Origin of the sequence: Variovorax frigidus (assembly GCF_051216515.1) — a bacterium.
Classification (GTDB): Bacteria; Pseudomonadota; Gammaproteobacteria; order Burkholderiales; family Burkholderiaceae_C; genus Variovorax.
The window spans coordinates 1-41,587 of sequence record NZ_JBPJZF010000013.1 but is presented as its reverse complement, the minus strand read 5'-3'; the positions used below and the strand labels follow the sequence as shown (position 1 = coordinate 41,587).

46 protein-coding genes and 1 tRNA gene are annotated in these 41,587 nt (G+C 67.8%); 18 read left to right on the top strand and 29 right to left on the bottom strand.

Translation table 11 applies throughout. The features are described from left to right. On the top strand, positions 1-195 hold a 195-nt coding region (locus tag ACSFBC_RS28185; RefSeq protein ID WP_435513639.1), incomplete at its 5' end, for a hypothetical protein. A gap of 385 nt (positions 196-580) precedes the next feature. Next, entirely contained in the window at positions 581-1,525 is a 945-nt protein-coding gene (rpoH, locus tag ACSFBC_RS28180; protein WP_435513638.1) for an RNA polymerase sigma factor RpoH, read from the top strand. A gap of 42 nt (positions 1,526-1,567) precedes the next feature. Here the strand turns inward: rpoH and ACSFBC_RS28175 are convergent, their stop codons facing one another. The 6 genes from ACSFBC_RS28175 to ACSFBC_RS28150 are packed head-to-tail and all read right to left on the bottom strand — an operon-like array spanning position 1,568 to position 6,609. Continuing rightward, entirely contained in the window at positions 1,568-2,392 is an 825-nt protein-coding gene (locus ACSFBC_RS28175; protein ID WP_435513637.1) for a DNA alkylation repair protein, read from the bottom strand. A gap of 8 nt (positions 2,393-2,400) precedes the next feature. After that, positions 2,401-2,997 carry an SCO family protein gene (locus tag ACSFBC_RS28170; protein WP_435513636.1) on the bottom strand — a complete coding sequence of 199 codons (597 nt, stop codon included), beginning with the start codon at positions 2,995-2,997 and terminating at the stop codon, positions 2,401-2,403. A gap of 4 nt (positions 2,998-3,001) precedes the next feature. Further along, the gene (cyoE, locus tag ACSFBC_RS28165) at positions 3,002-3,919 is read right to left on the bottom strand and encodes a heme o synthase (RefSeq protein WP_435513635.1); all 918 of its coding nucleotides are present in this window, start codon (positions 3,917-3,919) and stop codon (positions 3,002-3,004) included. Then, positions 3,916-5,118, bottom strand: coding sequence for a COX15/CtaA family protein (locus ACSFBC_RS28160; protein ID WP_435513634.1), 1,203 nt, complete (start codon positions 5,116-5,118; stop codon positions 3,916-3,918). Before ACSFBC_RS28160 ends, cyoE begins: the two co-directional genes overlap by 4 nt. A 5-nt stretch (positions 5,119-5,123) precedes the next feature. After that, a complete protein-coding gene (locus tag ACSFBC_RS28155) occupies positions 5,124-5,804 on the bottom strand; it encodes a thioredoxin domain-containing protein (RefSeq protein WP_435513633.1) in 681 nt (226 codons plus the stop codon). Continuing rightward, entirely contained in the window at positions 5,791-6,609 is an 819-nt protein-coding gene (locus ACSFBC_RS28150) for an SURF1 family protein (protein WP_435513632.1), read from the bottom strand. The genes ACSFBC_RS28155 and ACSFBC_RS28150 overlap by 14 nt, the downstream gene beginning before the upstream one ends. A 33-nt stretch (positions 6,610-6,642) precedes the next feature. Here ACSFBC_RS28150 and ACSFBC_RS28145 point away from each other — a divergent pair, with 33 nt between their 5' ends. Then, entirely contained in the window at positions 6,643-6,864 is a 222-nt protein-coding gene (locus tag ACSFBC_RS28145; protein WP_183027119.1) for a twin transmembrane helix small protein, read from the top strand. Positions 6,865-6,950: 86 nt separating this feature from the next. Here the strand turns inward: ACSFBC_RS28145 and ACSFBC_RS28140 are convergent, their stop codons facing one another. The 8 genes from ACSFBC_RS28140 to ACSFBC_RS28105 form a co-directional block, all read right to left on the bottom strand. Beyond that, positions 6,951-7,832: a cytochrome c oxidase subunit 3 gene (locus tag ACSFBC_RS28140; protein ID WP_435513631.1), complete on the bottom strand. Its 882-nt coding sequence runs from the start codon at positions 7,830-7,832 to the stop codon at positions 6,951-6,953. Positions 7,833-7,890: 58 nt separating this feature from the next. After that, the gene (locus ACSFBC_RS28135) at positions 7,891-8,100 is read right to left on the bottom strand and encodes a DUF2970 domain-containing protein (protein ID WP_183027117.1); all 210 of its coding nucleotides are present in this window, start codon (positions 8,098-8,100) and stop codon (positions 7,891-7,893) included. Then, on the bottom strand, positions 8,097-8,723 hold the full coding sequence (locus ACSFBC_RS28130) for a cytochrome c oxidase assembly protein (protein WP_435513630.1): 627 nt from the start codon (positions 8,721-8,723) through the stop codon (positions 8,097-8,099). Before ACSFBC_RS28130 ends, ACSFBC_RS28135 begins: the two co-directional genes overlap by 4 nt. Before the next feature lies 1 nt (position 8,724). Continuing rightward, entirely contained in the window at positions 8,725-8,835 is a 111-nt protein-coding gene (locus ACSFBC_RS28125) for a cytochrome oxidase small assembly protein (RefSeq protein ID WP_435513629.1), read from the bottom strand. Between the two features lie 25 nt (positions 8,836-8,860). Continuing rightward, positions 8,861-10,492: a cytochrome c oxidase subunit I gene (gene ctaD, locus ACSFBC_RS28120; protein WP_435513628.1), complete on the bottom strand. Its 1,632-nt coding sequence runs from the start codon at positions 10,490-10,492 to the stop codon at positions 8,861-8,863. Positions 10,493-10,540: 48 nt separating this feature from the next. After that, entirely contained in the window at positions 10,541-11,722 is a 1,182-nt protein-coding gene (gene coxB / locus ACSFBC_RS28115; protein ID WP_435513627.1) for a cytochrome c oxidase subunit II, read from the bottom strand. Positions 11,723-11,784: 62 nt separating this feature from the next. After that, positions 11,785-12,261 (bottom strand): DUF2244 domain-containing protein, encoded by a 477-nt coding sequence (locus tag ACSFBC_RS28110; RefSeq protein WP_435513626.1) that lies wholly within the window; start codon positions 12,259-12,261, stop codon positions 11,785-11,787. Between the two features lie 139 nt (positions 12,262-12,400). Then, entirely contained in the window at positions 12,401-13,306 is a 906-nt protein-coding gene (locus tag ACSFBC_RS28105; RefSeq protein WP_435513625.1) for a methyltransferase domain-containing protein, read from the bottom strand. A gap of 22 nt (positions 13,307-13,328) precedes the next feature. Between ACSFBC_RS28105 and ACSFBC_RS28100 the strand changes: the two genes are divergently transcribed. Then, positions 13,329-14,045 (top strand): ComF family protein, encoded by a 717-nt coding sequence (locus tag ACSFBC_RS28100; RefSeq protein WP_435513624.1) that lies wholly within the window; start codon positions 13,329-13,331, stop codon positions 14,043-14,045. A 32-nt stretch (positions 14,046-14,077) separates the two neighbouring features. Next, positions 14,078-14,539, top strand: a complete 462-nt coding sequence (gene trmL / locus ACSFBC_RS28095; protein WP_435513623.1) for a tRNA (uridine(34)/cytosine(34)/5-carboxymethylaminomethyluridine(34)-2'-O)-methyltransferase TrmL — start codon at positions 14,078-14,080, stop codon at positions 14,537-14,539. Between the two features lie 6 nt (positions 14,540-14,545). On the opposite strand, the gene ACSFBC_RS28090 is transcribed toward trmL, so the two are convergent. Further along, positions 14,546-15,004, bottom strand: coding sequence for a MaoC family dehydratase (locus ACSFBC_RS28090; RefSeq protein ID WP_435513622.1), 459 nt, complete (start codon positions 15,002-15,004; stop codon positions 14,546-14,548). Positions 15,005-15,128: 124 nt separating this feature from the next. On the opposite strand from ACSFBC_RS28090, the gene kefF reads away from it, so the two are divergent. After that, positions 15,129-15,851: a glutathione-regulated potassium-efflux system oxidoreductase KefF gene (kefF, locus tag ACSFBC_RS28085; RefSeq protein WP_435513621.1), complete on the top strand. Its 723-nt coding sequence runs from the start codon at positions 15,129-15,131 to the stop codon at positions 15,849-15,851. Between the two features lie 2 nt (positions 15,852-15,853). Next, a complete protein-coding gene (gene kefC, locus ACSFBC_RS28080; RefSeq protein WP_435513620.1) occupies positions 15,854-17,695 on the top strand; it encodes a glutathione-regulated potassium-efflux system protein KefC in 1,842 nt (613 codons plus the stop codon). A 21-nt stretch (positions 17,696-17,716) separates the two neighbouring features. Here kefC and ACSFBC_RS28075 read toward each other — a convergent pair whose 3' ends face one another. The 10 genes from ACSFBC_RS28075 to ACSFBC_RS28030 all read right to left on the bottom strand — a co-directional run bounded on the left by ACSFBC_RS28075 (position 17,717) and on the right by ACSFBC_RS28030 (position 26,339). Next, on the bottom strand, positions 17,717-18,709 hold the full coding sequence (locus tag ACSFBC_RS28075) for a Bug family tripartite tricarboxylate transporter substrate binding protein (protein ID WP_435513619.1): 993 nt from the start codon (positions 18,707-18,709) through the stop codon (positions 17,717-17,719). Positions 18,710-18,774: 65 nt separating this feature from the next. Next, positions 18,775-19,059: a muconolactone Delta-isomerase gene (catC, locus tag ACSFBC_RS28070; protein WP_435513618.1), complete on the bottom strand. Its 285-nt coding sequence runs from the start codon at positions 19,057-19,059 to the stop codon at positions 18,775-18,777. 61 nt (positions 19,060-19,120) lie between these two features. Next, positions 19,121-20,455, bottom strand: a complete 1,335-nt coding sequence (locus tag ACSFBC_RS28065; RefSeq protein WP_435513617.1) for a short-chain fatty acid transporter — start codon at positions 20,453-20,455, stop codon at positions 19,121-19,123. Positions 20,456-20,510: 55 nt separating this feature from the next. Continuing rightward, a complete protein-coding gene (locus ACSFBC_RS28060; RefSeq protein WP_435513616.1) occupies positions 20,511-21,251 on the bottom strand; it encodes an SDR family oxidoreductase in 741 nt (246 codons plus the stop codon). A 27-nt stretch (positions 21,252-21,278) separates the two neighbouring features. Then, the gene (locus ACSFBC_RS28055; protein ID WP_435513615.1) at positions 21,279-21,575 is read right to left on the bottom strand and encodes a YciI family protein; all 297 of its coding nucleotides are present in this window, start codon (positions 21,573-21,575) and stop codon (positions 21,279-21,281) included. 109 nt (positions 21,576-21,684) lie between these two features. After that, complete coding sequence (locus ACSFBC_RS28050; protein WP_435513614.1) at positions 21,685-22,752, bottom strand: cyclase family protein; 1,068 nt, start codon at positions 22,750-22,752, stop codon at positions 21,685-21,687. Positions 22,753-22,801: 49 nt separating this feature from the next. After that, positions 22,802-23,614: a 3-oxoadipate enol-lactonase gene (gene pcaD, locus ACSFBC_RS28045; RefSeq protein ID WP_435513613.1), complete on the bottom strand. Its 813-nt coding sequence runs from the start codon at positions 23,612-23,614 to the stop codon at positions 22,802-22,804. 28 nt (positions 23,615-23,642) lie between these two features. Then, a complete protein-coding gene (gene pcaF, locus ACSFBC_RS28040) occupies positions 23,643-24,851 on the bottom strand; it encodes a 3-oxoadipyl-CoA thiolase (RefSeq protein ID WP_435513612.1) in 1,209 nt (402 codons plus the stop codon). 133 nt (positions 24,852-24,984) lie between these two features. Continuing rightward, positions 24,985-25,641: a 3-oxoacid CoA-transferase subunit B gene (locus tag ACSFBC_RS28035; protein WP_435513611.1), complete on the bottom strand. Its 657-nt coding sequence runs from the start codon at positions 25,639-25,641 to the stop codon at positions 24,985-24,987. Then, a complete protein-coding gene (locus tag ACSFBC_RS28030) occupies positions 25,638-26,339 on the bottom strand; it encodes a 3-oxoacid CoA-transferase subunit A (RefSeq protein WP_435513610.1) in 702 nt (233 codons plus the stop codon). The genes ACSFBC_RS28035 and ACSFBC_RS28030 overlap by 4 nt, the downstream gene beginning before the upstream one ends. A 117-nt stretch (positions 26,340-26,456) precedes the next feature. On the opposite strand from ACSFBC_RS28030, the gene ACSFBC_RS28025 reads away from it, so the two are divergent. Next, positions 26,457-27,242: an IclR family transcriptional regulator domain-containing protein gene (locus ACSFBC_RS28025; protein WP_435513609.1), complete on the top strand. Its 786-nt coding sequence runs from the start codon at positions 26,457-26,459 to the stop codon at positions 27,240-27,242. 35 nt (positions 27,243-27,277) lie between these two features. Further along, the gene (locus ACSFBC_RS28020) at positions 27,278-27,712 is read left to right on the top strand and encodes a DUF1841 family protein (protein WP_435513608.1); all 435 of its coding nucleotides are present in this window, start codon (positions 27,278-27,280) and stop codon (positions 27,710-27,712) included. Here ACSFBC_RS28020 and ACSFBC_RS28015 read toward each other — a convergent pair. Next, the gene (locus tag ACSFBC_RS28015) at positions 27,699-28,673 is read right to left on the bottom strand and encodes a LysR substrate-binding domain-containing protein (RefSeq protein WP_435513607.1); all 975 of its coding nucleotides are present in this window, start codon (positions 28,671-28,673) and stop codon (positions 27,699-27,701) included. The two genes, ACSFBC_RS28020 and ACSFBC_RS28015, sit on opposite strands and share 14 nt — an antisense overlap. A 99-nt stretch (positions 28,674-28,772) precedes the next feature. Here ACSFBC_RS28015 and pcaH point away from each other — a divergent pair, with 99 nt between their 5' ends. Together pcaH and pcaG are read left to right on the top strand one after the other, a co-directional pair. Beyond that, on the top strand, positions 28,773-29,492 hold the full coding sequence (pcaH, locus tag ACSFBC_RS28010; protein ID WP_435513606.1) for a protocatechuate 3,4-dioxygenase subunit beta: 720 nt from the start codon (positions 28,773-28,775) through the stop codon (positions 29,490-29,492). A 17-nt stretch (positions 29,493-29,509) separates the two neighbouring features. Continuing rightward, complete coding sequence (pcaG, locus tag ACSFBC_RS28005) at positions 29,510-30,115, top strand: protocatechuate 3,4-dioxygenase subunit alpha (protein WP_435513605.1); 606 nt, start codon at positions 29,510-29,512, stop codon at positions 30,113-30,115. Between the two features lie 72 nt (positions 30,116-30,187). On the opposite strand, the gene ACSFBC_RS28000 is transcribed toward pcaG, so the two are convergent. Further along, complete coding sequence (locus ACSFBC_RS28000; RefSeq protein WP_435513604.1) at positions 30,188-30,871, bottom strand: c-type cytochrome; 684 nt, start codon at positions 30,869-30,871, stop codon at positions 30,188-30,190. A gap of 154 nt (positions 30,872-31,025) precedes the next feature. Between ACSFBC_RS28000 and ACSFBC_RS27995 the strand changes: the two genes are divergently transcribed. The 7 genes from ACSFBC_RS27995 (at position 31,026) to ACSFBC_RS27965 (ending at position 40,286) form a co-directional block, all read left to right on the top strand. Beyond that, positions 31,026-31,880 carry an AAA family ATPase gene (locus ACSFBC_RS27995; protein ID WP_435513603.1) on the top strand — a complete coding sequence of 285 codons (855 nt, stop codon included), beginning with the start codon at positions 31,026-31,028 and terminating at the stop codon, positions 31,878-31,880. 146 nt (positions 31,881-32,026) lie between these two features. Next, complete coding sequence (locus ACSFBC_RS27990) at positions 32,027-32,275, top strand: hypothetical protein (protein ID WP_435513602.1); 249 nt, start codon at positions 32,027-32,029, stop codon at positions 32,273-32,275. A gap of 15 nt (positions 32,276-32,290) precedes the next feature. Continuing rightward, positions 32,291-32,908: a GNAT family N-acetyltransferase gene (locus tag ACSFBC_RS27985; RefSeq protein ID WP_435513601.1), complete on the top strand. Its 618-nt coding sequence runs from the start codon at positions 32,291-32,293 to the stop codon at positions 32,906-32,908. A gap of 6 nt (positions 32,909-32,914) precedes the next feature. Beyond that, positions 32,915-34,102, top strand: coding sequence for a vWA domain-containing protein (locus ACSFBC_RS27980; RefSeq protein ID WP_435513600.1), 1,188 nt, complete (start codon positions 32,915-32,917; stop codon positions 34,100-34,102). A 74-nt stretch (positions 34,103-34,176) separates the two neighbouring features. Next, positions 34,177-36,087 carry an autotransporter assembly complex protein TamA gene (locus ACSFBC_RS27975; RefSeq protein ID WP_435513599.1) on the top strand — a complete coding sequence of 637 codons (1,911 nt, stop codon included), beginning with the start codon at positions 34,177-34,179 and terminating at the stop codon, positions 36,085-36,087. Between the two features lie 13 nt (positions 36,088-36,100). Continuing rightward, positions 36,101-40,180, top strand: a complete 4,080-nt coding sequence (locus ACSFBC_RS27970; RefSeq protein WP_435513598.1) for a translocation/assembly module TamB domain-containing protein — start codon at positions 36,101-36,103, stop codon at positions 40,178-40,180. 31 nt (positions 40,181-40,211) lie between these two features. Beyond that, positions 40,212-40,286: transfer RNA gene (locus ACSFBC_RS27965), tRNA-Arg, on the top strand. Positions 40,287-40,385: 99 nt separating this feature from the next. On the opposite strand, the gene ACSFBC_RS27960 is transcribed toward ACSFBC_RS27965, so the two are convergent. Continuing rightward, positions 40,386-40,604: a hypothetical protein gene (locus ACSFBC_RS27960; protein ID WP_435513597.1), complete on the bottom strand. Its 219-nt coding sequence runs from the start codon at positions 40,602-40,604 to the stop codon at positions 40,386-40,388. 102 nt (positions 40,605-40,706) lie between these two features. Then, positions 40,707-40,943, bottom strand: coding sequence for a hypothetical protein (locus ACSFBC_RS27955; RefSeq protein WP_435513596.1), 237 nt, complete (start codon positions 40,941-40,943; stop codon positions 40,707-40,709). Positions 40,944-41,587 lie beyond the last annotated feature (644 nt).

The following is a 41,587-nucleotide window of genomic DNA, read 5'->3' as shown; positions in this document are numbered from 1 at the left end:
ACTCTTTTCGCCTTCTTCTTCCTCACCGCCTCGCTTCGTTCGACTCTCGTCTTCCTGAAACTCAACCGCGATTCGCTTTCAGCGCAGCCTTCGATTATGACTCGGTTTTGGCAACTTGGTCAAACCTTTCGGCTTTTTTCTTCTCCCACCAGAGTGAAGCCTTCCAGCTCCACCCCGACCTGCTTTCGTACATGACGTCCGCTGAGCGAAGCCCTTAAGTGTATGTCAAAAACAGAGCCTTGCAAGCGGGAGGAGACAAGAAGTTTGCGAGGCGCGCGCATCGCGCCCTAGGTTGGATCGCCAGAGACCGAGACGCCATCACTGATGCGCCGCGGACGCTTTCAACGCAATGGCCCGCAGCGTGGGACTGCCTCCCGGCAGATACGCGCCATGCAACTACTTATAGAGACTTATAGAGAGGGCACAAGGGGTCATGGTCAGCACCTAAGCCCTGCGGGACTGCTGCCGATCTCCCTTCGAAACAAAACTCTACCGCTCCCCGCTCCGTCCCGGGGAACCCTTGCCTTAGCACTCCCTCCAATCGAGTGCTAATATGTCGATCAACAAAGGAGTTCCCCCAATGACAAGCTTGTCTGGAGCCTCTATGACCCACCAACTCGCCGTCGCCAACCCCTGGTCGATGGTGCCGCCGCTGGGCAACCTGGATGCCTACATTTCGGCCGCGAACCGCCTGCCACTGCTCACCCTCGAGGAAGAGCAGGGTTTTGCGCGCAGCCTGCGTGACCACAACGACCTCGAATCGGCCGGTGCACTGATCCTGTCCCATCTGCGCCTCGTGGTTTCGATCTCCCGCCAGTACCTGGGGTACGGGCTGCCGCACGGCGACCTGATCCAGGAAGGCAACATCGGCCTGATGAAGGCGGTGAAGCGTTTCGATCCCGACCAAGGCGTGCGGCTGGTGAGCTACGCCATGCACTGGATCAAGGCCGAGATCCACGAGTACATCCTGAAGAACTGGCGCATGGTGAAGGTCGCCACCACCAAGGCGCAGCGCAAGCTGTTCTTCAATCTGCGTTCGATGAAGCAGGGTTTCAAGGCCGACGATGCCGCCGCCGATGGCGACACGCACCGTACGACCCTGACCGAAGGCCAGATCACGCAGATGGCGGAAAAACTCAACGTCAAGCGCGAAGAAGTGCTCGAGATGGAGATGCGTCTCTCGGGCGGCGACGTGCTGCTCGACCCGAGCCCTTCGGACGACGGCGACGATGCCTTCGGCCCGATCGCCTACCTGGCGGACGCCACGCAGGAGCCGACCGCGCAGCTCGAGTCGCGCGCCCGCGACCGGCTGTCGAGCGACGGCATCGCGACCGCACTGGAAGCACTGGACGAGCGCAGCCGCCGGATCGTCGAAGAGCGCTGGCTCAAGGTGAACGACGATGGTTCGGGCGGCATGACGCTGCACGACCTGGCGGCGGTCTACAGCGTGAGCGCGGAGCGCATCCGCCAGATCGAGGTGGCGGCCATGAAGAAGATGAAGAAGGCGCTTGCGGACTACGCGTAAGAGCTTCTCCTCCCAGAACAAAGCCCGGCATGCCGGGCTTTGTCATTTGGAGAGCGTGCGCAGCGCCCGCTTGGCGATGTAGCGGGTCTGAGCGCAGTCCGATTCCGCGACCCAGCGCGCACACAAGCGGTCGACCCATTCGCCCTGGCTCTTGCTGGCATCGTTGAGCCAGTTGGCCACCGAGTTCTGCACATAACGGCTCGGGTCGGCGCGCAAGGGCTCGAGCAATGCCAGTGCACGCCAGGGCTCTGCCTTGAGCGCACCGATCTGCGCGCACCACACGCCGCGCGGCCGCGTAAGCTCGCTCGCAAAACGACGGATGTTCGGATCGGCATCGCTCACCCACGGCTGCAGCAAGACCAGCGCTTCGTCGAGCGAGGCGATGACCGCGTCGCGCACCGCCATCCATGCGATCTCGCGCACCCCGAAATGCGGGTCGGCGGCAAAGCGTCGCACAGCCTGCAACTGCGCCGGCAGGCGCAGGCCGGACAGCGTGACCCACTGCGCGGCCCAGCAGCGCGCGACGTCGCTCGGGTGCGTGGCCAGCCTGTGGGCCACGGCGTCGCGCTCGTCGTGCAGCGCAGCCAGATCGTAGAGCACGCGAGCGATGTGGCCGTGGCGCTGCATCGGCTTGAACGCGTCGAGCATGGCCAGCGTGTCGAGCAGCCGCTCGTGTTGTGCATCGAGTCCGATGTGCCCTGCCACGCTGCGCGCCAGCTGGGGCAGCGCCAGCGCCATGAATTCGTTGAGGTTGACGGTCTCGAGCCGGCCGTCGTTGAGGGCCTGCAATACCTCGGGCGGGATCAGCGCGATGCGAAAGGCGCCCTTGCGCCCTCTCAGATGCTCCACCGAGCCAGCCGCGGTCACCGCGCGACTCAGGAAGCCAGCAAGGTCTTGACGTCCGCCGCCATCGGCGCCACGCCCATGCCGTAGCGCGCATAGAGGCGCAGCCGCCCTTGCGTGTCGTAGATGTAGCTGGCGGCCGAGTGGTCCATCGAGTAGCTGGTGGGCGTCTTGCCGTCGACCTTCTTGTAGTAGGCCTTGAAGTCCTTGGACATCGCAACCAACTGCTCAGGCGTGGGGATCAGCGCGATGAAGGCCGGATCGAAGGCGCCCATGTAGGCCTTCATGACTGCGGGCGTGTCGCGCTCGGGATCGACCGTGACGAACAGCACCTGCAACTTGTCGCCGTCCTTGCCCAGTTGCTGCTTGACCTGCGCCATCTCGGTCATGGTGGTCGGGCAGACGTCGGGGCACTGGGCGTAGCCGAAGAACAGCACCACCACCTTGCCCTTGAAATCCTGCAGCGTGCGCGGCTTGCCATCGGCATCGGTCAGGGCGAAGTTCTTGGCGTAGTCGGCGCCGGTCATGTCGACCGCATTGAAGCTGGGCTTGGCCTCGGTGCAGGCGGCGAGGCTCGTGCCGACCAGGGCGGCCGCGCCGGCCCACTGCAGGAAATGTCGCTTGTGCATGGCGTCAGGGAAGGTAGTGATCGACCAGCAGCGCTGCGAACAGCACGCTCAGATGGATCAGGGAGAAACGGAAGGTCTTGCGCGCGAGCGCATCGGAATAGTTGCGCCACAGCGCAAAGGCGTAGCCGCTGAAGCCGATGCTCACCCCCACCGCCACCGCGAGGTACAGCCAGCCGCTCATGCCGTAGATGAAGGGCATCAGGCAGGCCGCGAACAGGATGAAGGTGTAGAGCAGCACCTGCAGCCGCGTGAATGCGTTGCCGTGCGTGACCGGCAGCATGGGCAGCCCGGCCTTGCGGTAGTCCTCGACCCGGTAGAGCGCCAGCGCCCAGAAGTGCGGCGGCGTCCACAGGAAGATGATCAGGAACAGGATCAGCGCTTCCGGGCCGACGTCGCCGGTCATCGCCGCCCAGCCCAGCACCGGTGGCATCGCGCCCGAAGCACCGCCGATCACGATGTTTTGCGGTGTCAGCGGCTTGAGGATCACGGTGTAGACGACCGCGTAGCCGACGAAGGTCGCGAAGGTCAGCCACATGGTCAGCGGATTGACCGTGAACCACAGCAGCACCGAGCCGGCCGCGCACAGCAGCGCGGAGAAGATCAGCGCCTGCCGGTCGCTGAGCTCGCCGCGCGCGGTCGGGCGCCAGGCGGTGCGCTTCATCTTGGCGTCGATGCCCTTCTCGACCAGGCAGTTGAAGGCCGCGGCCGCCCCGGCCACCAGCCAGATGCCGATGCACGCCAGCACCGCGCGCTCCACGTCGGCCAGGGTCGGCGCGCCGGGCACGGCCAGCACCATGCCGATCAAGGCGCAGAAGACGATGAGCTGGACGACGCGTGGCTTGGTCAGCGCGTAGAACTGGCGGACCACGCTGGCCGTCGAGGCGCTGTGCGGTGCGGGCGGGGTGGGAACGGGTCTGCTCATGCGGCCCCCATGGTGCCCGAACGCGGGGCGATACCGCGCAACGGCACGGCATTCTTTTCGCGCCGGCTCTCGCACAGCGTCCAGACCAGCACCACGGCCAGCGCCGCGGCACCGCCCGTGTGAAGCACCGCGGCGGCCAGCGGCCAGCCCAGCAGCACGTTGCCCAGGCCGGTGGCGAGTTGCAGCAGTGCGAGTCCGGCCAGCCAGCGCGCCGAGAAGCGCAGTGCGGCGATGCGATGCAGCCGCCAGGCCAGCACGCCCAGCGCGACGAACACCAGGTAAGCCATCAGCCGGTGCACATAGTGGATGGCCGTGAGCGCCGCGAAGTCGATCGGCGTGCCCGAGGCGTCCACACCCAGCTCACGCCAGATCTGAAAACCCTGGGCGAAATTCATCGGCGGCCACCAGCTGCCCTGGCAGGTGGGGAATTGGGTACAGGCCAGCACGGCGTAATTGGTGCTGACCCAGCCGCCCAACGCGATCTGCAGCGCGAGCAGCACGGTGGTGGCGACCAGCAGCGTGCGCAGCGGCGACGCGATCACGATGGGGCCGCGTGCGGCCGCGGCCTGCCGGTAGCGCACGGCCTGGATGCACAGCAGCGCGAGCAGCACGATCGCGCCCATCAGGTGCAGCGTGACGATGGCCGGAAACAGCTTGAGCGTGACGGTGAGCGCACCGAACGCGCCCTGCAGGCAGACCCACACCAGCGTCGCCGCGGGCCACCAGGCGCTGAGCGCCTGCGGCGCGTCGGCCGCCTCGCGCGCGGACAGCCGGCGCTGGCGGCGGCGTTCGATCCAGGTGGCGACGGACAGCACCAGGATCAGCACGCCGACGCCGGTGGCGAGGTAGCGGTGCACCATCTCGACCCAGGCCTTGCTGTGCGTGACAGGGCCGGTGGGCTGCGCCGATTGCGCCATCGCGATCTCGTGCCGCGCGCCGAGCGGGCTTGCGTTGCCGTAGCAGCCGGGCCAGTCCGGGCAGCCCAGGCCCGAATCGGTGAGCCGGGTGAAGGCGCCGAAGAGCGTGAGATCGAAAGTGAGAAAGAGCGTGAGCACGGTCAGCGCGTGCAGGCGGCGCGCCGGTCCCGCACCGGCATTGCGCCGCCAGACCCAGAACAGCGGACCGAGCGCGATCAGCACGCCCATGGCCATGAGCCAGGCGATCGGCGTGAGGTCGTAGAGAGACTGCGTTTCCATCACGACGCTCAGCGGCCTGCCTCGTCCCAGGACGACGACGCCCGCAACAGGCGCCCCAGGTCGCGCTTGGCACGGCCGGCGCCTTCGGCGTCCATGCGGGCCGGGAAGCGCATCATCAGGTTGCCAAGCGGGTCCACCACGAACAGATGCTCGGCCAGCGCATGGCCTGCCACGGGCACCAGCCACTGCGCGAGGTCGGCCGCGGGCACGCGCAGCACGGTTGCGCCGTGCAGGCCGTTGTCCAGGCGCGCGGGCACCGGGGCGGCATCGCTCACCAGCCAGACGCGGTCGAGCCGATCTTTTTCACGTCCCAGACTCTCGCGCAGCTGACGTTGCAGGTAGAGCTGCTGTTCGCACAAGGCGTCGCAGGCCGCATCGGCCACGGTCACCAGCAGCCACTGGCCCTTGAGCGAGGGCAGCGGCGTCGGCGTGCCGTCGCGGGCGATGGCGGTCAGCGCCGGCAGCGGGCGCTGCGGGTCAATCAGTTCGCCATACACGCTGCGGCCTTCGGGCCGAACCACGTAGTAGGTGAAGTAGGAGGCGATCACCGGCGCGGCACAGCACAGCATCACGGCCGCCATCTTCCAGCGCCCGAGCACGGTGCGACGGCCTTCGCCGCCGTCGAGTGCCTGGGTCGGCGAAGGCATCGAATGCACGGTCAGGCCGAGCGGCTCGTCAGGAGCGGACATCACGGGCCTTGCTGCGCCGGGGGGCGATGAGTTGGAACCAGACATAGAGGAAGACGACGAGGGCCGCGAGGCCGAACCACTGGAATGCATAGCCATAGTGCTTTTCAACGCCCAGCGCGGGGGCGGGCCATTCGCGCTGCAGGCCTTCGGAGGCGGCGCCGATCTGCTGCAGCGAGAGATCGGTGCGCAAGGGCAGCCGGGTCTCGGCGCGGAACGCTTCGAGATCGAGATTCTGCCGGATGGGGGAAGACCCCACGGAAGGCTGCTGCCCCTCGGGGGCCGGCGTCGGGGCGGACGCCTTGCCCAACTCGAACAGATGCGCGGGCGGTGTGGCGACCCGCGCCGTCACTTCGACCAGGCCGCCGGGCGTTTCGATCGGCACGAGCTGCGTGCGATCGGTGAAGTTGCGCTGCACCCAGCCGCGCTGGATCATCACCGTCTGCTCGCTGCCCTCGATGGCGAAGGGCGTCAACACGTAGAAACCGGGCACGCCGCGCATCTGGCGGTTGTCGAGGTAGACCGTCTGCGGCTCCAGCCAGAGACCGCGCAGATGCACCGGGCGGTGCAGCGCCTGCGCCGGCTTCTCCAGCACGAGGAAGGCATCCTGGTCGAGCGGAGGCTGCAACTTCTGCGCATCGATCTCGGCCTGCAGCGCTTCTTTCTGCGCCGCGCGCGACAGTTGCCAGCGCCCGAGCGAGACGGTGGTGGCCAGCGTCAGCACGGCGGCCAGCGTGACCAGCCAGAAGCGGCCGCGGCGGGAAGCCCGCGCCGGCGCGGGCCGCGCGGGCGGCGCGTCGTTCAGCACCGGGGGCGCCTCGCGAGGCCGATAATCGGATTCATGAAATACGTCCTCGCCCTTGCGTTCGCGGGCATCCTGGCCAGCCTGGGCTGGGCCCTGTTCTTCATGATGAAAGACGGCCGGGATGGCCGTGCCAAGAGCGGCGGCATGGTGCGCGCGCTCACCGTTCGGATCGGCCTGTCGGTCCTTTTGTTCCTCTGCGTGCTGCTGGGCTGGAAGCTGGGCTACATCACGCCGGGCGGGCTGCCGATCGGCAAGTAGATCGTGCTCGTTCCAGGTCCACCAGGACCAGGGAGACCATGAAAAAAGCGCCTTCCGGCGCTTTTTTTTCGGACCGGTCGGAATGCTCAAAGCCAGTAGACCAGGAAGTACAGACCCAACCACACCACGTCGACGAAGTGCCAGTACCAGGCGGCGCCTTCGAAACCGAAGTGGCGCTCGGCCGTGAAGTGGCCCTTCTGCAGGCGCAGCGTGATGAACAGCAGCATCAGCATGCCGATGAACACGTGCAGGCCGTGGAAGCCGGTCAGCATGAAGAAGGTCGAACCGTAGGCACCCGAGTTGAGCTTGAGGTTCAGCTCGGTGTACAGGTGGTAGTACTCGTAGCCCTGAACGCACAGGAAGACGATGCCCAGCACCACGGTCAGCCACATGAAGCGGATGCACTGGGCACGGTGGTCGGCACGCAGCGCGTGGTGGGCGATGGTCAGGGTCACGCCCGAGCTCAGCAGCAATGCAGTGTTGATGGTCGGCAGCCAGAACGGGCCGACGGTCTGGAAGGGCTCGACGATGCCGGCCGGCGAACCGGTCACGCCGGCCGCGACGCTGGGCCACACGGCCTTGAAGTCGGGCCACAGCAGCGCGTTGTCGAGGCTGCCGAGCGCCGGCAGCGAATGGGTGCGGGTCCACCACAGCGCGGTGAAGAACGCGCCGAAGAACATCACTTCCGAGAAGATGAACCAGCTCATGCTCCAGCGGTAGGACAGGTCGATCTTGTGACCGTACTGCCCGCTTTCGCTTTCACGGATCGACTCGCTGAACCACTGGTACAGCACGACCCACCACCAGAGCAGGCCGAAGGCCAGCGAGTAGGCGCCCCATTGGTGCGCGTTGATCCACTGCCCCGCACCCAGGATCACGAAGAACAGGCCGATGGCCGCCATGATCGGGTGGCGCGACGGCCCGGGCACGAAGTAGTAAGGCGTGGTGCCGTGGGTGGTTGAACTCATATCCGTTCCTGGCTTTCTCTCTCGTTTTCGTTTCTATGGGGCAATTCTTGTCGTGGCCTCAGGCCGCAACCACGTACTTGACCAACACGATCAGCGCGCCGACGAACACCGCCACCGCCACCAGGCCGACGGCCACGATGTGCAGCGGTGTCAGCCGGGCGATGTCTTCCTGATAGGCGCTGTTCTTGCGCACGCCGAAAAAGCCCCAGGCCACCGCCTTGACGGTGCGCCAGATGGAGCCCTTACGGGGTGCGGCAGCCGGACTCACGAGCGCGGCTCCTCGCCCACCAGCGGCGCGGCCGATGCCGTTGGCGCCGCAGGCGTCTTGCCGCCCACCTCGAAGAAGGTGTACGACAGCGTGATGGTCTTCACGTCCTTGGAAATCTTGGGGTCGATCACGAAGGCGACCGGCCACTGCTTCTTCTCGCCCGAATCCAGCGTGTACTGGTTGAAGCAGAAGCACTCGAGCTTGTTGAAGTACGGCGCCGCCTGCTGCGGCGCGTAGCTCGGAATGGCCTGCGCCGCCATGCGACGGTTCTGCACGTTCTGGAACTCGTACATCACGGTGTTCAGCTGACCCGGATGCACCTGCATCGAACGCTGCGCAGGCTTGAAGTCCCAGAGGCCGCGCACATTGGCATCGAACTCGACGGTGATCGTGCGCGAGGTGTCGACCTGCGTGTTGTCGGGCACGCGCACGTCCTTGCCGCCCGCGGCGCCACCGGGCACCTGCAATTCGGACAGCGACAGGATGTTGATGCCGGTCATCTCGCAGATCGCGCGATAGAGCGGCACCAAGCCGTAGCCGAAAGCGAACATGCCGCAAGCGACGATTGCCAGCTTGCCGACCATGCGGGCGTTTTCGCGGCGGAGGGAGGAACCCAGTGCCATGTCAGCCGCCGAACCAGGCCATGCGCGCCATGAAACCGATGAAGAACAGCACCGCGATGGAGGCCAGCGTGAGCCCCATGCGTCGGTTGTGCTTTTTCTGTTCAGGAGTCATTGCAGGCAATACGTCGTGCGGCCGTTCAGCCGATCACCTTGGTGGCGGTCGCGTCGAGTTTGGGCGGATTCTCGAAGGTGTGGAAGGGCGCCGGCGACGGCACTTCCCATTCGAGGCCTTCGGCGGCTTCCCACGGTTTGGCCGAGGCAGGCTCGCCCTGGCCGCGCATGGCCGGCAGCACGACGAAGAAGAAGAAGTACACCTGTGCCAGGCCGAAGCCGAACGCGCCCACCGAAGCCACCGCATTGAAGTCGGCGAACTGCATCGGGTAGTCGGCATAGCGACGCGGCATGCCGGCCAGACCCAGGAAGTGCATCGGGAAGAAGGTGATGTTGAAGGAGATCAGCGACCACCAGAAGTGGATCTTGCCGCGGGTCTCGCTGTACATCACGCCGGTCCACTTCGGGCACCAGTAGTAGAAGCCGGCGAACATCGCGTACAGCGAACCGGCCACCAGCACGTAGTGGAAGTGGGCCACCACGTAGTAGGTGTCCTGCAGCTGGATGTCGATCGGGGCCACGGCCAGGATCAGGCCGGTGAAGCCGCCCATCGTGAACACGAAGATGAAGCCGACCGCGAACAGCATCGGCGTCTCGAAGGTCATCGAGCCCTGCCACATCGTCGCGATCCAGTTGAAGATCTTCACGGCCGTGGGCACCGCGATCAGCATGGTCGCGTACATGAAGAAGAGCTGGCCCGTCACCGGCATGCCGGTGGTGAACATGTGGTGCGCCCACACGATGAAAGACAGAATCGCGATCGACGAGGTGGCGTACACCATCGAGGCGTAGCCGAACAGCTTCTTGCGGGCGAAGGCCGGCACGATCTGGCTCACGATGCCGAAGGCCGGCAAGATCATGATGTAGACCTCGGGGTGGCCGAAGAACCAGAAGATGTGCTGGTACATCACCGGGTCGCCGCCGCCGGCGGGGTTGAAGAAGCTGGTGCCGAAGTGGCGGTCGGTCAGCGTCATGGTGATGGCGCCGGCGAGCACGGGCATCACGGCGATCAGCAGGTAGGCGGTGATGAGCCAGGTCCAGCAGAACATCGGCATCTTCATCAGCGTCATGCCGGGGGCACGCATGTTGAGGATGGTCACGATGATGTTGATCGAGCCCATGATCGACGAGGCGCCAAGGATGTGCATCGCGAAGATGCCCGCGTCCATCGACGGGCCCATCTGCAGCGTGAGCGGTGCGTAGAGCGTCCAGCCGGCCGCGGGTGCGCCGCCGGGCATGAAGAACGAACCCACCAGCATCAGCGCCGCGGGGATCATCAGCCAGAAGCTGAAGTTGTTCATCCGCGCGAAGGCCATGTCGGACGCACCGATCTGCAGCGGGATCATCCAGTTCGCGAAGCCCACGAAGGCCGGCATGATCGCGCCGAACACCATGATCAGACCGTGCATGGTCGTGAACTGGTTGAACAGCTCCGGGTTCACGAGCTGCAGCCCGGGCTGGAACAGCTCGGCGCGGATCAGCAGCGCCAGCACACCGCCCACCATCAGCATGGTGAACGAGAACAGCAGGTACAGCGTGCCGATGTCCTTGTGGTTGGTCGCGAACAGCCAGCGGCGCCAGCCGGTGGGCGCGTGGTGATGGTCGTCGTGCGCGTGGTCGCCAGGGGCGTGACCGTGTGGGTCGAGGACAGCACTCATTTCAATGTTCCTTGCAATTTCTTCGTCGCGGGGCGCTTGGCCTCTTGTTTAGAGCTTGGCCCGCTCGGTCTTCACTTCGGCCGGCTGCACCAGCTGCCCTGTCTTGTTCGACCAGCTGTTCTTGGTGAAGCTGATCACGGCGGCGATGTCGGTGTCGCTCAATTGCTTCCAGGACGGCATCGCGCCGTTGTTCTGGCCCTTGAGCAGCACATTGATCTGATCGGCATGGGCGGGGTCGAGCACCTTGGCCGAACCGTCCAGCGGCTTGATCGGACCGGCGCCCTTGCCGTTGGCCTGGTGGCAGGCCGCGCAGTTGGCCGCGTAGACCTTCTCGCCGCGGGCGAGGATTTCAGGCAGGGCCCAGACCTTGTTCGGGTCGTCGAGCTTGGCGGCGGCTTCCTTGCGCTTGACGTCGACCCAGGCCGTGTAGTCGGCGGCCGAAACCACCTTCACGTGGATCGGCATGTAGGCGTGTTCCTTGCCGCACAGTTCCTGGCACTGGCCGTAGTAGTCGCCGACCTTCTCGGCACGGAACCAGGTGTCGCGCACGAAGCCCGGGATCGCGTCCTGCTTGATGCCGAACTGCGGCACGGCGAAGGCGTGGATCACGTCGTTGGCCGTGGTGATCACGCGGATCTTCTTGTCGACCGGCACCACCAGCGGGTTGTCGACCTTGAACAGATAGTCGGCCGGGATCTCGCCCTTGGCGCCGGCGTTCGACATCGCGCGGTGCGAGCTGTCGAGCGTCGAGATGAAGCCCAGGCCCTCGCCTTCGCCGGTGATGTAGTCGTAGCCCCACTTCCACTGGTAGCCCGTGGCCTTGACGGTGAGGTCGGCGTTGGTGGTGTCCTTCTGGGCGACCAGCACCTTGGTGGCCGGCAGCGCCATCAGGATCACGATGACGAAGGGGACGATGGTCCAGATGACTTCGACCACCACCGATTCATGGAAGTTGGCAGCCTTGTGGCCGACCGACTTGCGGTGCTTCCAGATCGAATAGAACATGACCGCGAACACGGCGATGAAGATCACGGTGCACAGGATCATCATGACCGTGTGCAGGAAATGCTGTTCCTGCGCGATCTTGGTCACGCCGACCGGCATGTTCAGCTGGCGCACCAGCGGTCCGCCCGGCAGGTCTTCGACTGCATGCGCCGCGCCGCCGAGGACCGCGCTGGCCGCCAGCAGCAAATTCGCCGGCCTGTACTTGTTGCGCCAAATGCTCTTCATCGTGTTCACTTCTTCAATTTCCGTTTAACCCACCGGCCTGCACGGTGCGGGCCCCGTGCCGCTCAACCGCCACGCAATGCCATGCGAATCTCGCGCGCCAGCGCCGCGCGCAGTTCGGGGCGCACATAGCGCCCCACCTTGACCGACCGACCCTGCCCCGACACCTCGATCAGCGAACGATCGCTGATCTGCGGCTCGACCCTCACCTGGTGCGGCAAGAACTCCGTGCGCTCGCAGCGCCCTCCGTTTTCCAGCTCGACCACCAGCCGTCCGCCCTGCAATTCAATCCGCTCTCCGTCGGTCGCATGCCTGGCATACAGCATGAAAGCGACCCCGACCGCGATGAGCTCGATCCATGCGAACGGCAGCACCAACGGTGCGCCGTTCAGCCAGAAACCCGTGCCGACGCCCAGCGAAATCACGCAAAGCGACGCGTAGAGCCACCCCAACTGACTCGGGGTGACCGAGCAGTTGCGCTTCAGAAACCAGTGGATGCTCTGGCCTGAGACGGTGGCAAAACGAAACACGGAATTCGACACGGACGAGTTCGGCAGATCGGTTCTTCGACGGCCACCGCGCCCGTTTCAGCCAGGTTGGGCAATCATCGAACGAGGGAAAAGCCCCGGGAGTTCACGCAACCGCGGATTGTAGCGGGTCGGTTGCACAATTTGACCTCGATCAAGGCCGCCCGCGCTGCAGCATCTCGCGCATCTGTCGCAGGGAAACGGCACTCTCGCCGGACAGCGCCACGCGCGGCGGCGGCTTGAACGCGTGGCCGTAGATGATTTCGAAGGTGAACGAGATGCGGCCGTCGGCGGCTTCGGCGGCCGAACCGGCGAGTGCGCCGGCCAGCTCGCCGCGCCAGCCGCGCCCGCGCAGGCCGGCGAAGCGCGCCGGGTGGAGATTGCGCCCCAGCCCGCGCAATTCGGCGAACGCAGCCTCGGGCGTGGCCCAGGTCAGCACGATGCGCTCCATGTCCATGATCGGCTCGGCAAAACCGGCGCCGACCAGCATGTCGCCCCAGTCGTGCATGTCGGTGAACTGGTGGCAGGCCGGCGGCCAGCCCAGCGTTTCGTACAGCGCGCGCAGCTCGCGCAGCGTGTCCGGTCCGAGACAGGAGAACATCAGGAAGCCGTCGGTCGCCAGGTGCCGATGCCAGTCGGCGATCAGCGCCTGGGGATCGGCCGCCATGTGCAGCGCCATGTTGGCCCACAGCAGATCGACGCCCGCCTCCGGCGGCGTTTCGACGCGGGCGCGCACGCCCTGCCAGCGGCGCGCGCTCCACCAGGGCGTGTTCAGCGCATCGGCGGTGCGGGCCGCCAGCGCCGCATCGGGCTCGATCACGTAGGGCACCGCGTCGCGGTAGCGCCGCGCCACCAGCGCGTGCGCCTCGAGTCCGCCGCGCAGCGGCGACCAGTCGGCCCAGCGCTGGGGCTTGGCCGTGATCCATTGCAGCCGGTCCTCCATGCGCCGGCCGATCTCCTCGTGCAGCCACGGAGACGCGGGGTCGGCGGGCAGCCGGGCCCACCTCGCGGCGGCCGGTGAATCGATGGTCGGCGGGCGCTGGACGGGATCGGTAGGCATGGGAAGCTCAGTATATTGAGCGATGCGTTCCAGCCTGGCCGCACGGCCTTTCTCGTCACTGCTCGCGCGGCTGCCCAGCCAGTGCGCGGTGTGCCATGCCTGGCCGTCGCGGCCGGTCTGCGACGCCTGCGTGGCGCGCTTCGCGCCGCCGACACCGCGCTGCCGGACCTGCGCCCTGCCGCTGCCGGCCGGGGTCGCGCAATGCGGCGCGTGCGTGCGTCATCCGCCGCCGCTCGACGCCTGCCTGGCTGTCTGCAGCTACGCCTGGCCCTGGCCGGGCCACATCGGTGAATTCAAGTTCCAAGGTCAGGCCGGCTGGGCGGGACCCTTCGCCACGCTGATGCGCAGCGCGCCCTGGGTCGAACCGGCGCTGGAATCCTGCGACCTGCTGCTTCCCATGCCGCTGGCACCGGCCCGCTTGCGCGAACGCGGCTTCAACCAGGCGCTCGAACTCGCGCGCCGCCTGGCGCCGCGCAAGACCGATGCACGCCTGCTGCTGCGCACCCGCGACACGACGGCGCAGAGCGGGCTGACCCGCGTCGAACGCCTGCAGAACCTGCGCGGCGCCTTCGCGCTCGAGCCCTTGCGCGCCGCCGAGGTCGGGGGCCGGCGGATCGTGCTGCTCGACGACGTGATGACCAGCGGGGCCTCGCTGTTCGCGGCGGCGGCGGTGCTGCGCACGGCGGGTGCGGCGCATGTCACCGGCCTGGTGCTGGCCCGCACCGATCCGCCGCGCTGACGGCGGCCCCGGGGGCCGCGACAATCGGCGCCATGTTCCATATCGTCCTGGTCGAACCCGAAATCCCGCCGAACACCGGCAACGTGATCCGCCTGGCGGCCAACACCGGCTGCACGCTGCACCTGGTCGAGCCCTTGGGTTTCTCGATGGACGACAAGCTGCTGCGCCGCGCCGGCCTGGATTACCACGAGTACGCCGAAGTGCGGCGCCATGCCGACTGGGCCGCGCTGCTGGCCAGCGAATCACCGGCTGCCGAGCGCATGTTCGCACTGACCACCCGCGGCACCCGCACGGTGCACGACGTGGCCTTCCAGCCCGGCGACTGGCTGGTCTTCGGTTCGGAAACCCGGGGGCTGGCGCCGGAACTGCGCGAGCGCTTCGCGCCGCCGCAGCGGCTGCGCCTGCCGATGCGCGAAGGGCAGCGCAGCCTCAACCTGTCGAATGCCGTGGCGGTGACGGTGTTCGAGGCCTGGCGGCAGAACAACTTCGGGTAGTCCGGCTTACTTGAAGCGCCGCACCACCGACTCGGCCACGCAGGCCGGCTTGGCCGCGCCTTCGAGCTCGATCGTGGTTTCCCAGACCATCTGCAGGCCGTCGTTGGCGATCGGCTCGGCCGACAGCAGCTTCATGCGCCCGCGCAGCCGGCTGCCGACCGGCACCGGCGTCATGAAGCGCACGCGGTTCAGGCCGTAGTTCACGCCCATGCGCGACTCGACGACGTCGAAGGCGCTCTCGTAGAACTTCGGCAGCAGCGACAGCGTCAGGAAGCCATGCGCGATCGGCGCGCCGAACGGGCCCGCCTTGGCGCGCTCGACGTCGACGTGGATCCACTGGTGGTCGCCGGTCGCCTCGGCGAACTGGTTGACCTGCGCTTGGGTGATGGTCAACCAGTCGCTCACCGCGACTTCCTGGCCGACGCAGGCGGCGAGATCCGCCAGGGTCTGGAATGTCTTTTTCATGCGGCGCACTGTACGCCGGCCCGCTGCGCCTGCCCTGTCCGCGCGGCGACAACGGTGCCGCACGGCAGCGATTTGCGCCCCCTGGCCGGCACAGGATGCGCGCCCTGCGCTATGTTCGCGGGATATGACCACAACAACAGAAACGGGAACCGGCGCGGCGCGCATCTATGTGATCGCCGCCCATCCGCGCTGGCGCGATTCACGCGTCAACCGGCGCATGCTGGCGGCCGCGCGGCAGGTGCCGGGCATCGACGTCAACGACCTCTACGGCAGCTACCCCGACTACGCCATCGACGCCCATGCCGAGCGCGAGCGCCTGGCGCGGGCCGACCTGCTGGTGCTGCTGCACCCGATCCAGTGGTACGCCATGCCGCCGCTGCAGAAACTCTGGCTCGACGAAGTGCTGCACTATGGCTGGGCCTACGGCAGCGGCGGCACGGCGCTGCGCGGCAAGTCCCTCTGGCTGGCCGCGACCACCGGCGGCCCGCAGGAGAGCTACCACCCGCAAAGCTACAACCGCTACTTCTTCGACGCCTTCCTGCCGCCCTACGAGCAGACTGCCGCACTGTGCGGCATGCGCTTCCTGCCACCGATGATCCTGCACGGCGCACGCAGCGCCGACGCGGCCGAAGTCACGGCGCATGTCGAGACCTTCGCGCAGCGCCTGGCCAGCTACCCCGCCTGGCCGGAACTCGATGCGCTCGGCGAATGCCCGGCCTGCGAGGTGCCGGCGGCGGACCGGCCCGCCGTCGAGGTGGACCGCAGCGCCGCCTTCAGCGACACGATGCAGCGGGCGCTGGCCGCCATGGCACCGCCGGCTTCGGCGATCGACGACAAGGCGGCCTGAGCATGGAACACGCACCCGCCTGGCTCACCAGCAGCCTGATCTACCTGAGCGCCGCCGTGCTGGTGGTGCCGCTGTCCAAGGCGCTCGGCCTCGGATCCATCATCGGCTACCTGGCCGCGGGCATCGCCATCGGGCCCTGGGGCCTGGGGCTGGTCTCCAGCGTCGAGGAAGTGCTGCACTTCGCCGAATTCGGCGTGGTGCTGATGCTGTTCCTGGTCGGCCTCGAACTCGAACCCGCGCGCCTGTGGAACCTGCGACGGCCGATCTTCGGCTGGGGCAGCGCGCAGGTGCTGGTCTGCGCGGGCGTGCTGTTCGCGGTCGGCTACCTGGGCGGCGCGAGCTGGCGCGTGGCGCTCGTCGCGGCGCTGGGCCTGGCGCTGTCGTCCACCGCCATCGCGCTGCAGGTCTTCGGAGAACGCAACCTGCTGCCGACCGCCAGCGGGCAGGCCGGCTTCTCGATCCTGCTGTTCCAGGACGTGGCCGCGATCCCGATCCTCGCCTTGCTGCCGCTGCTGGCGGGCGCCGGCGCCGGCGCCGATGCGCACGAAGCCATGAGCGGCGCGGCGCGCGCGCTCGAGGCGGCCAAGATCGTCGGCGTGATCGCCGGCATCGTGCTGGGCGGCCGGCTGCTGCTGCGGCCCGTGCTGCGCTGGATCGCGCGCAGCAACACGCCCGAGATCTTCACCGCCGCCGCGCTGCTGCTGGTGGTGGCCATCGCGGCGCTGATGCAGTTCGTCGGCCTGTCGATGGCGCTCGGCGCCTTCCTCGCCGGCGTGCTGCTGGCCGAGAGCGAGTACCGGCGCGAACTGGAAACCGACATCGAGCCCTTCAAGGGCCTGCTGCTCGGGCTGTTCTTCATCGCGGTCGGCATGAGCATCGACTTCGGCGTGCTGATGGCGCAGCCGGGCCTGATGGCGTTGGTGGTGTTCGGCTTCCTGGCGCTGAAGTTCGTGGTGATCTACACGCTGGCCAAGGCCATGGGCGTGCCCTACCAGCAGCGGCCGGTGTTCACGCTGCTGCTCGCGCAGGGCGGCGAGTTCGCCTTCGTGGTGTTCCAGGCGGCCGGCCCCGACGTGCTGCCGCCGGGCGTCGCGTCCTTCCTGATCGGCGCGGTCGCGCTGTCGATGCTGATCTCGCCGCTGCTGCTGGTCGCGATCGACAAGTTCCTGCTGCCGCGCTACAACCTGTCGGCCGGGCCGCAGCTCGAGGAGATCTCCGAGCAGCAGGAGCCCAAGGTGCTGATCTGCGGCTTCGGCCGCTACGGCCAGATCGTGGGCCGCATGCTGGGCTCGCAGCGCATCGACGTGACGGTGCTCGACCACGACCCCGACACGGTGCAGGGCCTGCGCGAATTCGGCTTCCGGGTGTTCTACGGCGACGCGACGCGGCTCGACCTGCTGCGCACCGCGGGAGCCGGCAGCGCGCTGGCCATCGTGGTGGCGGTGGACGACATCGACCAGTCGCTGGAAATCGTCGATCTGGTGCGCGAGCATTTCCCGCAGGCGAGGCTGGTCGCGCGGGCGCGCAACGTGAGCCATCTCTACCAGCTGCTCGACCGCAAGGTGGAATTCATCGAGCGCGAGCTGTTCGAATCCTCGTTGCGCAGCGCACGTTCGGTGCTCGAAGTGCTGGGCTGGCCCGCGCACGAAGCGCGCGAATCGGCGATGGCTTTCCGCCGACGCAACCTCAAGCTCACGCTGCAGAGCTATCCGCACTACAAGGACCGGGCCAAGCTGATCGCGGTGGCCAAGGAAGGCCGCCAGCAGTTCGAGGAGCAGATGACGCGCGAGCGCGAGGAGCGCCAGCAGCGCTCCGGGGCTGATTGGGATCGGCGCGACGATTGAACGGCGCCGATCCTTCCGTCATCAATCCAGGCTGGCGCCCGATTCCTTCACGACCTTGCCCCACTTGGCGGTCTCGCTCTTGATGAAGGCCGCGAACTCCTCGGGCTTCTCGCCGTGCGATTCGGCGCCCTGCTCGGCCAGCTTCTTCTTCACTTCGGGATCGGCCAGCGCCTTGAGGATCGAGGCATTGAGTTTGGCGACGATGGGCGCCGGCGTGCCGGCCGGGGCCAGCAGGCCGAACCACGACGTGGCCTCGTAGCCGGGCACGCCGGCTTCGGCGATGGTCGGCACATCGGGCAGTGCGGGCGAACGCTTGGCGGTCGTCACGGCCAGGGCGCGGAGCTTGCCGCCGCGCACATGCGGGATCGCCGATGGCATGTTGTCGAACATCACCGAGATCTGGCCGCCCAGCAGGTCGGACACGGCCGGCGCGCTGCCGCGGTAGGGCACGTGCTGCATGTCGACGCCGGTCATCTGCTTGAACAGCTCGCCCGACAGGTGGATCGAGCTCCCGTTGCCCGAGGAACCGAAGTTGATCTTGCCCGGATTGGCCTTGCCGTAGGCGATCAGTTCCTTCACGCTCTTGTAGGGCTGGCCCGGGTTGACCACCAGCAGGTTCGGCACCATGGCCACGCGCGACAGCGGCGCGAAGTCCTTGATCGGGTCGAAGGGCATCTTCTTGTAGAGGCTCTGGTTGATGGCGTGCGTGCCGACCGTGCCCATGAACAGCGTGTAGCCATCCGGATTCGCTCGCGCGGCGGCCTGGCCGCCGATGTTGCCGCCCGCGCCCGCGCGGTTGTCGACCACCACCGGCTGGCCGAGGTCGGTGCCCATGTGCAGGCCGATCACGCGCGCCAGGATGTCGGTGGTGCCGCCAGCCGAGAAGGGCACGATGATGGTGATGGGCTTGCTGGGATAGGCCTGCGCGAAAGCGGCGGCAGGAGCGCCGACGGCGGCGGCGGCCAAAGCGGCGGCCAGCAGGGTGCGGCGGGTGGTGATGCGGACGGTGGTCATGGTGTTTTCTCGAATCTCTTGCAGGGGTGAAAGGGACAGCGCAGCGGAGGGTCCGCCGAAGGTGGCTATTCCTGCACGACGGACGACGGGTGGTTGGCCAGCGGCGTCACCTTGATCTGCATGTAGGGGAACAGCGGCAGGCCGCTGAGGAGCGTGTGCAGCTCGTCGTTGCTGGCCACGTCGAAGATGCTCACGTTGGCGTACTCGCCGACGACGCGCCACAGGTGGCGCCACTTGCCGTCGCGCTGCAGTTGCTGCGAATACGCTTTCTCCTTGCGCTTGATCTCGTCGGCCACTTCGGGGGCCAGCGTGGACGGGATCTGCACGATCATTTCAGCCATGAACAGCATGGAGTTCTCCTGGAAGGTAAGGGAATGGGAAGGAAAAGGAAGAGAGCCGGCCGGGCAACGCTCAGAGGTGCGGCCAGATCAGCATGGTGGTCGCATAGATGGCGCCCACCAGCAGCATGGAGACCACCGTGTAGCCCATGATGTCCTTGAGCTTGAGCTTGGACAGCGCCAGGGCCGGCAGGATCCAGAACGGTTGCACCAGATCGTTCCAGCCGTTGCCCAGCATCACCGACATGGCCGTCTGCGCCTGCGAGGCACCGAGCGTGGCGGCCGCATTGATCATGAACGGGCCCTGCAGCACCCAGTGGCCACCGCCGGACGGGGCGAAGAAGTTGATCACGAAGGAACTCACCAGACCCCACAGCGGCAGCGTGTCCGCAGTGGAGACGCTCACGAAGACGTGCGCGATCGACTCGACCAAACCCGAGCCATGCATGATGGCCATGATGCCGGCGTAGAACGGGAACTGCAGGATGATCCCGCCGATGGTCTTCACGCCCTCGTTGACCTTCTCCACGTACTTCATGGGCGTGCCCAGCAGCAGCACCCCGAGGAACAGGATGAAGAAGTTGATCATGTTCAGGTCGAGATTGCCGCCCTTGATGAAGTGCATGACCACGTACGCCATGCCGCACAGGCCGATCAGCAGGCTCAGCACGCGGCTGTTGTTCAGGCGGTAGGCCAGCGTCTTCTCGTCGCCCAGCAGGCTCTCGGCACCGGCGGGCTTGGCGTCGGCGACCGTCGCGGGGTCCAGCTCGACGATCGGCTCGCCCTTCTTGGGGTGCATGGTGGCGTTGAGCAGCGGCAGTGCAATCAGCACGGCCAGGCTGGTCAGCAGGATGGGCGCGGAGAAGATGGTCTGCGTCAGGGGGATCAGGCCCATCGTGCCCTCGAAGGCGTGGCCCTTGGTGGAGATGAGCACGGGGATCGTGGCCGAGAAACCCAGGCTGTACATGGTGAAGCCCGTGTAGGCCGCCGCGATGATCAGCGGGTAGTGCACGCCCTTCACCTTGAGCGCCAGCTTGCGCGCCATGATGCCGCCGATCACCAGGCCGAAGCCCCAGTTCAGGTAGCTGCCCACGCAGCCCACGATGGTGGCGACGATGATGGCCTGGCGCGGCGTGTGCACGTGCGCCGCGATGCGGTCGAGAAAGCGATCCACGATGGGCGCTGCGGCAAGCACGTAGCCCATCACCAGGATCACCGCCATCTGCGTGGTGAACGCCAGCAGACTCCAGAAGCCCTTGCCCCAGTCCTGCACCACGTCGTTGATCGGACGGCTTTCAACCCCGAAGGCGAGCGCCATGGTCAGCAGCGTGAGCATGATGGCGAAGACGAACGGATCGGGCAGATAGCGCCGCATCAGTTCCGTGAAGAAGGCTGTTATTTTGGACATGGATCTTGTCTCTGGCAGGGATGTAATAAGAAAGAGGAAATTGAGTGCGCGGCCGTCAGACGCCCGCGACGCCCACGGTCATGCCGCCGCAGACGTAGAGCACCTGGCCCGTGACAAAGCCGCTGCGCGCGTCGAGCAGGTAGGCCACGGCGTGGGCCACGTCCTCGGGTGTCCCGATGCGCTTGACCGGCACCGAAGCCACGATGGCGAGGGTGCGCGGCGCATCCGGCGGGTTGGCACGGTCGAACAGCTCGGTGCGGATCGGGCCCGGGCCGATGGCGTTGGTCGTGATGCCGTGCTCGCCCAGCTCCAGCGCCCATACGCGCGTCATGCCGATCAGGCCGGCCTTGGTGGCGGCGTAGGCCGTGCGCAGCTCCTTGCCCAGCGCGGCGCGCGAGGACATGTTCACGATGCGCCCAAAGCCCGCCTCTTTCATGCCCGGCAGCAGCGCCTGCATGCACTGGAAAGCGCAGCGCAGGTTCAGCGACACGGCCAGGTCGAACTGCGCCAGGGTCTGGGTTTCGGCACTGGCGGGGCACACGATGCCCACGTTGTTGACGAGTCGGGTGATCGGGCCGCCGGCCAGCGCTTCCTGCAGTGCGCGCGCGGTATCGGCAGGGTCGGACAGGTCGGCGCGGATACCACCCGGCACATGCTCGACCATGCGGTCGATGACGACGGGCTCGTAGCCCTCGGCGCGGCAGCGCTCGGCCGTGGCCGCGCCGATGCCGGCGCCGCCGCCAGTGATCAGGACACGCTCGCGCGGCGCCACGGCAGACGATGGGGAAATGCTCATGGGATTGCTTTCAGGAGCGCGCTGCGCTCAGAGGTAACACTGGCCATCGACATAGGCCTTGCGCCAGCGCGTGAGCGCCACGCGCTCGAACAGGCCGGCCGAATGGAAGGGATCGGACTCGATGAAACGCTGCGCGGCTTCGCGCGTCTCCAGCGCCACCACGTACAGGCCACCGCCCAGGTCCTGGCCGTCGTCGGCCAGCTTGGCGCCGCAGGCCAGCAACAGGGCCTTGTGCTGTTCCAGAAACGCCAGGTGTGCTGCGCGCTGGGCCTGGCGCACAGGCTGGTGCCCGGGCTTGTCGAAAGTCTCGATGATGTAAGGCACGCTTGTTTCCTCGGCGCCGCAGCACGCGGCGCTCCAATCAAAAAGCCGGGCGACCGGCGGGACGGCTGGGCCTCTGGCGCGCGGCGCACGCCAGGGCGCAGCGCAGGGCTCACACAGTGGCCACCGGTGTCACGGGTGACGCCACGGCCCCCGGCAGGTTCAGCGGCGGCGCCGTGAGCAGGAAGCGGTAGCGCCCGCGGGCGCGCAACCAATCGGCCAGCGGCGTCAGATGCCACAGCTCGCCCAGGTGCACGCCGAGCTTGAACAGGCAGTGCTCATGCAAAGGCAGCGCCGCGCAGCAGGCCAGCGCGCCCGGTCGGGCCGGGTGCGCCTCGACGGCGTAGTTGTCGGCCGCGATGGCTGCCAGTTGGCTGTCGGTGATCCACTGCAGCAGCTTGGCGTCGCGCCCGTCGAGCACGGCGCAGCTGCTGGCCAGCGTGTGCGGGTCGGGCTGCTTGTGCATGCCCAGCACGACATCGGCAAAGCCGGTGTGCAGGCACACGATGTCGCCCGCCTCCACCCGCACCCCGTCGGCCTCGAGCACGCGCATCAGCGTGTCGTAACCGACCAGGGTGCGTGCGTCGCCCAGGTGCGCGCGCAAGTCCACCATCACGCCGCGGCCCTGCACGCCCGTGCGCGCCATGCCCTCGATGCCCAGCGCGCGCGCCGCCGAGGTGCTGACGGCGGCACCAGGCTGAGCGGGAATGCCGGCATCTTTCACGTCGCTGGGGCCGACGATGTCGCGGCCGGCCGCGTAGCCGTTGTAGTAAAGCGCCTCGGGCAGGCCGTCGCCATTGGCGTCGAACATCGAGCCTGCGTGGGCCAGCCCGTCCCACTGCGTGGAGTACTGCAGGTGCAGGATGGCCAGGTCGTCCGACAGCACATCGGTGCGCCCGGGCTCCAGCTCGCCCAGCAGGCAGTTGAAATTGACCAGCCCCTTGCGCAGCAAAGGCCGCAGCACCGGCGGATGGCGGTTGGGGTTGAGTGCACTGCCGCCGGGGTAGTCGAGCGGCAGGCTCAGTGCGAAGCTGATGCCTTCGTGCACTTCCGCGGCGCCCTGGCGGACCTTCTCCGGCGTGAGCAGGTTGAGCCGGCCGAGCTGGTCGTCGGGTCCGAAGTCACCCCAGTTGGAGCCTTCGGGCCGCTGCTGCCAGCGGCGTGGGTGGGATTGGTTCACGTCGCCTCTTTCGGATCTGCGCCCTGGTCGGGAAGTCTTGCGAGACGCCTTATGCGCGGGCGCCCAGAAAGGCCGCCAGGGCGGCATCGAACTGCGCGGGCGCCTCGAGGTTGGACAGGTGCGACGCCGGCACCTCGGCCACGCGCGAGTTCGCGATGGCCTGGTGCATGGCGTTCGCATCGGCCACGGTGGTGACCGGGTCGCTGGCGCCGGCGATCAGCAAGGTCGGCAGCTGGATGGCGCCGATGGCCTCGCGCAGGTCGGCCTGGGCCAGCGCTTCGCAGCAGGCGGCGTAGCCCTCGGGCGCGGTGCCGGCGATCCAGCCTTGTGCCGTGCTGACCGCGAGGGGCTGGGATGCCGCAAAGGCGTCGGTGAACCAGCGGCCGGGCGACGAGGCGGCCAGGTCGGCCATGGCGGTGGCGCCCTTCTCGCGCACCAGCGCGGCGCGGCTCAGCCAGCCATCGGCCGTGCCGATCTTGGCGGCGCTGTTGCACACCGCGATGCGGTCGAAGCGCTCGGCCGCGTGGAGGCCCAGCCACAGGCCGGTGAAACCGCCCATGGAAATGCCGCAGAAGCTGGCGCGCGCGATGCCGAGCGCGTCGAGCAGCGCCACCACATCGCCGCCCAGTTGCTCGAAGCTGTAGGGGCCGGGCGAGACCACGCTGCCGCCGTGGCCGCGCGTGTCGTAGCGCAGCACGCGGTGGTCTTTGGAGAAGCGCGCGGCCTGCGCGTCCCACATCTCCAGCGTGGTGCCGAGCGAATTGGAGAACACCAGCACGGGCGCATCCACGGGGCCGTCCAGGGCAATGCGGAACCGGCCGGCGCGGGTGTCAAGGGTCTGATGCGCAGTCGAAATGGACATGGTCGTTCTTTCGGTTCAATCCACGGGTTCAGACGCGTTCGAGGATCAGCGCGATGCCCTGGCCGACGCCGATGCACATGGTGCACAGCGCATAGCGGCCGCCCTGCTTGTGCAGCTGATTCACCGCCGTGGTCGCGAGCCGCGCGCCGCTGGCGCCCAGCGGATGGCCCAGCGCGATGGCGCCGCCGTTGATGTTCACGCGGGCGTCGTCGTCCTTCAGGCCCAGCAGGCGCAGCACCGCGAGGCCTTGGGCGGCGAAGGCTTCGTTGAGTTCGATCACGTCCATCTGGTCGATCGTGAGGCCGGTCAGCGCCAGCACCTTCTGCGTGGCGGGCGCGGGGCCGATGCCCATCACACGCGGTGCCACGCCTGCCGTCGCCATGCCGACGATGCGAGCACGCGGCGTCAGGCCGTGCCTGGCGGCGCTGGCTTCGTCGGCCAGCAGCAGCGCGCAGGCCCCGTCGTTCACACCGCTGGCATTGCCGGCGGTGACCGTGCCGTCGGGCCGCACGATGGGCTTGAGCTTGGCCAGCGCTTCCATCGAGGTGTCGCGCGGATGTTCGTCCTTGCTGACCACGATCGCATCGCCCTTCTTCTGCGGCACGTGCACCGGCACGATCTCCGCGTCGAAGAAGCCCGACTTCTGCGAGGCCACGGCGCGCTGCTGCGAGGCGAGCGCCATGCGGTCCTGCGCTTCGCGCTCGATCTTGTAGTCGGTGGCCACGTTCTCGGCCGTCTCTGGCATCGAGTCGACGCCGTACTGCGCCTTCATCAGCTTGTTGACGAAGCGCCAGCCGATGGTGGTGTCGTAGACCGCGTTGGCGCGGCTGAACGCCGACTCGGCCTTGGGCATGACGAAGGGCGCGCGGCTCATGCTCTCGACGCCGCCCGCGATCATCAGGCCGGCTTCACCCGCCTTGATCGCGCGCGCGGCCGAACCGACCGCATCCAGACCCGAGCCGCAAAGCCGGTTGATGGTGGCGCCACCCAGTTCGAGCGGCAGGCCGGCCAGCAGCGCGGACATGCGCGCGACGTTGCGGTTGTCCTCGCCGGCCTGGTTGGCGCAGCCGTAGAGCACGTCGCCCACGGCCTGCCAGTCGACGTTGGCGTTGCGTTCCATCAGCGCCTTGAGCGGGATCGCGCCCAGGTCGTCGGCGCGCACGCTGGAGAGCGCACCACCGTAGCGGCCGAAGGGGGTGCGGATGGCATCGCAGATGAAGGCTTGCTTGCTGCTCATGGTGTCTCTTTCAACGGTTATAGGTGTCACAAGAGGTCCTTTCCAGGGACACCGCAGAACCGGCTTTGCCGGGCTGCTGGTGTCGCCCCCTGGAAGGGGGTTGGCGGCCACGCGAAGTGGGCAAGACTGGGGGTCAGCCCAATACAGGAAGACCGATCAGCTTCTCGAGTTCGGCGTGCGAGAGGCCGTCGACCGTGTCGACCAGCTTCAGCCCGGCGGGCGTGCATTCGAGCGTCGCGAGGTCCGAGTACACCCGCTTGACGCAGCCGATGCCGGTCAGCGGATAGCTGCACTGGGCCACGATCTTGCTCAGGCCGGTCTTGGTCAGCAGGTCCATCATGACCCAGGTCTGTTTGGCACCGATGGCCAGGTCCATCGCGCCGCCGACCGCGGGGATCGCGCCCTCTTCGCCGGTGCTCCAGTTGGCCAGGTCGCCGGTGGCGGAGACCTGGAACGCACCCAGCACGCAGATGTCGAGGTGGCCGCCGCGCATCATCGCGAAGCTGTCGGCGTGGTGGAAGTACGAGCCACCGGCCAGCAGCGTGACCGGCTGCTTGCCGGCGTTGATCAGGTCGTAGTCCTCGTCGCCCGCAGCCGGTGCCGGGCCCATGCCCAGGATGCCGTTCTCGCTCTGCAGCACGATCTCGCGGCCGGCCGGCAGGTGGTTGGCCACCAGGGTGGGCTGGCCGATGCCGAGGTTGACGACCGCGCCGTCGAAGATGTCCTGCGCCACGCGGGCGGCGAGCTGGTCCTTGGTGCGACGTTGGTAGGTGGGGGTGCTCATGGTCATGCTGCCTTCTTGAAGCCGCCGGCTTGCGTGGCGACACGCTCGACCTTGACGACATGGTGGACGAACACGCCGGGCGTCACGATCGCCTCGGGATCGAAGGAACCGAGCTCGACCACCTCGTGCACGGTCGCGATGGTCTTTTTCGAGGCCATGGCCATCACCGGGCCGAAGTTGCGCGCGGCCTTGCGGTAGACCAGGTTGCCCCAGCGGTCGCCGGCCTCGGCCTTGATCAGCGCCACGTCGCCGTGGATCGGGTACTCGAGCACGTAGTGCTTGCCGTCGATCTCGCGCGTCTCGCGGCCTTCGGCCAGCTGCGTGCCATAGCCCGTGGGGCAGAAGAAGGCACCGATGCCGGCACCGGCGGCGCGAATGCGCTCGGCCAGGTTGCCTTGCGGCACCAGTTCGAGCTCGAGCTTGCCGCTGCGGTACAGGCCGTCGAACACCTGGCTGTCGACCTGGCGCGGGAAACTGCAGATGATCTTGCGCACGCGGCCGGCCTTGAGCAGCGCGGCCAAGCCGGTCTCGCCGTTGCCCGCGTTGTTGTTGACCACCGTGAGGTCCTTCGCGCCCTGCGCGATCAGGCCGTCGATCAGTTCGAGCGGGATGCCGGCCGTGCCGAAGCCGCCGATGAGGACGGTGGCGCCGTCCTGGATGCCGGACATGGCCTCGGCAATCGAAGGCGCGATCTTGTCGATCATGGAATCTGTCTCCGGAAGGGGAAGGGACTGCGCGTGGTGCGCCGGGACTGCTTTCGCCAATTTGTTCGTATTGCGAACATTTGTTCTTATAATGAATTCTAAACAACAAGACCCGCCATGGCAAACCCTCGAGACAACGACCCCGCGCCGGCGCCCGGCGACAGCTACGTGCAATCCTTCGCCCGCGGCCTGCAGGTGATCCGCTCCTTCAGCGCCCTGGCGCCGCGCCAGACCCTGAGCGAGGTGGCCGCGACGACCGGCCTCACGCGCGCCGGTGCACGCCGCATCCTGCTCACGCTGCAGGCGCTTGGCTACGTCGAGACCGACGGCAAGCGCTTCGGGCTGACCGCACGCATCCTCGAGCTGGGCTTCGCCTACCTGTCGTCGATGCCGATCTGGAACCGGGCCGAGCCGGTGATGGAAGCGTTGGTCGCGCAGGTCAAGGAATCGTGTTCGGCCGCGGTGCTCGACGGCACCGACATCGTCTACGTGCTGCGCATGCAGACGCACAAGATCATGCGCATCAACCTCGCGGTCGGCACGCGCCTGCCGGCCTACTGCACCTCGCTCGGCCGCATGCTGCTGGCCGATCTCGACGACGACGCGGTGCGCGCGCGGCTCGAGGCCTCGGCACCGGTCGCACTCACGCGCCACACGGTCACCGACATCGACGCGCTGCTCGCCAAGGTGCAGCAGGCGCGCCGCCAGGGCTGGTGCCTGATGAACCAGGAGCTGGAAGAAGGCCTGATCTCGATCGCCGCGCCGGTGACCGACCGCAGCGGCCGCACCGTGGCCGCGCTCAACATCAGCGGCCAGGCCAACCGCACCTCCGCGAAGGTGATGCAGGAGACCATGCTGCCCGGCCTGCGCGCGGCGGCGGCCGAGATTTCACGGCTGCTCTGACACGTCTTTTCGCCGGTGCTACCCTCCCGCGCATCATGTTCAATCCCACTCAGGAAGAAGTGCGCCGCTTCTTCTGCAACGTCTACGCGAAGAACCGCGACGGCCTGCCCATGGAAGCGCTGGAAACCATCGCTGCCGGCTGGATCGACGCACACCCCGAATACCACGCCGAACTGGCCGATGCCGATGCCGCGGTGACGCGCATCTACGACGGCCAGGACGGGCGCGAGAACCCCTTCCTGCACCTGTCGATGCACCTGTCGATCAGCGAGCAGTGCTCGATCGACCAGCCGCGCGGCATCCGCCAGGCCGTCGAACTGCTGTCGGCACGCCGCCGCTCGCTGCTCGAAGCGCACCACGAAGCCATGGAGTGCCTGGGCCGGATGATGTGGGAAGCGCAGCGCGCGGGTCGGCCGCCCGACGGCGAAGCGTATGTGGACTGCGTGCAGCGCAGAGCTACGCGCGACTGAGCAACGCGGCCGCGTGGGCCGACGCCCCTTCGCGCAGCAACGCCGCCAGCGTGCGCTGCGCGGCCGAGGGCTCCACGCCGCTGCGCAGCAGCAAGCCGACCGGCTCCTCGGTGCCCGATGTGGCCACGCGCAGGCGCGCCAGCGTGCCGGTCCGCAGTTCGTCGCGCGCCGCGCCCGCGGCCGTGAACCAGACCGCATCCGAACGCAGCAGCAGCGCGCGCGCCACCGACAGGTCCAGCGTCTGCGTGTGGTCGGCCGGCAGCCGCAGGCCCAGGCCCGAGAACAGACTCTCGGTGTGGTGGCGCGGGACCGTGCCTTCGCTGTAGACCACCAGCGGATACGCCATCACCTCCTGCATCGACAGCGAGGCCATGCCGGCCAGCGGATGGCCGGGCCGCACCACCATGGCCAGCGGCTCGGCGCAGAGGAACTCGAAGCTCAGGCCGGCCATGCGCTGCGGATCGCTCATGCGGCCGCAGACCAGGTCGAGCTCGCCGGCACGCAACGCGTCGCACAGCGCGGCGTTGGCGCCGGTGCGCACCTCGGCCTGCAGCGCGGGCATGCGCTGGCGCAGGACCAGCAGCGCATCGACCAGCAGGGTCGGCGCCACGCTGGGCAGCGCGCCGATGCGCACGCGTTCGATGCGCTCGCCCGCATCGGGCCGCAGCGCCTGCGCGCCGGCATCGACCGCTTCCAGCACGCGCAGCGCATGCGCCAGCAGCTGTTCGCCGGCCACGGTGAAGCGCTGGATGCCGCGCCGCCCGGCCTCGCCGCGCTCGACCAGGCGGGTGCCGGCCAGTGCCTCGAGTTCGGCCAGGGTCTTGGACATCGCGGGCTGGCTCAGCGCCAGCCGCTCGGCCGCGCGCGCCAGGTGCCGTTCCTGCGCGACCGCCACCAGGCAGCGCAGGTGCCGCAACTGGACGCCGCGGGCGAAGCGTTCGGAAGAAAGGGGCGGCTGCATTGAATTACCGATGGTTATAAGAAGTCGCCAAACAGTCAATTTACATCAACACATCGCATGAATAGAGTGCGAACTCCCCTCGATGCCGGAGACAAGCCCATGAACGACCCCACGCCCCTGCCCACCCTCACGCCCCGTGACTGGGACAGCCACCCCGCCTACATCTATCCCGGCTACAAGTCGACGATGAAGCGCGGACCGCTGCAGCCGCTGATCCCGCTGAAGGCCGCGCTGGGCGAACTGCAGCAGCCGGTCTACGGCCACGGCAGCATCGGCGCGCTCGACCACGACCTCACGCGCAACGCGCGCCGCAACGGCGAACCGATCGGCGAGCGCATGGTGCTGGCCGGCCAGGTGCTCGACGAGCACCGCCGCCCGGTGCGCAATACGCTGGTCGAACTCTGGCAGGCCAACGCCTCGGGCCGCTATGTGCACAAGGTCGACCAGCACGACGCGCCGCTGGACCCCAACTTCCTGGGCGCCGGCCGCTGCCTGACCGACGACGAGGGTCGCTACCGTTTCCTCACGATCAAGCCCGGCGCCTATCCATGGGGCAACCACCCCAACGCCTGGCGGCCGCAGCACATCCACCTGTCGCTGTTCGGCCAGCATTTCGCGAGCCGGCTGGTGACGCAGATGTACTTCCCCGGCGACCCGCTGCTGCAGTACGACCCGATGGTGAACGGCACGCCGGAGAAGTACCGCAACCGCCTGGTCGCCGACTTCAGCCTCGACCTCACCGAGCCCGACTACGCGCTGGGCTACCAGTTCGACATCGTGCTGCGCGGCGCCGACAAGACACCCTTCGAAAACCGCTGAGCCAGGAGACCCACGCCATGATGAGCGCACTGGAAATCAACTTCGGCCAGACCCCGTCGCAGACGGTCGGCCCTTTCTTCGCCTACGGCCTCACGGCCACGCAGTACGGCTACGACTTCGACCAGCCCTTCGACGCCACGCTGGCGCTCGACGAGGCGGTGGGAGAGCGCATCCGCCTCGAAGGCCGCGTGATCGACGGCGACGGCAACCCGATCGTCGACGCCATGGTCGAGATCAGCCAGCCCGACGGCGAAGGCCGCTACCCGCAATCGGTGGAAGAAGTGCAGGCCCGCGGCTTCCGCGCCTTCGGCCGCTGCGGCACCGGCACCGACGCACAGAAGCGCTTCGTGTTCCACACCGTCAAGCCAGGCGCGCAGGCGCCGGGCGAGGCACCGCACATCGACGTGATCGTCACGATGCGCGGCCTGCTGCTGCATGCGTTCACCCGCATCTACTTCAGCGACGAAGCGGCCGCGAATGCCGGCGACGCGGTGCTGCAGAGCGTGCCCGCCGCGCGTCGCCCGACGCTGATCGCCGAACGCATCGCGCTGAACGGTGCGGTGCGCTACCGCATCGACATCCACATGCAGGGGCCGAACGAGACGGTGTTCTTCGACGTCTGATCGATCGCTGCGTCCAGCAAAAAGCCCGCTCGAAGCGGGCTTTTTGAATGCGGAGAGAGAAAGAGAGAGGCCTTACTTGGCCGAATGGAAGCGCGACTCGGGCACCACCTTGACTTCGCCCGGCAGCGCGCCGATGTAGCCGGCCAGTTCCTTGAGTTCGGCATTGGTGAACTTCTTGGCCTGGCCGCTCATCACGCCGTTGGAACGACCGACATTCGCGTGGTTCTCGGCCTTGTACGACTTCAGCGCGACGAACAGGTAGTCCGCGTGCTGGCCGGCGAGCTTGGGCACGGTGCCGTCGTTCGGGGTGTTGAAGTTGGCGCCGTGGCACTTGGTGCAGGCGTTGTCCTTGTCGCGCGAGATCAGCGCCTGGACGCGCTCGCTCGGCTGCTTGGCCGCGGCCGCCGGTGGCGCATCGCCCGCCTTCACGCCCAGCTGCGCGTAGTAGGCCGCGAGGTCCGCCATGTCCTGCTCGGTCAGCGAGTCGGCGATGGCACGCATCGTCGGGTGCTTGCGGTCACCGGCCTTGTAGGCAGCCAGCGCCGAGCTGATGTACGTGGCGCTCTGGCCCGCGATCATCGGCACCTTGTGGATCTCGGGGAAGCTGGCCTGGTAGCCGACGATGCCGTGGCAACCGACACACATGGCGGTCTTCTTGGCACCGTTTTCGACGCTGCCGGAGACGGCCTGCGCCTGAGCCGAGAACGTCACGCAAGCGACAGCCAGGGCAAACATCGTGGTCAACAACTTGTTCATTTTGCGCGCACAATCTCGTGGAAATTCAGTTTTTTCAGATCAACATTTGATTATATGCGGGGGCTTTTCACAGCCCCGAGCCAAGGCGACAGTGCCGACCGCCAACGCATGCTTGAATGGTCGCTTTCTTCCACCCCCCAGCTCGATGTCATCCATGAAATTCAAGGGCTCAGACAACTACGTTGCCACCCAGGACCTGATGCTTGCGGTCAATGCCGCCATCACGCTCAAGCGCCCGCTGCTCGTCAAGGGCGAACCGGGCACCGGCAAGACGATGCTGGCCGAGGAAGTGGCCGCCGCACTCGACCTCCCGCTGCTGCAGTGGCACATCAAATCGACCACCAAGGCGCAACAGGGCCTCTACGAATACGACGCCGTGAGCCGCCTGCGCGACTCGCAGCTGTCGGACGTCGACGGCGGCGAGCGGGTGAAGAACATCGAGAACTACATCGTCAAGGGCGTGCTGTGGCAGGCCTTCACGGCCGACCAGCCGGTGGCGCTGCTGATCGACGAGATCGACAAGGCCGACATCGAATTCCCGAACGACCTGCTGCGCGAAATCGACCGCATGGAGTTCTACTGCTACGAGACGCGCGAGCTGATCCGCGCCAAGCACCGGCCGGTGGTGTTCATCACCTCGAACAACGAGAAGGAACTGCCCGACGCCTTCCTGCGCCGCTGCTTCTTCCACTACATCAAGTTCCCCGACGCCGAGACCATGCGCAGCATCGTCGACGTGCACTTCCCGGGCCTCAAGCAGGAACTGCTCGCGGCCGCGATGAAGACCTTCTACGACGTGCGCAACCTGCCCGGCCTGAAGAAGAAGCCCTCGACCTCCGAACTGCTCGACTGGCTCAAGCTGCTGGTGGCCGAGGACATCCCGCTCGAGGCGCTGCAGAGCAAGGACGACAAGGTCGCGGTGCCGCCGCTGGTGGGCGCGCTGCTCAAGAACGAACAGGATGTGACGCTCTTCGAGAAGCTGGTCTTCATGCAGCGCAACAACCGCTGAATGAAACCCACCCCCGATGCGCCTGCGGCGCCTCCCCCTCAAGGGGGCGCACCCGGCGGCCTGGCAAAGCCAGTTCCGCGGGTGCCCTGGCATCTGGCCGCGCCGGCTGCATCGGTGGCGGGTGTGGCAGCCCCACGGAGACTGACATGAAGGAAATGACCCCACATCCGCCGCGCCAGTTGCTGATCCTCGGCGTGGCCCAGGCCGTGGGCTTCGTGCTCGGCGCGCTGCTGGGCCGCGGGCTGGGCCTGCTCTTGGGGCTCGACGCCTTCGGCAGCGCGGGCTACGACGGCCCGGGCATGCTGGGCATCGCGCTGATCGGCGTGGGCGGCGGCGGCGGCGTCCAGTTGGGCCGCACGCTGTACCGCCGCAAATATGGTGACCCCCGGGTCTGACCCAGAGAGTTCTGCATGGCCTTCGTCGAACCGACCACTTTGAAATCCCGCGGCATTGCGCTGGTGCCGCTGGCCCTGTCGCATGAAGACGGCCTGTGCGCCGCCGCGGCCGACGGCCAACTGTGGACACTGCGCGTCACCTCGGTGCCCGAACCGCAGGACACCCGCGGCTACATCGAAGCGGCGCTGCAGATGCGCGAGGCCGGCAACCGCTTCGCCTTCGCCGTGACCGACGAGACCACCGGCACGGTGCTGGGCACCACGAGCTTCCATGACATCCTGCCCGCCGTGAAGCGCGTGGAGATCGGCTACACCTGGTATGCCGCGCGCTGCCAGCGCACCCACGTCAACACCACCTGCAAGCTGCTGATGCTCACGCACGCCTTCGACACGCTGGGCTGCCGCACGGTGGGCTGGCGCACCGACAACTTCAACTTCGCGTCGCAGCGCGCCATCGAGCGGCTCGGCGCCCGGAAAGACGGCGTGATCCGCGGCCACGCGCTGCGGCGCGACGGCACGGTGCGCGACACCGTGATGTACAGCGTGAGCGCGGGCGAATGGCCCGAGATCCAGGCGCAGCTGCAATACCTGCTCGACAAACCTCGCCCCGCAACGACGAACCCCCAGGAGTGAGCCGCGATGCTGATCGACTTCTTCTACACCCTGCGCGCGGCCAAGTTGCCGGTGTCGGTCAAGGAATACCTGACGCTGCTCGAGGCCCTGAAGTCCGACGTGGTCGGGCCGAACTCCGATGACGCCTATGGCATGGACGACTTCTATTACCTGAGCCGCACGGCGCTGGTGAAGGACGAGAAGCACTACGACAAGTTCGACCGCGCCTTCGCCGGCTACTTCAAGGGCGTGGAGATGCTCACGGACTTCACCAAGGAAGTCCCGCTCGACTGGCTGCGCAAGACGCTGGAGCGCGAGTTCAGCGCCGAGGAAAAGGCCAAGATCGAGAAGATGGGCTGGGACGAGCTCATGGAGACCCTGAAAAAGCGCTTCGAGGAGCAGAAGGAGCGCCACCAGGGCGGCAGCAAGTGGATCGGCACGGGCGGCACCTCGCCCTTCGGCCACGGCGGCTACAACCCACAGGGCATCCGCATCGGCGGCGCCGGCAAGAACAAGAGCGCGGTCAAGGTCTGGGACCAGCGTGCCTACAAGGACTACGACGACACGCAGGAACTGGGCACGCGCAACATCAAGGTCGCGCTGCGCCGGCTGCGCAAGTTCGCGCGCGAAGGCAACGTCGAGGAGCTCGATCTCGACGAGACCATCGCCAAGACCGCGGCCAACGCCGGCTACCTCGACATCAAGATGCGGCCCGAGCGCCACAACAACGTCAAGGTGCTGCTGCTGATGGACGTGGGCGGCACCATGGACGAGCACATCCAGCGCGTCGAGGAGCTGTTCTCGGCCGTCAAGACCGAATTCAAGCACCTGGAGTTCTATTACTTCCACAACTGCGTCTACGACTTCATGTGGAAGAACAACAAGCGCCGCTTCTCGGAGAAGTTCGCGACCTGGGACATCCTGCGCAAGTACAACAAGGACTACAAGCTGATCTTCGTGGGCGACGCGACGATGAGCCCCTACGAGATCCTGCAGCCCGGCGGCAGCGTGGAATACAACAACGAGGAAGCCGGCGCCGAGTGGCTGCAGCGCCTCACGCACAGCTTCCCCAAGTTCGCCTGGATCAACCCCGAGCCGCAGGGCGTGTGGCAGTACCGCCAGAGCATCTCGGTGGTGCAGCAGCTGATGTCCAACCGCATGTACCCGCTGACGCTCAAGGGCCTCGAGGAAGCGATGCGCATGCTGTCCAAGTAGGACGCAGCCCCCACTTGGCGCACCGCGCCCGGCCCGCGCCGGGACGGTCTCGGCTTGCTGTCAGAATGGGGCCGATGGTCAGGGTGGTCCTCTTCAAAACGCCGGCGCGCATGCCGGCGTTGCTTCTTGCAAGCATCCTTCTTCTTTTGCAAGGGTGCAGCTTGCTGCCATCGAAAAAGGACGCGACCGAAGACGGCACGCAGGCCGTCACCGCGGACAGCTCGGCCTCCTCCAGCGAGGAAGGCGACGCAAATCGAGAAGCCTTCACGCTGGAAGTGCACGGCCCCGATGCGGTGCGCGACTATCTGGCCCTGCACCTCGAGATCCAGCGCTACACCCGGCTGCCCGACCTCGGTGCCACCGAGCTGTCGCGCCTGATGGTGGCGGCCGAGGCCAATGCGCGCGAGCTGCTGGCCACGCTGGGCTACTTCACGCCGACGCTCACGCTCGAGCTCAAGGAAACGCCCGCCGAGAAGACGCCGCGCAAGGTCGTCGTGACCGTCGACCCGGGCGAGTCCACGCGGGTGAAGGCGGTCGAGATCCGCTTCAGCGACGCGATCGCGAACGATCCGAGCGCCGCGGCGCAGCGCGAAGCGATCCAGTCGGCCTGGACGCTGCAGAGCGGCCAGCTCTTCACCCAGCAGGCCTGGGACAACGCCAAGGCCATCGGGCTGCGCAGCCTCACGTCGAAACGCTACGCCACGGGCAGCATCGCCAACAGCCGCGCCACCATCCACGCCGACCGCGGCGAGGCACAGCTCGGCATCACCTATGCCTCGGGCCCGGCCTACCGCTTCGGCGCGGTCGACGTGCGCGGCGCCCAGCGCTACGACGCCGACGGCGCGCGCCGCATCGCCCGCGTGCCCACCGGCGCCGACTACGACCAGCAGAAACTGCTCGACGCGCAGCAGCGGCTGGCCAGCAGCGGCTACTACGACTCGGTCTTCCTCACGCTCGAGACCGACGGCACCGACCCGCAGGCCGCGCCCGTCATCGCGCAGGTGCGCGAGGCGCCGCTGCAGAAGGTGGTGCTGGGGGCGGGCTTCACCACCGACGGCGGGCCGCGCCTGTCGATCGACCATGTGCACAACCAGATGCCGCTGCTCGGATGGCGCGCGGTGTCCAAGCTGTCGGTGGACCGCGAGACCCAATCGCTGGGCACCGACTGGAACGGCATCCCCGGCAACGACGGCTGGCGCTGGTTCGGTTCCGGCCTGCTCAAGCGCGAGGTCTCGGGCACCTACGACGTCGACAGCGGACGCCTGCGCGCCGGTCGCGGCCGCACCGGCGACCGCATCGACCGCAGCCTGTTCCTGCAGTACGACTACGCGACCAACCGCGGCGACGGCGCACCGCCCTCGGCCTCGGCCGTCAGCGCCAACTGGACCTGGACCGGCCGCTACTTCGACAGCAACGACGCGCCCTCGCGCGGCCAGGGCCTGGCGCTCGAACTCGGCCTGGGCCAGACGCTGATCGGCGAACGTGCGCCCTTCGTGCGCAGCTACGCGCGCTGGCTCGGCATTCTTCCCCTGGGCCGCGTGCAGGGCACCGACGGCACCCAGGCGCGCAACAGCCGACTCCAGTTCCGCGCCGAGGGCGGCGCCGTGGTCGCCAAGGACAGCGCGCAGATCCCGTCCACGCTGATGTTCCTGACAGGCGGCGACACCACGGTGCGCGGCTACAGCTACCGCCAGATCGGCACCGAGCGCGCCGACGGCACCATCGTCGCCGGCCGTTACCTGGGCGTGGCCAGCGTCGAGTGGCAGCGCCCGATCGTCTGGAACGGCAAGCTCAGCGACTGGGAAAGCGCGGCCTTCGTCGACGCCGGCTCGGTGGCCGACAAGGTCGGCGAGCTCAAGGCCAAGGTCGGCGTGGGCGTCGGTGCGCGTTGGCGCAGCCCGGTCGGCCCGGTGCAGGCCGACGTGGCCTACGGCGTCGACGTGAAGAAGTTCAGGCTGCACCTGCGGCTGGGCTTCAATTTCTAAGCGCGGCGTCAGCATGGCAACGGCCCCCACGAACCCATCGACCGCGCCGCCGCGCCGATCGCGCACGCGCCGCGTGCTGCGCGCCGCGGCCTGGAGCTTCGGCGCGCTGGTCGCTCTGCTGGTCCTGGTCGTCGCAGCCGGCTGGTGGTGGCTGGGCTCCGACCAGTCGCTGGCCTACGCGATCTCGAAGGCCGCGCGCTACCTGCCGGCCGGCCAGACGCTGCAGAGCCGCGAGGTCAGCGGCTCGCTGCGCACCGGCGGCCGCATCGGCTTCCTGCAGTGGCAGAGCCCGACGCTGTCGGTCGAGGTACACGACGCCACCATCGGCTGGACGCTCAAGCCGCTGTTCCAGCGCAAGGTGCAGCTCGGCGAGGTGCACGCGACGCAGGTGCTGATCGAGCGCCGCGGCCCGCCGCCCGAGAAGAACGACGAACCGCTGCAGCCGCTCGAGCAGCTGGTGCTGCCGGTCGATGTCGACCTGCCTTTCCGCATCGACACCGTGCGCTGGGCCGGCCCGCCCGTGGTGGAAGTGAAGAACCTGGCCGGCCGCTACGCCTATGCCCAGCGCCGGCATGCCCTGACCGTCGACGGCGTCGACGTCGCCGACGGCCACTACAGCGCGCGCGTGGGCCTGCAGGGCGACGCCCCGATGGCCATCGACGCGGCACTCGAAGGCAAGGTGCGTGCGCCGCTGACCGAAGACCGCAGCATCGAAGTCCAGGCCCAGGCCAGCGTCAAGGGCGCGCTGGCCGGCAGCGCGGCGCGCCTGGCCATCGCGGCCGAATTGCAGCCGACCGAACAGGACGAGAAGAACCCGATGCAGGCGAAGCTGCGCGCCAACATCGCACCCTGGCTGCCGCAGCCGGTGGTCGATGCCGACGCCGACCTGCGCAACGTCGACCTCGCCCGCCTCTGGCCCACCGCCCCCGCCACGCTGCTGAGCGGCAAGGTGCAGGCCGGCCCGGGCGCTGCCGGGAGTGACGTGCAATGGCAGGCCAGCGCCGACATCCGCAACGCGCTGCCCGGCCCGTGGGACGCAGGCCGCCTGCCGCTGGAGCAGGTCGAGGCCCGCACAAGTTTCGACGGCAGCACCTGGACCGTGCCGGCCGCCACGCTGCGCACCGGCGGTGGCCGGATCGAGGCCGAAGGCGAATGGCGCGCCGCGCCCGCACCCTGGCAGGTCAACGCCACCGTGCGCGGCGTGCAGCCGGGCGGCCTGCACACGCAGCTGGCCGGCGCGCCCGTGAGCGGCCGCATCGAGGTCGAACAACGCGACGAGGCGCTGCGTTTCGACGTGGCGCTGCAGGCGCAGGGCACGGCCGGCAGCCGCGCGCTGCAGGGCCTGCGGCTGGACCTCGTCAAAGCCCAGGGCCAGTGGAAGGACCAGGTGCTCGACCTGCGCACGCTGCGCGTCGAGGCCGCGCAGGCCAGCGTCGCCGGCCAGTTGCAGGCGCGCATCGCCGAGCGCGCCGGCAGCGGCGACCTGAAAGTGGTGCTGCCCGGCGGCAATGCGCAGGTCAATGGCCGCATGGGCCCCGCGCAGGGGCGCGGCGAACTCACGGCGCAGGTCGACGATGCGGCCGCGTTGCAGCGCTGGGTCGAGAAGCTGCCCGGTCTGGCCACGGTCTTCGCCGGCGCGAGCGCCCAGGGCAATGCCCGCCTCGATGCGCGCTGGAATGGCGGTTGGGAAGCCGTGCAGCGCCGCCTGCAGAACGCTGCCGCGCCGGCGCCGCGCGGCAGCGTCGAGCCGACCGTGCAAGCCACGCTGGCCGTGCCACGGCTCGACCTGCGCCTGCCGGCTCCGGCGGTGCCCGCCGGCGCATTGCCGGCGCCGGCCACCCCGCCCATCCAGCTGCGCGGCCTGCGCGCCGAACTGGGCGGCAGCCTCGCGCAAGCCACGCTTTCGGTGCAGGGTGAGGCCCTGCGCGGCCCCCAGAAACTCACGCTCGACACCCGCGCCAGCGGCGCGCTCGAAGGCCCGGGCCGCTGGCGCGCCGCGCTGGCCAGCCTGCGCGTGCAGGCGCAGGACAGCACCCGCCCCGGCCCCTGGACCGTGGCGCTGAGTGGGCCGCTCAACGCCAACGTGCGCAGCGTCGCGAGCGGCCTCGAGATCGACACCTCGGCCGGCGGCGCCACGCTCCAGGGTCCGGTGGCCGGCACGGTGCGGCTCGATTGGGAGCCGGTGCGCTTCCGCCAGACCGGCAGCGGCGCGCAGCGAGGCATCCGCGTGCAGACCAAGGGCCGCATGCAGGGCCTGCCGATGGCCTGGGCCGAGGCACTGGACAACAACAGCTCGCTCGCAAGCCTGGGCCTGAGCGGCGACCTGCTGTTCAACGGCGACTGGGACATCGACGCGGGCGATGCGCTGCGCGGCAGCGTGCGGCTCGCCCGCCAGAGCGGCGACATCCGCGTGCAGGCCGGCGAGGCCGCGCTGGTGACCCGCATCGAGAGCCGCGGCACCGGCACCAAGAGCGAGATCAAGATGGTGTCGGGCACGACCAACGTCGACAACCCGAGCACCCCGGCCGGGCTGCGGCAGGCCGAGGTGCGCATCGAGGCACAGGGCGAAGAGGTGCGCGCCAACCTGGTCTGGGACAGCGAACGCGCCGGCAACATCCGCGCCGACGCCCGCACGCGCGTGGCGCAGCGCGACGGCGGCTGGCAGTGGGCCGAAGACGCCCCGTTGAACGGCAACGTGAAGGCCCGCATGCCGAGCCTGGGCGTGTGGTCGATGCTGGCGCCGCCGGGCTGGCGCATCGCCGGCACGCTCGAAGCCGACGCCGCCCTGTCGGGCAGCCGCACCGCGCCGCGCTGGAACGGCACGCTGGCGGCCGACCAGCTGGCGCTGCGCGCGCCGGTCGAAGGCCTGGACCTGCGCGACGGCCGGCTGCGCGCCACGCTGGGCGGCGACCGCGTCGACATCACCGAATTCACGCTCAAGGGCGGCCGCGGCAACAGCGCGCGCATCGCCGGACAGAGCGGCAACCTCAGCACCACCTCGAGCGAGGCCGCACGCGACGGCGGCACGCTGACGGGACGCGGCGAGATGCGCTGGGGCGCGCCTGCCACGGCGGGCGGCTCGGGCATCCGGATGGCCATGCAGGCCCAGTTGCGCAGCCTGCGCGTGCTGGTGCGCACCGACCGCCAGGTCACGCTGTCGGGCGACCTGCAGGCGCGGCTGGACGACGGCCAGTTCACGCTGCGCGGCAAGCTCGAGACCGAGCGCGCCGTGATCATCCTGCCCGACGAGAGCGCGCCCAGCCTGGGCACCGACGTGGTCGTGCGCTCGGCCGCCAAGGACCGCGAAGCGGCCGCGACCGCGCAGCGCGAGGCCGCGCAGAGCAGCGCCCAGGCGGCCAGGCCGCAGACCGCGAAGCCTTTCGACGTGGCCGTGACCTTCGACCTCGGCAAGGACTTCGCGGTGCAGGGCCGCGGCATCACGACGCGGCTCGAAGGCCAGCTCGACATCCGCAGCACCTCCTTGAGTTCGCCGCCGCGCGTGACCGGCGAAGTGCGCACGGTGAAGGGCCAGTACCGCGCCTACGGCCAGCAGCTGGACATCGAGACCGGTCTCGCGCGTTTCAACGGCCCGGTCGACAACCCGGCGCTCGACATCCTCGCGATCCGGCCCAACATCTCGCAGCGCGCTGGCGTGCAGGTCTCGGGCAGCGCCCAGGTGCCGCGCGTCAAGCTCTACTCGGAGCCCGCGCTGTCGGACGCGGAAACGCTGTCGTGGGTGATTTTGGGCCGCGCCTCGGTGGGCAACGGCGGCGAATCGATCCTGATGCAGCAGGCCGCGCTGGCATTGCTGGGCGGCCTGGGCAAGGGCGGATCGGGCGGCAGCCTGGCCAGCCGACTGGGCCTCGACGAGATCGGCTTCAAGGGTCCGGGCAGCGGCGGCGAACTGCGCGAATCCGCGGTCACGGTGGGCAAGCGGCTGTCGAAGGATTTCTACGTCACCTACGAGAGCAGCCTGACCGGCGTGCTCGGCACCCTCTTCATCTTCTACGACCTGACCCAGCGCCTCACGCTGCGCGGCCAGGCCGGCGCACAAAGCGGCGTGGACCTGATCTACACGCTCAAGTACGACTGAGCCCTCTGCTAAAGTCGCCGGGCTGCCCTCCGTCCTCGTAGTTCAATGGATAGAACGGGGTCCTCCTAAGACTCAGATACAGGTTCGATTCCTGTCGAGGGCACCATCAAGAGCCTGATTTCATCGGCTCTGACTGCAGGCCATCGGCGCGCTCGATGTCCCTGGCATGCGCAGCATCAGCACACCGTAGGCCTGGCGTGGCGCGCTACGAAGCTTCGTCGACGCCCGATGGGCCGGCGTCTTCCCACTCGCTGCCTGGCTTGCGCCGATAGAGGTCGTAGCCGCCCTCGGCGCGGGCGATCTTGATGATCTGCTCATGATCATCCGAAATCGCAATCTGCGGCTTTGGCTCAGGGAGGTTGTCGTATCGACCGCTGAGGCAGTCGGCGAAGTATTGGTTGAGTTCGTTCGGGGTATGTTGCATTGGCTGATTGTCCCCTCTGTCCTCAACGCTCTGCAAAATGCAAGCGGCGCAATTCGCAAAGCTGGTAGCCGCACATCACGGTCTCGCCTGCCGTACGGACCCTCAGGGCCGCAGCACAGGTTGCACCCACTCCGGATCATGCCCAGCGCCTGGGCCACCAAGCGCCCAGATGGCGGCCCCCACACCCATCAGCGCAGCCACATCGGCCTCGTAGGTGTCGCTGTACATATCCAGGTGGTCGATGACCGCCGCGAGGGCCGTTACCGCTTCATGCAGCGGCGGTGCACCACCGACCTTCGCCAACGCCATGATTCGCAGCATCACATCCGTCTGGTTCATGGCCGCACTGTGCCCGCGCGCTTTGGCGCATGCAAGACACAAGGCCACAGCGCAACCCGTCGACCGCCCTGAGTCCATTGGTCACCCACTGATCATGGCCGACCGGATGAACTTGGCTGCCTGCTGAAGAAATTCGAATTCAGCTGATTCCAAGGGCTGGGCGCAGACATAAAAAATGACAAGGCTTCCGATGATTCGCCTCCGTCAAAAAACCAGTCATTGTTCTTGTTGCGCGGCAGACACGTCCAGGGCCTATAGGAATCGCGGGCTCACGGCCGCGTCCTGATGTAGGAAACGGCCGACGTGGGCATATTCATCCTGAGTTTTTGAACACTTTGGTTCTCTCAATTCACAGCCTTGCGCGCACTCGAAGAAACCGCCGCGCGCCGCACCAGAAAAGCAATCGGCAGGTGCGCCTCTTGCACCATGAGATCAATAATAAATGAGTATTGCTAAATATAAATTCGCCGCATCATCGAATTTCCAATTTCCGGAAGCGGCCTGGACGGTCGCGTCGGATTGGACTTGACGGCTTGCAATGCTGTCCTGACTTGTCGGGAATTCGAGAATCAGCCTGAAAGGCTATGACGATGACAACCACTTTGCGCAATTTCTTTCACAACAATACAGCGCGCTGTACGTTG

Excerpts from the sequence above, each read along its gene's own strand:
- rpoH (WP_435513638.1), top strand. The coding sequence starts at position 581 with ATGACAAGCTTGTCTGGAGCCTCTATGACCCACCAACTCGCCGTCGCC.
- ACSFBC_RS28170 (WP_435513636.1), bottom strand. The coding sequence starts at position 2,997 with ATGCACAAGCGACATTTCCTGCAGTGGGCCGGCGCGGCCGCCCTGGTC.
- cyoE (WP_435513635.1), bottom strand. The coding sequence starts at position 3,919 with ATGAGCAGACCCGTTCCCACCCCGCCCGCACCGCACAGCGCCTCGACG.
- ACSFBC_RS28155 (WP_435513633.1), bottom strand. The coding sequence starts at position 5,804 with ATGTCCGCTCCTGACGAGCCGCTCGGCCTGACCGTGCATTCGATGCCT.
- ACSFBC_RS28145 (WP_183027119.1), top strand. The coding sequence starts at position 6,643 with ATGAAATACGTCCTCGCCCTTGCGTTCGCGGGCATCCTGGCCAGCCTG.
- ACSFBC_RS28140 (WP_435513631.1), bottom strand. The coding sequence starts at position 7,832 with ATGAGTTCAACCACCCACGGCACCACGCCTTACTACTTCGTGCCCGGG.
- ACSFBC_RS28130 (WP_435513630.1), bottom strand. The coding sequence starts at position 8,723 with ATGGCACTGGGTTCCTCCCTCCGCCGCGAAAACGCCCGCATGGTCGGC.
- ACSFBC_RS28125 (WP_435513629.1), bottom strand. The coding sequence starts at position 8,835 with ATGACTCCTGAACAGAAAAAGCACAACCGACGCATGGGGCTCACGCTG.
- ctaD (WP_435513628.1), bottom strand. The coding sequence starts at position 10,492 with ATGAGTGCTGTCCTCGACCCACACGGTCACGCCCCTGGCGACCACGCG.
- coxB (WP_435513627.1), bottom strand. The coding sequence starts at position 11,722 with ATGAAGAGCATTTGGCGCAACAAGTACAGGCCGGCGAATTTGCTGCTG.
- ACSFBC_RS28105 (WP_435513625.1), bottom strand. The coding sequence starts at position 13,306 with ATGCCTACCGATCCCGTCCAGCGCCCGCCGACCATCGATTCACCGGCC.
- ACSFBC_RS28100 (WP_435513624.1), top strand. The coding sequence starts at position 13,329 with ATGCGTTCCAGCCTGGCCGCACGGCCTTTCTCGTCACTGCTCGCGCGG.
- trmL (WP_435513623.1), top strand. The coding sequence starts at position 14,078 with ATGTTCCATATCGTCCTGGTCGAACCCGAAATCCCGCCGAACACCGGC.
- ACSFBC_RS28090 (WP_435513622.1), bottom strand. The coding sequence starts at position 15,004 with ATGAAAAAGACATTCCAGACCCTGGCGGATCTCGCCGCCTGCGTCGGC.
- kefF (WP_435513621.1), top strand. The coding sequence starts at position 15,129 with ATGACCACAACAACAGAAACGGGAACCGGCGCGGCGCGCATCTATGTG.
- kefC (WP_435513620.1), top strand. The coding sequence starts at position 15,854 with ATGGAACACGCACCCGCCTGGCTCACCAGCAGCCTGATCTACCTGAGC.
- ACSFBC_RS28075 (WP_435513619.1), bottom strand. The coding sequence starts at position 18,709 with ATGACCACCGTCCGCATCACCACCCGCCGCACCCTGCTGGCCGCCGCT.
- catC (WP_435513618.1), bottom strand. The coding sequence starts at position 19,059 with ATGCTGTTCATGGCTGAAATGATCGTGCAGATCCCGTCCACGCTGGCC.
- ACSFBC_RS28065 (WP_435513617.1), bottom strand. The coding sequence starts at position 20,455 with ATGTCCAAAATAACAGCCTTCTTCACGGAACTGATGCGGCGCTATCTG.
- ACSFBC_RS28060 (WP_435513616.1), bottom strand. The coding sequence starts at position 21,251 with ATGAGCATTTCCCCATCGTCTGCCGTGGCGCCGCGCGAGCGTGTCCTG.
- pcaD (WP_435513613.1), bottom strand. The coding sequence starts at position 23,614 with ATGTCCATTTCGACTGCGCATCAGACCCTTGACACCCGCGCCGGCCGG.
- pcaF (WP_435513612.1), bottom strand. The coding sequence starts at position 24,851 with ATGAGCAGCAAGCAAGCCTTCATCTGCGATGCCATCCGCACCCCCTTC.
- ACSFBC_RS28035 (WP_435513611.1), bottom strand. The coding sequence starts at position 25,641 with ATGACCATGAGCACCCCCACCTACCAACGTCGCACCAAGGACCAGCTC.
- ACSFBC_RS28030 (WP_435513610.1), bottom strand. The coding sequence starts at position 26,339 with ATGATCGACAAGATCGCGCCTTCGATTGCCGAGGCCATGTCCGGCATC.
- ACSFBC_RS28025 (WP_435513609.1), top strand. The coding sequence starts at position 26,457 with ATGGCAAACCCTCGAGACAACGACCCCGCGCCGGCGCCCGGCGACAGC.
- ACSFBC_RS28020 (WP_435513608.1), top strand. The coding sequence starts at position 27,278 with ATGTTCAATCCCACTCAGGAAGAAGTGCGCCGCTTCTTCTGCAACGTC.
- ACSFBC_RS28015 (WP_435513607.1), bottom strand. The coding sequence starts at position 28,673 with ATGCAGCCGCCCCTTTCTTCCGAACGCTTCGCCCGCGGCGTCCAGTTG.
- pcaH (WP_435513606.1), top strand. The coding sequence starts at position 28,773 with ATGAACGACCCCACGCCCCTGCCCACCCTCACGCCCCGTGACTGGGAC.
- pcaG (WP_435513605.1), top strand. The coding sequence starts at position 29,510 with ATGATGAGCGCACTGGAAATCAACTTCGGCCAGACCCCGTCGCAGACG.
- ACSFBC_RS28000 (WP_435513604.1), bottom strand. The coding sequence starts at position 30,871 with ATGAACAAGTTGTTGACCACGATGTTTGCCCTGGCTGTCGCTTGCGTG.
- ACSFBC_RS27995 (WP_435513603.1), top strand. The coding sequence starts at position 31,026 with ATGAAATTCAAGGGCTCAGACAACTACGTTGCCACCCAGGACCTGATG.
- ACSFBC_RS27990 (WP_435513602.1), top strand. The coding sequence starts at position 32,027 with ATGAAGGAAATGACCCCACATCCGCCGCGCCAGTTGCTGATCCTCGGC.
- ACSFBC_RS27985 (WP_435513601.1), top strand. The coding sequence starts at position 32,291 with ATGGCCTTCGTCGAACCGACCACTTTGAAATCCCGCGGCATTGCGCTG.
- ACSFBC_RS27980 (WP_435513600.1), top strand. The coding sequence starts at position 32,915 with ATGCTGATCGACTTCTTCTACACCCTGCGCGCGGCCAAGTTGCCGGTG.
- ACSFBC_RS27975 (WP_435513599.1), top strand. The coding sequence starts at position 34,177 with ATGGTCAGGGTGGTCCTCTTCAAAACGCCGGCGCGCATGCCGGCGTTG.
- ACSFBC_RS27970 (WP_435513598.1), top strand. The coding sequence starts at position 36,101 with ATGGCAACGGCCCCCACGAACCCATCGACCGCGCCGCCGCGCCGATCG.
- ACSFBC_RS27960 (WP_435513597.1), bottom strand. The coding sequence starts at position 40,604 with ATGCAACATACCCCGAACGAACTCAACCAATACTTCGCCGACTGCCTC.
- ACSFBC_RS27955 (WP_435513596.1), bottom strand. The coding sequence starts at position 40,943 with ATGAACCAGACGGATGTGATGCTGCGAATCATGGCGTTGGCGAAGGTC.